The organism is Rathayibacter sp. PhB1 (genome assembly GCF_004362935.1).
Taxonomy (GTDB): Bacteria; Actinomycetota; Actinomycetes; order Actinomycetales; family Microbacteriaceae; genus Rathayibacter; species Rathayibacter festucae.
Window position 1 is genome coordinate 1 of the sequence record NZ_SNYD01000002.1, and the last position, 57,511, is coordinate 57,511.

Here is a 57,511-nt window from a genome sequence, read left to right on the forward strand (position 1 = left end):
TCAAGCGCTTCGTCGCACGCCGCGTCTTCCACGACCTCGCCACCGACCTCCGACCACCCAGACTCACTGCTTGACATCCATAGGACCATCCAGCATGAGGTGCGCGGCCGATCGCGTCCATGCTGATCGAGTAGCCCGCGCAGCGGGCGTATCGAGATCCACCGCCGTCAGACGACGGGTCTGCAGACCGCGCGTCTCAGAGGTCCGCGTGCAGGGCCCAGACGCGCTCGGCGGAGTCGCGCCAGCTGAACGCGCGGGAGCGGTCGCGGCCGGCGACCGAGAGGCGCTCGCGCAGTCCGGTGTCGGAGAGCACGCTGCTCATCGCGAGGGCGAGCCGCTCCGGGTAGTGCTTCGCATCGCCGCGCTCGACGGCGACGCCGGCGTCGGCCGCGACCTCGAGCAGCGCCGGGTCGTCCGAGTGCACGACCGGCACGCCGAAGTGCATCGCCTCGAGCACCGGCAGGCCGAAGCCCTCGGCGATGCTCGGGTAGACGAAGAGGGTGGCCCGGCTGAGCACGAGCGCGAGATCGGTGTCGCTGAGGACGCCGAGCGCGCGCACCCGGTCCTCGCCGAGGCCCTGCTCGTCCGCGACGGAGGCGATGTCGAGCTCGCCCCAGCCGGTCGGCCCGACGATCAGGAGCGGGAGCTCCGGGGCCGACGCCTCGCCGAACGCCGCGATCAGCGAGACCAGGCCCTTGCGCGGCTCGAGCGTGCCGACGCTGAGGACGTACTCGGCCGGCAGCCCGAGGGCCGCCGCGCGCTCGTCGGCGTCGTCGGGCAGGACGAGCCCCGAGCCGACCGCACCGCCGATGACGCGGATCCGGTCGCCGAAGTCGAGGACCTGGGAGAGCTGCTGCGCGACCGCGTGCGTCGGGACGACGACCGCATCGGCGAACTTCTGGGCGCGCTTCGCCATCGCGCGGTGCCACTTGGCGCCGTGCGGGGTGAGCGTCTCGGGGTGCGTCCACGGCACCGTGTCGTGGATCGTGACGGCGATCTGCTCGCCCTCGCGGCCCTCGTGACTGCGCAGCGGAGCGAACAGGCTCGGGGCGTGCATCATGCCGCCCCCGGAGGGGATGCCGATGCCGTACTGCCAGGCGCGGGAGAGCTCGCGGCGGCCCAGGTGCAGGCGGTGCAGGCGAGCGAGCCCGGGCAGTCGCAGCCGCAGATCCTCCTCCTTCTCCGGCGGATGCGCGGAGAAGACGGCCTCGACCTCGCAGTCGCGCGGGGCGGTGCGGATCAGCTCGCGGGTGAGCTCCTCGGTGTAGCGGCCGATGCCGCCGGGGACGCGGGCGAGCATCTGGTCGACGACCACCCGGAGCGTGGTGGTCACGGCGTCACCGCCTCGAGCGGAGCGGCGGCCATCGCGTCCTGCCAGGAGCGCATCGGCGCGAGACCGGCGGCAGCCCAGGCGTCGTGACCGAGGACCGAGTAGGCGGGCCGCGGGGCCGGGCGGACGAAGCTGCCGCTGTCCGTCGGGCGGATCCGCTCGGGGTCGAGCCCGGCCTTCTCGAACACGGCGCGGGCGAAGCCGAACCAGGTCGTCTCGCCGGCGTTCGTGCCGTGGTAGATCCCGGCCGGAGCCGCGGCGTCGACGAGCGCGATCAGCCGGTCGGCGAGATCGCCTGTCCAGGTGGGCTGGCCGCGCTGGTCGTCGACGACGGTGAGGGTGGGGTGCGCGCCGGCGAGCCGGACCATCGTCTTGGCGAAGTTGCCGCCGTGCGCGCCGTAGAGCCAGGCCGTCCGGACGACGTAGCCCCGTTCGGGGTTCGCGGCGAGCACGAGCTCCTCTCCCTCGGCCTTGGTGCGGCCGTACGCGGAGATCGGGCCGCGGGGGTGCGACTCGGCGTAGGGGCTGGTGGCCGAGCCGTCGAAGACGTAGTCGGTCGAGACCTGGACGATCGCGGCGCCGATCTCAGCGGTGGCGATCGCGAGGTTCTGCGCGCCGAGGGCGTTCACGCGGCGCGCCTCCTCCTCGTCGCTCTCCGCGTCGTCGACCCGGGTGTACGCCGCGCAGTTGAGCACCGCGTCGTGGCCGGCGACGGCGGCGCGGACGGCGTCGAGATCGGTGACGTCGAGGTCGCCGCGGCCGAGCGCCGTGACGGCGCGATCGCCGAGGGAGGAGCGGAGGTCGGTGCCGAGCATGCCGGAGGCGCCCGTGAGGAGGAAGGTCACCGTCTCATCATGCCGGAGGCCTCCGACGCGCGGACCCCGGCGCACCGGCGGCGACGGTCCACCGCGGCGTCGGCGGGCCGCCGAGCGCTCAGTACACTCGTGACCGTGCAGATCAGAGAGCTCGAGATCCCCGACGCCTACGAGGTCACACCGCGGCAGTTCCCCGACGACCGGGGGGTGTTCTACGAGTTCTACCGCTTCGACCGCCTCGCCGAGAAGGTCGGGCACCCGCTGTCGCTGCAGCAGGGCAACACCTCGGTCTCCAAGCGCGGCACGGTCCGCGGCATCCACTTCGCGCAGATCCCGCCGTCCCAGGCCAAGTACGTCTCCTGCTTCTCCGGCGCGGTGCTCGACTACATCATCGACGTCCGCGTCGGCTCGCCGACCTTCGGGCAGTGGGACTCGGTCCTGCTCGACGACGTCGACCGCCGCTCGGTGTACCTCGGTGAGGGCCTCGCCCACGCCTTCGTCGCGCTGACGGAGGGGGCGGTCGTCTCCTACCTGGTCTCCTCGACCTACGACCCGATCCGCGAGAAGGGCATCGACCCGCTCGACGAGCGGATCGGCCTGCGCTTCCCGGCGGAGGCGGGCGAGCCGCTGCTCTCGCCGAAGGACACCGAGGCGCCGACCCTGGCCGAGGCCGAGGCGCAGGGCATCCTGCCGACCTGGGCCGAGGCGAAGGCGCTCTACGCCCAGCTGGACGGAGCGCACTCGTGAAGGGCATCATCCTCGCCGGCGGCTCCGGCTCGCGGCTCTGGCCGATCACCAAGGGCATCTCGAAGCAGCTGATGCCGATCTACGACAAGCCGATGGTCTACTACCCGCTGTCGACGCTGATGATGGCCGGGATCGACGAGGTCCTGATCATCACGACACCCGAGTACAACGACCAGTTCCGCGCGCTGCTCGGCGACGGCTCGAGCCTGGGCATGACGCTGTCCTACGCGGTGCAGGAGTCGCCCGACGGGCTCGCGCAGGCCTTCCTGATCGGCGAGGAGTTCATCGGCGACGACTCCGTCGCGCTGGTGCTCGGCGACAACATCTTCCACGGCACGGCGCTCGGCACGGCGCTCGCGGCGAACACCGACATCGAGGGCGCGGTGATCTTCGCCTACCAGGTGGCGGATCCGCGGGCGTACGGCGTCGTCGAGTTCGACGACGTGTTCCACGCGCTCTCCATCGAGGAGAAGCCCGCGAAGCCCAAGAGCAACTACGCGGTGCCCGGACTGTACTTCTACGACAACTCCGTCGTCGGCATCGCGAAGACGATCGAGCCCTCCGCTCGCGGCGAGCTCGAGATCTCGACGGTCAACGAGCGCTACCTCGAGGCCGGCACGCTGAACGTGCAGGTCCTGGACCGCGGCACGGCCTGGCTCGACACCGGGACCTTCGACTCGATGATCGAGGCGACGGAGTTCGTCCGGGTGATCGAGCAGCGCCAGGGCTTCAAGATCGGCTGCATCGAGGAGATCGCCTGGCGCCACGGCTGGATCGACGACGCGGCGCTGGCGGAGCTCGCCGCGCCGCTGGTGAAGAGCGGCTACGGCGCCTACCTGCAGCGGCTGCTCGAGCTCGGTCGCTGACGCGGCGGGGTCTCGAGACGCCGCTTCGCGGCTGCTCGACCAGCTCGCCTTCCGGGCGGGTCTCGATACGCCGCTGTGCGGCTACTCGACCAGCATGCATTGACGTCGGCGGGGTCTCGATACGCCGCTGCGCGGCTACTCGACCAGCATGCGTTTCATGCTGATCGAGTAGCCCGCGGAGCGGGCGTATCGAGATCCACCATCGTCAGCAGAGGGGGCATCCCGGCGTCAGCGGCTGGGCCGGAGGCGCATCAGCGCGACGCGGACGCCGAGGCCGAGGCGGACCGCCAGGCGGACGGGCGCCTGGTACCAGGCGTCGTACTTCTGCGCGAGGTAGAGGTAGGCGCTGCGGTGGTGCACCGCGAGCATCCGCGCCGAGGCCAGCCGCGTCGAGTGCCCGCCCAAGTGCGACACGACCGCGTCGGCGAGGTAGACGTTCGACCAGCCGCGCTGCCCGAGCGAGTCGCCGAGCTGCACGTCCTCGAAGTACATGAAGTAGCGCTCGTCGAAGCCGCCGATCTGCTCGAACGCGGTGCGCCGCACCATCACGCAGGCGCCCGACAGCCAGCCGGCCGTCATGCTGCCGTGCTGCATCGTCTCGACCGCGCGGGAGCGGCGGTACCGGCGGGACCAGGGGTTGCCCGGCCAGACGTGCGCGAGCAGCGCGTGGCCGACTCCCGTCCCGAGCGAGGGCAGCGCGCGCGCCGAGGGGTAGACCGTGCCGTCCGAGTCGAGGATGCGCGGGCCGATCGAGCCGATCCCGGGATCGGCGGTCGCAGCGGCGTAGAGCGCGTCGATCGAGCCGGGCAGGAAGACCGTGTCCGGGTTCGTCACCAGGATCCACTCGATCTCGGGGCCGAGGCGGTCGACGGCGTAGTTGATCGCCCTGCCGTAGCCGAGGTTCTCGCCGGTCTCGTGGAAGAGCACCTCGGGGCGGCGCTCGACGACGCGACGGACGGAGTCGTCGGTGGTCGCGTTGTCGACGACGACGACGCGCACATCGTGCCCGGTCGCCTCCGGGATCGACTCGAGGCAGGCGCGGAGGACCTCACCCGAGAAGTGGGTGACGACGACGACCGCGATGGGCAACGTCGAGCGGGCGATGAGAGCCTCCGGGGGAGCGGCGTCGACGGGCGGGGGCACCGTCGGAAGAACTCGACGAGGCTAGCACGGGCCCCGAGCGGGGCTCCGGCGCTCAGCGCGCGGCGGACTCCACCTCGTCGACGACCTCGCCCAGCTCGGGGGCGATCGCCGCGGACGGCGCGCGGAACACGACGAACTTGTAGAGGCAGAAGTTCCAGACCAGGCCGACCATCACCGCGACCGCCTTCGCGACGTTGATCGCGAGGAAGGCCTTCTCGCCCGCGCTGGGCAGGAAGAGGAGCGAGGTGCCGAACCGGGTGTCGAAGAAGACCTCGAACCCGTAGATGATCAGCGACTGGAGCACGAGGGAGCTGAAGCCGGTGACCAGGAAGAACTGCGCGAAGGTGCGCACGGTCGGCCGGTCCGGGTGCCGGAAGACGAAGAAGTGGTTCAGCAGATAGGAGATCGAGATCCCCACCGTCACCGAGGCGACGTTCGCGACCAGCGTGGGCAGCCCGACCAGCAGGGCGAGCGCGTTGAGGATGAGGAAGTCGAGGGCGGTGTTGAGCGAGCCGGCGACGAGGAACCGCACCTTCTGCGATTCCAACCACCGCGACGACGACGGCCAACGCGACACGACTGCTCCTTCGATTCCTCGCGCTGGGAAGATGCGCGTCCGATCACACTACGTGGGGGATCTGTGCCGGACCCGGCATTGAGCCGCGCCAATCTGAGAAGGAAGCCGATCCGACACCGGTCGTTCATTCTTGGGAGGCGCCGACGGCCGCTGGTACTGTTCCACTGCCTCCGCCGCGGCGGACCGTTCATGCTCCCGCCGGAATTGGATCAGATGCTCGCCCTCACCATCGTCACCCCCACGTACAACGAAGCGGACAACATCGGCGAGCTGCTCCGTCGCCTGTCGGCCGCAGTGGCGCGCGAGACGGACGTGCGGATCCGCTCGGTCATCGTCGACGACTCCTCGCCCGACGGGACGGCCGCCAAGGCCCGCGAGCTCGGCGCCCAGCTGTCCACGGACGCGTTCACGGTCGAGGTGCTCGAGCGGACGACCAAGGAGGGGCTCGGCGCCGCCTACCTGTGGGCCTTCGGGCAGGTCCTCTCGGCCGAGGAGCCGCCCGACCACATCCTGCAGATGGACGCCGACCTGTCGCACGACCCGAAGTACCTCCACGACTTCCTGCGCGAGGTGCGGGCCGGGGCCGACCTCGTCGTCGCCTCGCGCTACATCCCCGGCGGCGGCACCCCCGACTGGACGCTCGACCGCAAGGTCCTGAGCCGCGGCGGCAACCTCTATGCGCGGGCGCTGCTCGGCTCGCGCCTCACCGACTGGACCGGCGGCTTCAACCTCTTCAGCAGGGAGCTGCTCGAGCGCATCCACTTCGAGACGGTCGACGCGACGGGCTACGGGTTCCAGATCGCCCTCAAGCACCGCGCGATCAGCGCGGCGAAGCGCGCCCGCGAGATCCCCATCGTCTTCCTCGACCGCACCGAGGGGACGTCGAAGATCCCGGGGAACACGATGCTGCAGAGCATCCTGCTCGTCCTCCGCATCCGACTGGGACGCCGCAGCCCGCGATGACGGGCGTCGACGCGACGCGGTCGAGGCTCCGCGCGGTCGGAGCGGAGGCGGCGGGCCTGCTCCTCGTGCTCGCCGCGACCGCGGTCGTGCTCGCCGTGCTGTCCCGGACGCCGTGGTGGACCTATCTGCTGACGGACGGGGACTCGCTCGCACTCCCGCTGCTCGTCGCGTCGGTCGAGCGCGGTGAGCCCTTCGAATGGGTGGCGACCAGTCAGCTCCTGCTCTTCCCGGAGCTGCCGCTCTACCTGCTGAGCCTGGCGCTGGCCGGCGGGTCGGCCGTCGCCTCGCTCGTCGTCAACGCCTTCGTCAACGTCGCCGTGCTCCACCTCGGCGTGCGCTGGCTGGCGGCCCGCGTGCTCGCGGGCCGGTCGCGGTCGTGGCGGATCGGAGCGGCCGTCGCGGCGACCTCCGTGGTACTCCTGCTGGCGGCGACCGAGGGTCGCGGGCTGATCAACGCGGGAGCGTTCGCCAGCGGCATCCTGCTGACGACCTACTACTCCGGAGTCGCGCTCGCCGCGGTTCTGGCCCTCGCCCTGATGGCCGAGGCGAGCGGAGGCTTCGACCCCGCCCGCCTGCCGGGCGCGCGTCGGACGGCGCTCGCCCTGATCGGAGCGGCGGTCGTCTCTGCGGCGACGACGCTCTCCAACCCGCTGTTCGCCCTGCAGTTCACGGCGCCGGCCGTGGTCTCCCTGCTGGCCGTGCTCGTGCTGCGGCGGATGGCCTGGCGCCGCGCGCTGCTGATCTCCGCCGTGCTGATCGCCGGCGCGGGCATCGGCTACGCCGCCCGAGGTGCCTTCGCGCGCTTCGTCGCCGTCGACGCGGCCACCTACCTCCACCTCGAGCGGGCGGGCTCCGCGGTCGACGGATTCCTCCTGCAGGTGCGCGACGTCGGCTCCACCCGGCTCGGGAAGGTGGAGATCCTCGTCGTCGCCCTGCTCCTGCTCGCGGCCGTGCTCACCCTCGTCGTCGCGGTGGCGACCCAGGTCCGGCCGGAGACGCCCTGGGCCGTGGCCGACTCGAGCGTGGTCCTCGCCGTGTTCGTCCTGGTCGCCTCGGCGTCCCTCGTGCTCGGCCAGATCGTCACCGGCAGCCTGGTCAGCCGCTACCTGCTGCCGCTGGCGGTCTTCCCCGCCCTGATGGTCCTGCCCGCTCTTCAGGACTGGGTCCCGCGCGGCCTGCCCGGGGCGGGCCTGCTGCGCCGGGTCCGGCTTCCTCGGCCGCTGCGGGTCGTCGCCGCCGCCCTCGTCGTGCTCGTCGCCGCGGGGGGAGCGGTCCTCGCGGCGGCGCCGATCCGCAGCGCCGCCGCCCAGGCCGGCGCGACTCCCGAGCGCGCGTGCCTCGAGCAGTGGCTCGACGGTCGCGACCTGGCCGGCGTCGGCTCGTTCTGGACCACCCGGCCGCTGGCGCTCTACGCCGATCCGTCCGTCGACGTCCAGCAGGTCAACTTCGACTTCACGCCGCAGCTCTGGATGAACAACGCGGCCGCGTACCGGTCGAAGACCTTCAGCTACGTGCTCGCCGATCGGGACCCCGACTGGGCGGCCCTCGCGCTCGGCACTCTCGGCGAGCCGGCCTCGGTGACCGCCTGCCCGACCTTCGACGTCTACGACTACGCCGGGACCGAGGGCGAGTCGACCCTGAACGCGATCGTCCGGCGCGGCATCGAGAAGGCGGAGGCCGAGCGTGGCCTCTGAGCGGCGGGTGCGTCCCGCTTCCGAGGCTCGGGGCGGCAGCGGTGCGACGCGCCGGCGCCTGCTCGTCGAGCTCGGCGCGGCGCTCGCCGCCGCCGGCGCGAGCGTGCTCGCCGCCGTCGTCGCGCTGGGCGTGACCCCGGCGGCGATGACGCAGCGCTGGCAGGTGGGCGGTGGCGACCAGACGCTGCACTACCTGCTCTTCCGCAGCGCGACGCAGGCGTTCCCCTTCACCGAGAACGGGGCCCTGGGATTCCCGGACGGCTTCAACGCCTTCTTCACCGCGCAGTTCGACGTCGCCGCCGCGGTGACGGCCGGAGCGCTGAGCCTCGTCGTCCGCGACGGCTTCGTGCTGCTCAACGTCTTCACCCTGCTGACCTTCGCGTCCACCGCCCTGACCGGCTACGCCTTCTTCCGGTGCCTGCGCTCCCCGGTCTGGGCGTCGGCGCTCCTGGCCGCCGTCTTCAGCCTCGCCCCCTACCACTTCCTGCGGGTCGGCTACGGGCATCCGTTCCTCGCCGCGTACTGGGCGATCCCCCTCCTCGGCATCCTTGTCCTCGTCGCCGCCGGTGACCGGACCGACCCGTTCCGCGCCTGGCGGGCGCGCGGCGCGACGCCTCGTGCGCGGCTGCTGCGCGGGGCCGTGCCGGTCCTCGTCCTCCCCGCCCTCATCGCGTCGAGCAGCGGCTACTACTACGTCTTCAGCGTGCTCGTGCTCGGCGGGGTGTGGGCGCTCTGCGCACTCGCCGGTCTCGCCAGCCGGGTGCCGCTGCGCGAGGTCCTCGGCCGGGGGCTGCCGCTGGCCGTCCTCGGGGTCTTCGTCGGGATCGAGATCGCCGTCCTCGGCAGCGACTGGGGCGAGCGCACGACGGCCTACTTCCAGAGCCGCGGAGTGGGGGAGTCGGAGATCTTCGCGGGCAAGCTGCTCTCGCTCTTCCTGCCGTGGCAGGGCACCGAGCTGCCCAAGATCGGCGCCCTGACGAACCTCTACTCGACGGGGACCGCCGTCGCCGTCACGACCGAGCCGCCCGGCATGCCCGTGCTCGCGATCGCCGGCCTGTGCCTCCTGCTGCTGGCGCTGCCGCTGACCGGCGCCGTCGGCGGACGGGCGCTCCGCCTCACCGCCGTCGGGCGGCTCCTCTCGGACGAGCGGCTGCGGGTCCTCGCGATCGCGGCGCTCTGGACGCTCGCCTTCTTCGTCATCGCGGGCTTCGGCATGGCGATCGCGCTGTTCCTCGATCCGACGATCCGCGCCTGGTCGCGGCTGTCGATCGTGATCATCCTGCTCGGGCTCGGCGCGGTCGCGATCGTCCTCGGCCGGATCACCCGGCGCGGACTGCGCATCGCGGCGGCCGTCGTGATCGTCGGGATCGCTTCTCTCGATCAGCTCGCGGGAGTCGCGCGGATGGTGCCGATCGCGCCGACCGACGACGCCGAGGTCTCCGCGCTCGTCGCAGAGACCGACGCCGCGCTGCCGGACGGCTGCGGAGTGGTGCAGCTGCCGATCAAGAGCTTCCCCGACAGCGGGGCGATCGGGAGCATGGGCGACTACGACCCCGCCCTACCGTATCTGCGGACCGAGGGCGAGGACCTCGCCTGGAGCTACGGGTCGGTCGGCGGCACCGAGGGCTACGAGGTCTTCGACGACCTCGGGACACCCGCCGAGTTCGCCGCGGCCGTGCGCGCGAGCGGGGCGTGCGCCGTCTCCGTCGACACCGCCGCGTACGTCGGTCGCGAAGGGGCCTGGGAGGACGACGTCGTCGCGGTGAGCGGGGCGCTCATGCCGACGGCGCAGTCCTCCTCCGGGCGCTGGCTGGTCTTCCCGGTCGACCCCTGACCGCGGTCGCGCCGTGACCGCGGGGCGTCCGGGGTCCGGGGCCACCGGCGGCGCCGCTCACGAGCGGAAGAGCAGCCAGCGCTGGTCGGCGTCGTCGCTGGTGACGGCGGGGGCGTCGGGGTCCGCGACCGCGTCGACGAAGGCGCGCCAGCCGTCGGGGTCGTCGACGTACGCCGCCGTGTCGACGAGGACCGCGCAGGCGCCGGAGGCGTCGTACTCGCGCTCGAAGGCGCGGGTCGTGGTCGCGTCGTCCCAGTCGTCGGCCGAGAACGTCCCGCGCACGGCGCCGTAGCTGAAGCGCAGGCCGTCCTCGTCCGAGGAGTAGACGTAGGGCAGCGCCTCGTCGTAGTCGCCCATGTCGCCGATGTCACCGGTCTCGGGGAAGTCCTTGAGCGGGAGCTGGACCACGCCGCAGCCGGGCTGGAGCACCTCCTCGCTCTCCTCGACGAAGGAGCGGATCGCCGAATCGTCGGTGGCGGCGATGCCGACCGCCGTGCTCGCGCCGCCGACCTGGTCGATCAGGCCCACCACCGCGACCGCCGCGAGGATCGGGAGCAGGACCCGGAGCTTCGGGGCGACCGCCTCCAGCGCGAGCCCCGCGACGCCGAGGGCGAGCACGCTGAGGACGATGGCGAACCGGGACCACGCCCGGATCTCCGGGCTGACCACGTAGGCGAGGATCGCGCCGAAGCCGGCCACGACGAAGAAGAGCAGGCCGACGACGAAGGCCTGACTGAGCAGGCCGACCCGCGCGTCGGCGACGAGCCCGAAGAGGCGCGACCGGCGCTCGGGCGCCGGGCGGCCCGCGCTGAAGAGGGTGACCAGGACGATCAGCAGCACGATCAGGAAGGCGATCGAGACGACCACCGCCGTCGCCGGGTTCTCGGACCTCGGCACCACCTCGGTCGAGGCCTCGTAGCTCCTGGCCAGCGCGGCCAGCGAGCCGAACCCGCTGAGTGGAGAGGGCAGCAGGAGGTTCTGGATCTTGCCGCCGTAGATCTCCGACTCCTGGGCCGAGCGCCCCTGGAAGTACTTCTCGTAGCGGTCGCCCTGATCGTCGGAGAGGACGACGAGCTGCACCGCGATCAGGACGAGAAGAGCGCCGAGCGCGAAGGTCGGCCACGCGAGAGTCCGCAGCGGGGCCCGGCGCACGAGCGCGGCGATCACCGCGACCGCCCAGGCCGCCCCGAGGACGATGGCGCCGAAGACGAAGTAGTACGACTGCGTCCAGGCGACGGCGAGCGCCAGGACGAGCACCAGCGCGCCACGGAGGAGGACGGCGCGGCGGCGGCCCGTGAGCCGGGAGGTCCAGCGGCGGGGCGGGTCGGTGGCGTCGCCCCCGATGACGAGCAGCAGCACGCCGATCAGCGGGACGGACCAGTAGTTGGCCAGGAACGGGTGGCCCAGCGCGAGCTGGAAGAAGTGGTACGGCAGGACCGCGGTGAGCACCCCGAGGACGAGCGAGGTCGGGCGGCGGAGGCGGAGGGCGCGGTAGAAGAGGTACGCGGTGGCGCCCGCGGCGGGGAAGCCGGCGAGGCTGTAGAGGTTGAACAGCCAGACGCCGTCGGGCGTGAACGGGCCGACGAGGGCGACGAACGCGGCGGACCACGGGTCGAACAGCGGTGCGAAGAACAGGTTCTGCGCTTCGGGGAAGCCGAGCCGGTCGTTCGGGAAGAACGGCAGGACGTCCCGCGCGCTCGAGAAGATCGCGTAGTGCAGCACCTGGTCGGCGCCGCCGAAGCTCCAGCGCTGCCCGAGCTGGTCGACACCGACCCGCAGAGCGAGCATGCCGAGCACCGCCGCGACGACCGCCGACAGCAGAGTCAGGCCCGCGTCGACGAGGCGGACGCGGGGCCGGCGCTTCACCGGGACGGGCTGCGCTGCCGGTGCGGGCTGCGCGTCGGGGGTGGTCTGCTCGGCGGGTGCGGGCTGCTCGTCGGGTGCGGGCTGCTCGTCGGGGGTGGTCTGCTCGTCGGGGGTGGTCTGCTCGTCGGGGGTGGTCTGCTCGGCGGGTGCGGGCTGCTCGTCCGGGGTCGTCCGCTCCTCGGGGCCGGTCCGCCCGGCCGGTGCGGTCGGCGTGTCGGACGCGTCCTCGGGTGTCATCAGAGCGGTCGTCCTTCGGTCGGGCACCGGTCGGGCACGGTGCGGGGGAGGGGGGCGCTCCGGAACCCTATGGTATTTTCATTTGGCTTCGCCGGGCCCCCGGTCTGCTCTCCCCTGTCGTTCCCCATCTGAGGAGGCGGTCCTCGACCGTGACCCGCATGTTCCTCCTCGCCGGCGGCGCCGGCTTCCTCGGCTCGCACCTCGCGGCCGAGATCGTCCGCCGCGGTGACAGCGTCGTGGTGATCGACTCGCTCCTGACCGGCTCGACCGCCAATCTCGAGTCCCTGCGCGGACACGAGCGCTTCACCTTCGTCCAGGACGACGCCGCCCACGCCCTCGCAGTCCCCGGCCGCTTCGACGTCGTCCTGCACTTCGCCTCGCCGGCCTCGCCGCCGCGGTACCTCGCCCACCCGATCGAGACGCTGCACGCGGGCTCGACCGTGACCGAGGCACTGCTCGAGGTCGCCAAGCGCGACGGCGCCCGCTTCGTCGTCTCCTCCACCTCGGAGGTCTACGGCGACCCGCACGTGCACCCGCAGCACGAGGAGTACTGGGGCAACGTCAACCCGAATGGGCCGCGCAGCGTCTACGACGAGGCGAAGCGCTACGCCGAGGCGATCACGTTCGCGTACCGCCGCTATTTCGACGTCGACACCGGCGTGGTGCGGATCTTCAACACCTACGGCCCGAACATGGACATCGACGACGGCCGTGCCGTCCCGGCGTTCGTCAAGGCGGCGCTGGCCGGCACCTCGATCCCGATGCACGGCGACGGAACCCAGACCCGCTCGCTGCTCTACGTGGACGACCTCGTCGACGGGGTCCTCCGGATGGCGGACTCGGCGGACGCGGGTCCGATCAACCTCGGCAGCGTCGACGAGCTCGAGCTGGGCGAGATCGCCCGTCACATCGTCGCCCTCATCGGCAGCGACTCGGTGATCCACTACGAGCCGCGCCCGATCGACGACCCGGAGCGCCGCAAGCCCGACATCACGAAGGCGCGCGAGATCCTCGGCTGGCAGCCGACGGTGCCGCTCGAGGACGGACTGGCGCGGACCATCGCCTGGTTCCGGTCCACCCTCGTCACCGCGCCCTGACCGCCGCCCACCGCCGCGCCCCGCACTCCGCCGCGCACCGCAACCGCGCCTGAACCCCACCGCGCCTGAACACCACCGCGCGCCGCAGCCCGCCCGGCGCCGCACGAGAGAGAATCCCGACGTGAAGCTTTCCATCCTCATGCCCGTCTACAACGAGCAGGCGACCCTCCAGAAGGCCGTCGACCGCGTCCTCGCGATCCGGTTCCAGGACGGCGTCGAGATCGAGTTCGTCATCGTGAACGACGGCAGCCGCGACCGCACGAAGCAGATCCTCGACGCGCTCGAGGACCCGCGCATCCGCGTGTTCCACCAGCCGATGAACCAGGGCAAGGGCGCGGCGATCAGCCGGGCCGTGCAGGAGGCGACCGGCGACTACGTGATCATCTGCGACGCCGACGAGGAGTACCGGCCCAGCGAGATCCCGACGCTGCTGCAGCCCGTCCTCGACGGCGACGCGCAGCTCGTGTACGGCAGCCGCACCTTCGGCTCGCACACGTCGTTCTCCTACTGGTACGTCATCGGCAACAAGGGGGTGAACCTCGTCACCAACATCCTCTTCAACGCCTACGTCTCCGACGTGGAGACCTGCTTCAAGCTGATGCCGCTGAGCCTCTACCGCTCGCTCGAGATCAAGGAGAAGGGCTTCGGCATGGAGGCGGAGGTCACCGCGAAGCTGCTCGCCCGCGGCTACCGCCCCTACGAGGTCGGGATCAGCTACAAGGCCCGCACCCGCGAGGAGGGCAAGAAGATCACCGTCAAGGACGGCTTCGAGGCGCTCTGGATCCTCCTCAAGATCCGCATCCGCGAGGGCTCCCGCACCCGCCCGCCGCAGAGCGCGGAGGTCTGAGCCCGTGGCCAGGAGGAGTCCGGTCGCGCTCGTGAAGGCGGTCTACAGCGGTCTGATCTCGTACGCGCTGAAGTTCGGCGTCGTCGGCATCCTCGGCCTCGTCGTCGACGTCACCGTCTTCAACCTGCTGCGGGTCGGCGGGATCGGCGGCGAGCACGTCCTCTCCGGCCCGATCGGCGCGAAGGTCGTCGCGGTCGCCGCCGCGACCGTCGTCACCTGGTTCGGCAACCGCTACTGGACGTTCCGCGAGCACCGCCGCGCCAACTACCTCCTCGAGCTCGCCGAGTTCAGCGTCGTCGCGGTCGCCGGCATGCTGGTCAACCTGCTGCCGCTCTACATCTCGCACTACGTGCTCGGCTTCGACAACCTCGTCGCCGACAACATCTCGGCGAACGTCATCGGCCTCCTGCTCGCCACCGCGTTCCGGTTCGTGCTCTACCGCTTCTGGGTCTTCGGGCACCACCGGAGCGGGGGCGTCGTCGCGAACCGCGAGGCGGAGCAGGCCGCCGCCGCCCTCTTCGAGGACGACCAGGCCGCAGCCGCGGACACCGGCCGGATCCCCCGCCTGCGCTGACCGGCGCGTCGGTGGTCGCTCAGGCCGTCGGCTCGGCGAGAGCCAGGTCGAGGAGCATCCGCGCGGCGCGGTCCCAGCCCGGCACCTCCCGCGGCGGGACGCGTCGCGGGCTGCGCACCGCCGCCTCGATCGCGGCGACCCAGCCGGCCCGGTCGGCCGGGTCGACGAAGACGGCGTCCTCCTCCCGGCCCGCGAGCGCATCGCGCAGTCCCGGGATGTCGGCGGCGAGGACGGGACTCCCGCAGGCGACCGCCTCGAGTGCCGGAAGACCGAACCCCTCGTGCCAGGACGGCATCGCGACGGCGTCGGCGCCGGTCAGCAGGTCGGGCAGATCCTCGTCCGGGACGTAGCCCGACGCGAAGCGCACGTCCGCTCCGGCGGCGACCGCTCGCGCGACGGCCTCGTGGACGTCGCCGTTGTCCCAGCCGTCGCCGCCGACGAGGAGGAGGGTGTGCCCGGCGGGCCTCTGGGCCTCGGCGTAGGCGTCGACGAGGGTCGCGAGGTTCTTGCGCTTCTCGATCGAGCCGACGAAGAGGAGGTAGCGCCCGAGCGACTGCGCCTCGCGGGCCCGGGCGACCTCGGCTGCGCTGCGGGCGTGGAAGAGCTCGACGTCGACCGTGGTCGGCAGCACGCGGACGCGGTCCGCGTCGACGCCCAGCGCGGAGGTGATCTCGCGCGCGGAGGACGGAGTCCCGGTGAGCACGAGATCGGAGCGCCGGAGCCACCGCGGCACCTCCCGCGCGAGCAGCTCGCGGCGCTCGCGGGGGACCAGCTCGGGCAGGACCGCGAAGCAGACGTCGTGCACGAAGGTCAGCGACCGCGAGCGGGCGAGGGGCCAGTTGCGGAAGTTGGGGAAGAAGTAGGCGCCGCGGCCGAGGAGGAGGTCGATCCCCGGGAAGGGGAGCCGCGTCAGCGCGCTCCACAGGCGGCGGGGGAGCGGCACCGGGCGCACGCGGAGGGTGCGGAAGCCGAACCGCTCGAGCGCCTCCGCCTCGCTCGACGGCACGACGAGCAGCACCTCCGCACGCTCCGCGACCTCGTCCGTGTCGAGGGCGCGGAGGATCCCGAGAAGGACCCGGCCCACGCCCGTGAGTCGCGGCGCGGTGAGCGCGGTCGCGTCGACCAGCAGCCGGCCGCGCGCTGCGCTCACGGCCGGCTGAGGCGGACTTCGGAGTCGATGTCGACGACGCCGTCGTGCACGGAGGAGCGCTCGACCGTGAAGGTCGCCGCGACCGGGGTCCGCGTGGTCTCGCCCTGCGAGAAGGTGCCCGCCGAGGCGTGCACGGCGTAGTTGCCGCCGCCGAGGTGCAGATCGGGCAGGGTGAAGGTGACGGTCATCTCGCCGTCGACGCTCGACAGCGGGGTGCCGATGCGCTCGGTGTTCGTGCCGAAGACGCGCTGGCCGAGCGGGGTGTCGATGCCCATGCCGATGTTCCAGTCGTCGACCGGCCGGCTGGTGCGCACGGTGACGTCGAACTCGAGCGACTCGCCGCTGCGGACGACGATGCCGCCGTGCTCGATCGATCCGCCGCGCAGCCGGCAGTCGAGGATGTCGATGAGGGTCGGGGCGGGCTCGTCCTCGGCGCCGGCGGCGGCCGCCTCGCGCTCCTGACGGGCCTGGCGCCGGTCCTCGAAGCTCTCGCGGAGCACCTGCAGGCCCTCCGACGTCTCGCCGTCGAACACGACGTTGCCCTTCTCGAGCACGATCGTGCGGTCGCAGAGCTCGCCGACCTGCTCGAGGGAGTGGGTGACCAGGACGATGGTCTTCCCGGCGCGCTGGAAGGCGCGGATGCGGTCCATGCACTTGCGCTGGAACGGCTCGTCGCCGACGGCGAGGACCTCGTCGACCAGCAGGAGGTCGGGATCCGTGTGGATCGCGATCGCGAACGCGAGCCGGACGTACATGCCCGACGAGTAGAACTTCACCTGGGTGTCGATGAACTCGGCGATCTCCGAGAACTCGACGATCGCGTCGAACTTGCCGTCGAGCTCCGCCCGGGACAGCCCGAGGATGGCGCCGTTGAGGTAGACGTTCTCGCGGCCGGTGAGGTCGGGGTGGAACCCGGCGCCGAGCTCGAGCAGGGCGGCGAGGCGCCCGCGGCGCTCGACCGTCCCGGTGGTCGGCTGGACGATGCCGCCGATCAGCTTGAGGAGGGTGCTCTTGCCGGAGCCGTTGGCGCCGATGAGGCCGACGGTGGAGCCGAGCGGGATCTCGAGGTCCACGTCGCGCAGCGCCCAGAACTCGTCGCGGTGCTTGCGCCCGCGGCCGAAGTTGACGATCCGCTCCTTGAACGACTTGTCCTTGCGGATCACGAAGCGCTTGGACGCGCCGCGGACGCGGACGACGGTGGGGGTGGCCGTGGGGCCCGAGGCCGACTCCGGCTTGCTGGTGAGGGTCACGATCAGATCTCCTGGGCGAAGTTGCCCTCGAGGCGCCGGAAGATGCGGTGCCCGATCCAGACGAACACCACCCCGACGGCGAAGACGATGAGCAGGCGGAGCGCCATGTCGGGCGGCCAGACCTGGGGGGCGATCTCGTTGCCCTCGATGATGCTGACCCGGGACCCGTCGCCCCAGATCGCGCGCTGGAAGGCGAGGATCGCGTTGGACATGGGGTTGAAGAGGTACAGCTGCTCGAGCCAGCCCCGGCCGGCGCCGGTCGTGGCGGTCACCACGAAGTTCCACGCGTAGACGATCGGCGACAGCCAGAAGAAGATCTGCAGGCCGACCTCGACGAGGAACTGCACGTCGCGGAGGTAGACGTTCAGCGCCGACAGTGCGAGCGCGAACGCCAGTCCGTAGACCAGGGTGATCGCGAGCGCCGGGAGGATGTAGAGCAGATCCCGGCCGAAGACCAGCGAGCCGGTGAGCACCGCGCCCACCATCAGCACGACGAACTGCACCGCGAAGTTGAACAGGGCCGAGCCGATCGCGGCGACGGGGAAGATCTCCCGCGGCAGGTAGACCTTCTTGATCAGACCGCCGTTGCCGAGGATCGACGTCGTGCCGGCGGTGACGATCTCGCTGAAGAGCCCCCAGAGCGTGAGCCCGGAGAAGACGAAGATCGCGAAGTTCGGCACGCCGCGCGAGGCGCCGAGGATCTGGCCGATGGCCACGTAGTAGATCAGCAGCATGATCAGCGGCCGGACGAGGCTCCAGACGAAGCCGAGGCTGCTGTCCTTGTAGCGGGACTTCAGCTCGCGGCCGACCAGGAGCCGCAGGAGCTCGCGGTGCCGGAGGATCTCCAGGAGCGAGGCGACGAAGCCGCCGGATCCGCCGCCGACCGCCGAGGTCGTGCCGGCGAGTTGGAAGGGCTCGTCGGCGATGGAGCGTGCGCGATCGACTGGACTGATGGGCATGGAACTCCAAGGTCTCGGCCTCCGCCGTGCGACGGACCGCATCATTATACGTGCCGACCCGAGCGCCACGGCCGGAGAGCGCGCCGACCCCAGCCGCCGCGCGGGTAGTCTTGTCCCCGCTCGCCGACTGAACGACACGAACGAGGTGTTCGCCATGCCCACGCAGCCATCCGACGTCCCGCTGGAGCCTGTGGCCCAGAGTGCCGGCGACCCTGTACCCGAACTCGGGGGCTCCGCCGAGGAGGCGCCGATCACCGCCGACCCGAGCCTCCAGGCCCTCCGGCCGGACGAGGCCCCCTCGAGCGACGAGCTCCCGGGCGACGACGCCGACGAGGTGCGCCGTCTGCGCACCCAGGTCGACGCCCTGCTGAACGACCCCTTCGACCTGTGGGTCGAGCGGATCCAGGTCGGCGGGGTGACCGCCAGCGGCTTCGAGCACACCCTCTCCTGGCGGGTCACCAAGCCCCTGCGCCTGGTCCGCACCTTCCAGATCCGGGTCCGGCAGCTCGGCCTGCCGGGCGCGATCGGCCACTCGGCGCGCTTCGCCAAGCGCCGGCTGTCCGGCCGGGCGCGATGAGCGAGGGCACCGCCGCCGCACGCGCGGAGCGATCCGAGGCGATGCTGCAGCGCCTCGAGCAGATCGGAGCGCTCCTCTTCGACGAGGACACCCGCCGCTCGCTGCTCGCCCGCGGCCCGGGCCCGTACCTCGACGAGGTGGCCCGGGAGATCCGGCTCCGCGGCGACGACGAGCTGACCTGGGTGGCGCTGGTCTCCTTCACCGCCGCCTACCCCACCAGCGAGCTCTTCCAGTGGTTCCGGCGCGCGATCGCGCTGGCCCCCGAGGAGGCGGCGCTGCGCATCTTCATGGAGGCCGGCTCGCGGACCGCGACCGGCTTCGCCGACCTCGGAGCGAGGGTCGAGGTCGTCACCGGCGCCGTCCTGGTGGACGTCGACTTCCCCGCCCGGCACGGCCACAACACCGGCGTGCAGCGCGTCGTGCGCCAGACCGTCTCGCGCTGGGACGCGACGCACGACATCATCCCGGTCGCCTGGGTGCACGGCTCCCTGTCCTTCCGCCGGCTCAGCCCGATCGAGCGGGAGCGCGTCGTCGACTGGGCCGCGTCCGACCGTCGCGCCTGGCGCCACGGCGACCCCGAGCGCACCGAGTTCGTGGTGCCGTACCGCTGCGTCGTCGTGATCCCCTCCGTCCCCGAGTACAACCAGTGCGGGCCGCTGTCCGCGCTCGCGGAGCACTCCGGGAACGAGGTCGTGATCCTCGGGCACGACGCCATCCCCGTCATCAGCGCCGACACGGTCCCGCCGGAGGAGACGGTGCGCTACGTCAACTTCCTCTCGGTCGTGAAGCACGCCGCGCGGGTGGCGACGGTGAGCTCGGCGGCCGCACTCGAGTACGGCGGCTTCGTCCGCGCGCTCCCCGCCCAGGGCCTGGTCGGTCCCTCGGTGCAGGCCGTGCCGCTGCCGGTCGAGCTGCCCGACGGGATCCGCGCGGTCGGCGGCACGACGTCGTCGATGCCGCTCGTGCTCTGCGTGGGCAGCCAGGAGCCGCGCAAGAACCACCTCGCCGTGCTGCACGCCGCCGAGGTGCTCTGGCGCGCCGGGCTGCGGTTCCGCCTGCGCTTCATCGGCGGGGCCAACCCGTGGTCGCACCAGGTCTTCGATCCGCGCGTGCGCGAGCTCGTGGCGGCCGGCCGGCCGGTCGAGGTCCTGCGCGGAGTCGGCGACGACGTGCTCGTCGCCAGCTACCGGGAGGCGCGGTTCCTCGCGTTCCCGTCCCTGCACGAGGGCTACGGACTGCCGGTGGCCGAGGCGCTCTCGATCGGCCTGCCCGTCCTCACCTCGAAGTTCGGCAGCACGGCGCAGATCGCGGAGCACGGCGGCTGCGTGCTCATCGACCCCGCGTCCGACGACGAGCTGATCGACGCGATGCGGGCTCTGCTCACCGACGCCGAGCTCCTCGAGCGGCTGCGCCGCGAGGCCGTGGAGCGCCCGGTGCGCACCTGGGACGACTACGCCGCGGAGCTGTGGGAGGCCCTCATCGCCCCCTCGGCCTTCCTCGACTCGGAGCCGCTCGACTCGGAGCCGCTCGAGCAGGAGTCCGCCGGACCCGAGCGCCTCGATCCCGAGCCCACCGAGCCTGAGGAGGCGCGCCGTGCGCAGTAAGCAGTACCTCATCGAGCGTCTCTCGACCCTCGTCCGCACCCTCGCCCCGGCGGTCGAGCCGCTCTCGAGCGTCGACGCGCTCACCGGGCAGCTGAGCGTCCTCCTCCCGGCCCCGAGCGACCGGGAGGTCTGGCTCGTGCTCTCCGTGCTCCGCGGCACGCTTCCGCGTCGCGAGGACGTCGTCGACGGCCGTCGCCGAGCGCGGCTCGGCGGCACGGCGGAGCTGCTGCGCCACGCCGCGTCCACGATCGCCTCGGACCGCGTCTTCGCCCGGTTCCACCACCCCGACGTCGAGGTGGTCGTCGGGGCCGTCGTGATCGACGTCCACCACACCGCGCGGACCGGTCTCGCGACCGGGATCCAGCGCGTCGTCCGGCAGAGCATCGCCCGGTGGTCCCGCGACCACGAGGTCCTGCTCGCCGGGTGGGACAGCACGCACGAGTCGCTCGTCCTGCTCACCCCGGAGCAGAGCCGGAACGCCGTCGCCGGCGACGTCCGCGACGCCCAGGAGGACCGCTCCCGGGTCATCGTCCCGTGGGAGTGCACCTACATCCTCCCCGAGCTCGCGGTCGAGGACGAGCGGACCTCCCGCATCGCGGCGCTGGCCGAGTTCAGCGGCAACCGCACCGGCACCATCGGCTTCGACTGCGTCCCGGTCACCACCGCCGAGACGGCGAGCACCGGCATCAGCGCGGCCTTCTCGCGCACCCTCGTCGCGGTCTCGCACATGGACCGGATCGCGACGATCTCGTCCGCGGCCGCGACCGAGTACTCGGGCTGGCGCCACATGCTCGGCAGCATCGGAGTGGCGGGGCCGGACATCCGGCCGATCCTCCTGCCGTCGCAGCCCGAGGACGTCACCGAGCAGGAGCTGGCCACCGCGGCCCGCTCGCTCGTGACCGAGGGTCTCCCGCTCGTGGTGTGCGTCGGCAGCCACGAGCCGCGGAAGAACCACCTCGCCGTGCTGCACGCGGCCGAGCTGCTCTGGCGGCGCGGTCTGGAGTTCAGCCTCGTCTTCATCGGCGGCAACGCGTGGAACAGCGCCGAGTTCCTCTACCGGCTGGAGGTGCTCGAGGGCTTCGGGCGCCCGGTGCGCTCGCTGTCCTCGATCACCGACGCCCTGCTCTGGAGCGCGTACCGCCTGGCGCACTGCACGGTCTTCCCCTCGATCAACGAGGGCTACGGCCTGCCCATCGTCGAGTCGCTCTCGGTGGGGACGCCGGTGATCACCTCGGGCTTCGGCAGCATGCGCGAGGTCGCGTCCGAGGGCGGCGCCCTCTTCGTCGATCCGCACGACGACCAGGACATCGCCGCCGCGCTCGAGCGGCTCCTGACCGACACGGCGCTGCACGAGCGGCTGACTGCCGAGGCCCTGGCGATCGACGGCGGGACGTGGGACCAGTACGCGGAGCGCGTCTGGGACTACCTCGTCGAGGGCGCCGGGACGACCGAGGGCGTCGCCTCCGACGACGCGTCCGCCGCAGGCCGGTCGTTCGCCGACGCGGAGTGAGTCGGCCCGGCCCCGAGCGGGGCCGGGCCGCGGTTCAGCTCGCGGTGCGGGCCAGCTCGAGGTCGTTCTCGACCATGCGGGCGACGATCTCCTCGAAGGCGACCGTCGGCGCCCAGCCGAGCTCGGCCCGGGCCTTCGACGCGTCGCCGCGCATCTCGGGGGCGTCGACGGGGCGGGCGAAGCGCGGGTCGATCCGGATCCGGTCCTCCCACTCGTCGATGCCGGCGGCCGCGAAGGCGGCGCCGACGAACTCGCGGACGGAGTGCGCGACGCCGGTCGCGACGACGTAGTCGCCGGCCGCCTCGGCGCGCGAGGCGCGGACGAGCGCGTCGACGTAGTCGGGCGCCCAGCCCCAGTCGCGGCGGGCGTCGAGGTTGCCGAGCGAGAGCTCGGTCGCGGTCCCGGCGGCGATCGCGGCGACACCGGCCGTGATCTTCCGGGTGACGAAGCTCTCGGGACGGCGCGGCGACTCGTGGTTGTAGAGGATCGCGGAGGACGCGTGCAGGCCGCGGCCGCGGTAGACGCCGACGAGGAGGTGCGCGAACGCCTTCGCGGCGCCGTACGGCGACACGGGGCGGATCGGCGTCGACTCCGTCTGCGGGTTCTCCGTGGCGGCGCCGAAGATCTCCGAGGAGGACGCCTGCACGAAGCGGACCTCGCGGCCCGCGGAGTCCTGCAGGGCCAGCGACGCCTCGAGCAGGGCGGCGACCGCGGTGCCGGTCACCTCGGCGGTCAGCACCGGCTCCTGCCAGGACTGCGCCACCGAGGAGATCCCGGCGAGGTGGAAGACCGTGTCGGGCCGCGCCTGGGCGACCACGCGGCCGAGGCCGGGGGGGTCGCGGAGATCGCCCTGGAACGGGCGGACGGACGCGGGCAGGGAGGCGTCCTCGTCGCGCACGAGCGCGGAGACCTCCCAGCCGTCGGCGAGCAGACGCTCGACGAGGTAGCCCCCGTCCTGTCCGCTCGCCCCGGTGACGAACGCTGCGGGCACGGCGGCTACTTGATCAGCGCGGACTGCTCGGCGAGGTCGTTCTCGACCATCATCGAGACCAGCTCCGGGAAGGAGACCTTCGGCTGCCAGTCGAGCACGTCGCGCGCCTTCGCCGGGTCGCCGATGAGCAGGTCGACCTCGGCCGGGCGCATGAACGCGGGGTTCTGCGTGACGTAGGGGGTCCAGTCCTCGATGCCGACGTGGTTGAAGGCGATGTCGAGGTACTCGCGGATCTCGTGGGTCTCGCCGGTGGCGACCACGTAGTCGTCGCCCTCGGGCTGCTGCAGCATCCGCCACATCGCGTCGACGTAGTCACCGGCGAAGCCCCAGTCGCGCTTGGCGTCGAGGTTGCCGAGCTCCAGCGTCTCCTGGAGGCCGAGCTTGATGCGGGCCACCGCGAGGCTGATCTTGCGGGTGACGAACTCCGGGCCGCGGCGGGGCGACTCGTGGTTGAAGAGGATGCCCGACGAGGCGTGCATGCCGTAGGACTCGCGGTAGTTGATGGTCATGTAGTGACCGAAGACCTTGGCGACGCCGTAGGGCGAGCGCGGCCAGAGGAGGGTCTCCTCGCTCTGGGGGACCTGCTGGACCTTGCCGAACATCTCGGACGAGGACGCCTGGTAGAACTTCACGCGCGACATGTCGTCGCCGGCGTAGAGGCGCACGGCCTCGAGGATGTTGAGCACGCCCTTGCCGGTCACGTCGGTCGTGAGCGACGCGTTCTCCCACGAGTAGGCGACGAACGAGATCGCGCCGAGGTTGTAGACCTCGTCGGGCTGCGAGGCGGCGAGCACGCGCACGAGGCTCGACACGTCGGTGAGGTCACCGGTGAGCAGCGTCACCTCGGGGACGGTGCGGCGGACGAGCTCGTACTTGGGGTTGTTCTGCCCTCGGACGAGCCCGAAGACCTCGTAGCCCTTCTCGAGCAGCAGCTCGGCGAGGTAGAGGCCGTCCTGGCCGGTGATTCCGGTGATCAAAGCGCGGGGCACGTGGTGGTCCGTTTCGTCGGGGTCGGTGACAGCGGGCTACATACTACCCACCGGCCTCCGCCGCGCCGCGGAGCACCCGCCGGGGCGCTCCGCGGCGCCGAGGGCGGGCGCGGGTAGTCTGACCCGGCCCTCACCACGAGGGAGCCTCGATCCGATCGGACGCCATGCCGGAACGCCTCCCCGTCACGCTCGCCGTGCTCACCGTCGACCCCGGCGGGATGGGCGGCGGCGAGACCTACGCCCGCGCGCTCACCCGCCTCCTCGTGACGCGGCCGGGGGAGGAGGGGCTGCGCGTGCAGGCGCTCGTCCCCGAGAACGCCCGCGGCTTCAGCGAGGGCGTTCCCGAGATCGTCGCCGAGGGCGTCGTCAGCGGGGCCGGCCACCGGCGCCGGGCGACGGGCATGCTGCAGGCGCTGCTGCGCACCGTCCGGCTCCGGCGCCTGCTCGGGCCGGACGAGATCCTCTACTTCCCCTTCACCGTCCCGCTGCCCTGGCCGTCGCGCCGGCAGGGGCACGTGCAGATGCTCTTCGACCTCCAGCACCGGGACCTCCCGCAGCTCTTCCCGCGCGTCGAGCGCGTCTTCCGGCGGATCGCCTACGAGGCCACCGCGCGCCGGGCCGACGCGATCATCACCATCAGCGCGTTCACCAAGGGGCGGATCGTCGAGCTGCTCGGCATCCCGGAGGAGCGGATCCACGTCTCCCACCTCGGGGTGGACACCGAGCGCTTCCGCCCGCACCTGGGCGCGCGCGAGGACTTCGTCTTCTACCCGGCGCGCGCCTGGCCGCACAAGAACCACGCGCGGCTGTTCGAGGCGATGCGCCTGCTCCGCGCCGAGGGCCACGACCTGCGGCTCGTGCTCACCGGAGGCGACCTGGAGAAGCTCGGCCCGCTGCCCGACTTCGTCGAGTGGCGCGGGCACGTGGGCACCGAGGAGCTGGCGGAGCTCTACCGGCGCGCCGCCGTCCTCGCCTTCCCGAGCCTCTACGAGGGCTTCGGCTTCCCGCCGATCGAGGCGATGGCCTCCGGCTGCCCGGTCGCGGCCGCCGACTCCGGATCGCTGCCCGAGATCTGCGGCGACGCGGCGGTGCTCGTCGATCCGCTCGAGCCGCGCTCGATCGCGGACGGGATCCTCGAGGCGATCGAGCGCTCCGCCGAGCTCGGCGCGAAGGGCGTCGAGCGCGCGGCCCGGTTCAGCTGGGAGCGCTGCCGGGAGGAGCACCTGGCGGTGCTATGGGCTGTCGCGGCAGCCCGCCGGGCCGGTCGCCGGGGTGCAGGAGCCGCCGCCAGCTGAGCCCCTGCGCGGCGCGCATCGCGCAGATCACCAGCAGCAGCCAGCCGGCGTCGACCAGGAGCGAGCTCTCCGCGAGCGAGGTGACGACGAGGACGCTGAGCACCAGCACCGGCCAGACGTGCACGACCGCCTTGCGCTCGGAGGCGATGATCCACGAGCGCCAGAGCGCGAGGCCGACCAGCACGAGGAAGAGCGCGACCCCGACGACGCCCACCTGCAGCGCCAGGTCGAACACCGCGTTCAGGCTGGAGGAGTGCGGCCGGCCGGAGAGGAAGTCGATCGCGTTGAACGGGTACAGATCGGTGCGCCAGTAGCCCACCCAGCCCCAGCCGATGATCGGCGCCAGGTCGGTGAAGCGCCAGACCTGCTGCCAGAGCGTGACCCGGAACTCGAACTCGCTGCCCGCGTTGAGCAGGTCGACGATCCGGAAGCGGAAGAGCCCGGCGGTGAGCGCGGATGCCACGAGCACCGCGAGCGTCGTGTACTGCCGCCGCCGGCGCTGCTCGCCGGTGGCGCGGCGCACCCAGCGCAGGATCAGCGCGACGACCGCGGCGACGACGAGCACTCCGGCGCTGACCGCCGAGCGGGTGAGCACCAGGGTGACCGCGGCGAGAGCGAGGGAGGCGAGGGCCGGGCCGCGCGCCACGGACCGGGTCATCAGCTCGACCGAGAAGGTGACGACCGCCAGCAGGCAGACCAGCCCGAGCTGGTTGCGGGTGCCGACCAGCCCCTGGATCGGGCCGCCGGCGGCCAGGAGGCCCTCGACGCCGAGGAAGCGCAGCGGCCGGTCGATCAGGGCGCCGGAGAGCACCTCGACGGCCAGCGAGCCGATCAGCACGAACCGCATCACGTCGCCGACCGCGCGGATCACCTGGATGATGTCGCGGGTGAGGCCGATCGCGATCGCGAGGAAGGCGAGGGCGAGCTGGTAGAGCACGCTCGAGGCGGTGGCCCACTGATAGCCGCTCCACAGCGTGCTGAGGGCGATCCAGCCGAGGAAGACCAGGATGCTGGTCGGCAGCAGCCCCTCCCAGTCGAGCAGCTCGCGCCGCAGCACGAGCATGACGGCCGCGAGGGCGGTGAGCGTCGTGATCGCTGCGATGTAGCCGGGCCAGCCGATCATCCCGCGCACGGCCGGCGCGCAGAGCACGACGACGAGGGAGGTCTGCGCGAGGGCCGCCGCGAACTGCGGGGACGCCAGGGCGTCCGCGAGGGCGGCCGGCAGCGCCGACGGCCGTCCGCCCCTCATCGGACGGCGCGCTGGCCGGCGAGGGGGATCGGCTCGGCGGTGAGCGCGTCCTCCTCCTCGTTCGCGGGCTGCTTGGTCAGGACCGCCAGGGCGGCCAGCAGGAGCCAGCCGCTCTCGATCAGGAGCCGGCTCTCGAACAGCGCCTGCGCGAGGAGGGCGGCGAGCAGCAGCAGCGGCGCGAGCGACACCGCCGAGTAGGGCAGCGCCGTCGTCGCGCTGCGGCGCGGCCGGTCGACGGCGCGGAACCAGGCGCGCCAGAGGGTGGAGACCACGAGGGCGGTGAAGAGCACCAGCCCGACGAGGCCGAGCTGGAACCAGACGTCGAGCCAGGCGTCGTGCGCCTGCAGGTAGAGGACGCCCTTGCGCTCGGCGAGCGTGTCGAACGGGGCGGTCCAGGGCGCCCAGTAGCTGACCCAGCCCCAGCCGAGGACGGGCCGCTCGGCGGCGAGCGCCCAGACCGAGCGCCAGATGTCGAGCCGGCCGGTCGCGTCCTCGCTCTTGCCGAGCAGGCCCAGCAGGGTGCCCCAGCCGGCGATCGCGCCGCCCGCGAGCACGACGGCGGTCGCCGCGGCCGTGACGTAGACGGGCCGCCGCTCCGACTCGCCGCGGCGCCGCGCCCAGAGCGCGAAGGCCGCGGCCGCCGCGACGGCGACGACGCAGAGCAGCACGGTGGCGGAGCGGGTGAGCAGGAGCGTCGCGGCGAACAGGACGATCCAGACGACGCCCCAGCGGAGACGGAGGCTGCGCGCGGCCAGCTCGATCAGCACGACGATCAGGCCGAGCAGCGCGAGGAAGCCGAGCAGGTTGCGGTTGCCGACGAGCCCCTGGATCGGCTCGCCGGTGAACAGCGCGGCCTGCGACCAGTAGAAGGCGTCCGGAATGCGGCCGGCGGGCAGATCGATGACGAACGGCAGCACGGGCGCGCGGACGACGACCGCCACGACGAGCTCGAACAGGAGCGAGGCGCCGACGGTGATCCGCAGCGCGCGGCCGAGGGCGGTGACGAACTGCGCCGTGCTGAGCGTCAGGGCGAGGGCGACCGCCCCGAGCGAGGTGGCGAGCTGCGCGACGACGCCGATCGCGCTCGCCCCGGGGTACGCCGACCAGAGCAGCGAGAGCACGGCGAGGGCGAGGAAGGCGACGAGCGCCTTGGGCGTCCGGCTCCAGCGCAGGCGCGGCCGCACCCGGACCAGCAGCACGACGACGCCGACCAGCAGCGCCGCGACGACGACCCCCCAGCCCCACCAGCCCGCGAGGTTCCGCAGCGCCTGGCCGCCCAGCATCACCGTGAGCACGGCCACCGCGAGCGCTCGGGGAGCGGCGGGCGCGGCGCGTCGGATCATGGCGAACAGTCTAGGGAGCGGGCGGCCGGCGAGCGGGCGGGCTGCGCCTCAGACGAACGCGGCGCTGCCCGTGATCGCGCGGCCGACGATGAGCGTGTTCATCTCCCGGGTGCCCTCGTAGGAGTAGAGGGCCTCGGCATCGGCGAAGAACCGGGCGACGCCGTAGTCGAGGACGATGCCGTTGCCGCCCATCACCTCGCGGCACCAGGCGACCGTCTCGCGCATCCGCGCCGTCGTGTACGCCTTCGCGAGCGCGGAGTGCTCGTCGCGCTGCTCGCCGGCGTCGAGCATCTCGGAGACCCGGGTGGCCAGGGCGATGCTCGCGGTGATGTTGCCGATGCTCTTCACCAGCAGGTCCTGCACCAGCTGGTGCCCGACCAGCGGCTTGCCGAACTGCACGCGCTCGCGGGCGTAGCGCAGGGCGGCGTCGTAGGCGCCGATCGCGACGCCGATCGCCTGCCAGGCGACCTCGGCGCGGGTGAGGCGGAGCACCTTCGCCGTGTCGCGGAACGAGTTCGCGCCCTGCAGGCGCAGCGACTCCGGCACGCGGACCCCCTCGAGCACGATGTCGGCGTTCTGCACGGTGCGCAGGCTCTGCTTGCGGGCGATGGCCGTGGCGCGGTAGCCCGGGGTGCTCGTCGGGACGAGGAAGCCCTTCACCTGGCCGTCGGCGACGTCCTTCGCCCAGATCACGGTGACGTCGCTGAAGGTCGCGTTCCCGATCCAGCGCTTCTCGCCGTCGAGGATCCAGGTGTCGCCCTCGCGGCGGGCCGTGGTGCGCAGGCCCTGCGCGGAGTCGGAGCCGGAGTGCGGCTCCGTCAGGCCGAAGGCGCCGATCACCTCGCCCGAGGCGAGCTTCGGCAGCCACTCGGCCCGCTGCTCCTCGGAGCCGGCGACGCCGACCGTCCCCATCACCAGGCCGTTCTGCACGCCGACGTAGGTGGCGATGCTCGCGTCGACCCGGCCGAACTCGAGGGCGACCCAGCCGCGGAACACCGACGAGTTCTCGATCGTCCGCGTCTCGGGCCAGGAGAGGCCGATCACGCCGGTGGCGTGGATCCCGGGGATGAGCTGGCGCGGGAACTCGGCGCGCTCCCAGTACTCGTCGGCGATCGGGCGGACCTGCTCCTCGAGGAACGCGCGGACGCCCACGAGGAGCTCCTTCTCGGCGGCGGTGAGCCGCGACTCGAAGCCGTAGAAGTCGGCGGTGAGCAGTTCGAAGGTCGTGCTGTCCATGGTTCATCGCTCCATCGCTCGGGCGCGCAGCGACTCGGCCCGCAGGAGCGGCGGCGGTGCGGCTCCTCCCAGCGTACGAAGGGGGCGGACGGCCGGCGCGGACGCTGGCGATCGGCGCCAAGCGGCGGCCGGTCCTCCGGGGCCGCTCTTGTAGATCCTGCTAGCGTCGGGCCCGGGCCGCCCCGGCAGGGTCCGGACGGCGCAGCCCCGCATCCCGCCTCGCAGCCCGCCCCGGAACGGAAGGCCCTCGCCGTGTTCATCCCGATCGGCAACACCCCCCGCGACTACGCCTGGGGCTCGCTCACCGGCATCTCGGACGCCCTCGGCACCGCGCCGTCCGGCCGTCCCGAGGCGGAGCTCTGGCTGGGGGCGCACCCGGGCTCGCCGGCCCGCATCCTCGACCCCGCCTCCGTCGGCGCGTCGACGCTCGCGGAGTGGATCGCCCGCGAGCCGGAGACGGCGCTCGCCGGAGTCGCCGGCTCGGTCGACCCCGTGTCCGGCGCGCCGCGGCTGCCGTTCCTGCTCAAGATCCTCGCGGCGGGCGCGCCGCTGTCGCTGCAGGCGCACCCGTCGTCCGCGACGGCGCAGCGCCGCTTCGTCGAGGAGGACGAGGCCGGTGTCCCGCGCGACGCGGCCGAGCGCAACTACAAGGATCCGTTCCACAAGCCCGAGCTGATCTACGCGCTCACCGAGAGCTTCGACGCGCTCTGCGGATTCCGCGAGCTCGACGGCACCCGGGCGCTGCTCGCGGAGCTGGCCGGCCGTGCCGCGGGGGAGGGGGCGGCGTCGATCGCGCGCTTCGCCGGCGGGCTCGAGGGCGAGCCGTCGGTCGTCCTGCGGCGGGCGGTCTCCTGGCTGCTCGCCGACGGCGACCGCGCGGAGGTCGCGGCCCTGATCGCCGCCGTGGTGGAAGCGTCGGAGGGCGACGACCGCCTCGAGACCGAGACGGTGCTCTCGCTCGCCGAGGCCTACCCGGGCGACCCGGGCGTCGTGCTCTCGCTGCTGCTCAACCGCGTGCGGCTCGCCCGCGGCGAGGTGCTCTACCTGCCCGCCGGCAACATCCACGCCTACCTCGCGGGCACGGGGGTCGAGCTGATGGCCGCCTCCGACAACGTGCTGCGCGGCGGGCTCACGCCGAAGCACATCGACGTGCCCGAGCTGGTCAGCGTTCTCGAGTTCTCGCCGCTGCCGGTGCCGTACCTGCCGGCCGAGGAGCCGGCGCCCGGGCTGCGCGTCTACCGGCCGGACGTGCCGGACTTCCTGCTCGCCGTCGTCGAGCCGGCCTCGGACGAGCCGGTGCGCGTCGAGCTCGACGGTCCGGCCATCGCGATCGCCACCGCCGGGTCCTTCACCGTCCACGGCGCCGAGGGCTCGGTCGAGGTCGAGCGCGGCGGCAGCGTCTACGTCACGCCGTCGGAGCGCGCCCTGTCGGTCACCGGCCGCGGCACCCTCTTCGTCGCCACGGTCTGACGGGCGGCTCTTCGGCCCACCGTGCTTGCGGTGGTGGATCTCGATACGCCCGCTGCGCGGGCTACTCGATCAGCATGGACGGCCGCCCCACCCATGCTGGTCGAGCAGCCCGCAGGGCGGAGCATGCTGGTCGAGTAGCGCGCAGCGCGCACCATGCTGGTCGAGTAGCGCGCAGCGCGTATCGAGACCCACCTCCGTCAGCCCGTCGGTCTTGGGGTGGTGGATCTCGATACGCCCGCCGGGCGGGCTACTCGATCAGCATGAGCTTTCCGCCCGTCGGGCAGGCCTTCGGGCGCTTCATGCTGGTCGAGCATGCCGCCGGGCGCTCCACGCCGGTCGAGCAGCGCGCAGCGCGCACCATGCTGGTCGAGTAGCGCGCAGCGCGTATCGAGACCCACGGCCATCGGGTCGGTGGATCCCGGCGCCGGTCAGGAGGCGGCCGCGGCCGCCGTCGCGAAGGTGCGGCGATAGGCGGCGGGCGTCGTCTGCAGCACGCGGGCGAAGTGGTGGCGGAGGACGGCGGCGGTGCCGAAGCCGACGCGGGCGGCGATCGCCTCGAGGGTCAGGTCGGACTCCTCCAGCAGCTGCTGGGCGCGGAGGAGCCGCTGGCGGTTCAGCCAGGCCAGCGGCGTGGTGCCCAGGTCGGCGCGGAAGCGGCGGGCGAAGGTGCGCGGCGACATCAGCGCTCGACGCGCGAGGACGTCGACGCTGAGCTCCTCGTCGAGGTGGTGCAGCATCCACTCGGTGACGTCGGCGAGCGAGTCCGCGCGCGCCTCCGGGATCGGCGTCGGGATGAACTGCGCCTGGCCGCCGTGGCGCTGCGGCGGCACCACCATGCGGCGCGCGACGACGTTCGCGGCCGCGGCGCCGAGCTCCTCGCGGACGATGTGCAGGCACGCGTCGATCCCGGCCGCGGTCCCGGCGCCCGTGACGATCCGGCCCTCCTGCACGAACAGGACGTCCGGGTCGACCTCGACCGCCGGGTGGCGCCGGGCGAGCTCGTCGGCGTGCATCCAGTGCGTCGTCGCCCGTCGCCCGTCGAGCAGTCCCGCCTCGGCCAGCACGAAGGCGCCGCTGCAGACGCTCACGATCCACGCCCCGCGCTCGTGGGCGCGGCGCAGCAGGGCGAGCACGCGCTCGTCGGCGGGGCCGATCGGGTGCGCCGGCACCGCGATCAGGTCGGCGTCCTCGGCCGCCTCGAGGCCGTCGGCGATCATCAGCTCGAAGCCGAGCGAGGTGCGCACCGGCCCCGGATCCGCGGTCGCGATGCGGAAGTCGAACACCGGCCCGCCGTGGTCGCGCCGGTCGATCCCGAACACCTCGCAGACCACGCCGAACTCGAACGGGGCGACCCCGGGCAGGGCGAGGACGGCGACGGAGCGGAGCACGACGGCAGGATATCGCGACACCACGAGATCCCGCCACCTGGCCCGCGCCGCCCCGCCGCTAGGGTTGCGTCGGTGCGCGCGCGGCGCCCGTCATCGAGGAGGATCCACATGGCATGGCTGGTCACCGGGGGAGCCGGGTACATCGGAGCGCACGTCGTGCGGGCGTTCGCCGAGCAGGGCATCGACCCCGTCGTCCTCGACGATCTGTCGTCCGGCCACGAGGGCTTCGTCCCCGAGGGCGTGCCGTTCCACCGCGGCTCGATCCTCGACGAGGCGCTGCTGGACGAGGTCTTCGCGCAGCACGACATCGAGGGCGTCGTGCACGTCGCCGGCTTCAAGTACGCGGGAGTGTCGGTGCAGCGCCCGCTGCACACCTACGAGCAGAACGTCACCGGCACGATGCGCGTGCTCGCCGCGATGGAGCGCGCCGGCGTCCGCTCGATCGTCTTCTCCTCCAGCGCCGCGGTGTACGGCGCTGTCGACGTCGAGCTCGTCACCGAGAGCACCCCGAAGAGCCCCGAGTCGCCCTACGGCGAGTCGAAGCTGATCGGCGAGTGGCTGCTCGCCGACGCCGGCCGCGCGCACGGGGTGCGCCACGCGTCGCTCCGCTACTTCAACGTCGTCGGCTCCGGCTACCCGGACGTCTACGACACCAGCCCGCACAACCTCTTCCCGCTCGTGTTCGAGGCGCTCCTGGCCGGACGGACGCCGCGCATCAACGGCGACGACTACCCCACTCCGGACGGCACCTGCGTCCGCGACTACATCCACGTCGCCGATCTCGCGCTCGCGCACGTCGCGGCGGCCCGGCGCCTGGCCGCCGGCGAGCCGATCGAGCCCGTCTACAACCTGGGCAGCGGAACCGGCGCCTCGGTCGGCGAGATCATGACCGCGATCGCCGACAGCACCGGCATCGCCTTCACCCCGGAGGTCGCGCCGCGCCGCCCGGGCGACCCGCCCCGCATCGTCGCCTCGGGCGAGACCGCGGCCCGCGACCTCGGCTGGGAGATGCGCCACACCGTCGCCGAGATGGTGGAGAGCGCCTGGCGCGCCCGGAGCGCCGCGGGGTCCTGACGCCGGCCGGGAGCTTCGACACGGTCGCGACACGCCGGTGTGTCGTGAACCCTCCACGGCGGGTTGAGGGTTTATGGTCCGCGACTTGACCTCAGCGAATGACACCGGTGTAATTACTGAGGCGGCCCACCCTCCGGGAGGAGCCGGTCGCCGATCATGTTCGCGGGCGGGGTAGGAGACGGTATGGCGATTCCCGACAGCGTCTCTGGCAGCGACAGAGGCTTCGGAACCGACAGAGGCTTCGGAGACGACGCAGGCCCCGGCAGCGACCGGGCCTCCGGCATGAGCGCGGTCCCCGAGGACTGGTTCGTCGATCCCGTCCGGCTCGGTGTCCCCGGCGTCCGCCAGGGCATCGACTCGGGCAGCGAGGCGCCCGGTGGCGCCCTCTCCTGGCAGGTCGACTCGCTCTGCGCGCAGACCGATCCGGAGGCGTTCTTCCCCGAGAAGGGCGGATCCACGCGCGACGCGAAGAAGATCTGCACCTCGTGCGAGGTCCGGGCGCAGTGCCTCGAGTACGCGCTCGAGAACGACGAGCGCTTCGGCATCTGGGGCGGCCTCTCCGAGCGCGAGCGCCGCAAGCTGCGCCGTCGGGCGTGACGACCGCCGCTCACCGGGGGCGGCGAGCCGCCGCGGGGCGCCGCGCGCCCATCGCTTAGGGTGGTCCGCGATGTATCCCCGAGTAACCGCCGTCCTGGTCGCCCACAACGGCGCGGCCTACCTGGAACGCACCCTCGCGGCGCTGCGGGCCCAGACCCGGCAGCCCGATGCGACCGTGTTCGTCGACGGCGGCTCGAAGGACGCGACCGGGGAGCTCCTCTCCGGCTGGGGTCCGACGCAGTTCGTCCAGGTCGCCGAGAACCTTCCGTTCGGCCAGGCCGTCGCCCGCGCCGTGCGCGTCATGCAGGCGCCGACGGGGGAGGACGAGTGGCTGTGGCTGCTCGCCGCCGACTCCGCCCCTGAGCCGGGTGCGCTCGCCGCGCTCCTCGGCGCGGTCGAGGTCGCGCCCTCCGTCGCGGTCGCCGGGCCGAAGGTCATGGACTGGACCCGGTCGGGCTACATCCGCAGCTACGGCGAGTCGATCACCAACTACGGCACCACCGTCCACCTCGTCGAGGACGAGCTCGACCAGGGCCAGCACGACGCCACGCCCGACGTGCTCGCCGTCGCCGCCGGCGGCATGCTGGTGCGGCACGCGCTCTGGGAGGAGCTGGGCGGCTTCGACCCCGGGCTGCCCGTGGTCGACGACGCCCTCGACTTCTCGATCCGCACCCGCCTCGCCGGCCACCGGGTCAGCCGCGTCCCCGACGCCCGGGTCACCACCGCGCGCATCGGCCTGCAGCGTCCCGACGGTCGCCGGATCGACAGCGGGGAGCGCCGCCGCGCCCGCCAGCACCGCACCGCGCAGCTGCACCGCCGCCTCGCCTACGCCCCGGTGGCGCTGCTCGTCGTGCACTGGCTCTCGCTCGTGCCGCTCGCCGTCGGCCGCGCGGCCGTCCGGCTCCTGCGCAAGCAGCCCGGCCTCGTCGGCGGCGAGCTGCTCGCGGCCTTCGTCGTCGCCTTCGGCGGCACCAAGGTCTTCCACGCCAGGCGCGTGCTCCGCTCGTCGAAGAACGTCGGCTGGAAGGCCATCGCGCCGCTGCGCATCCCGCTCGACGTGGTCCGCCAGCTCCGCTCGGTCCGGCACGACGCCGTCCGGGTGCAGGCCAGCCGCGAGCGCCACCCGCTGCACTTCTTCCAGGGCGGCGGCGTCTGGATCGTCCTGGTCGCCGCGATCGCCGGGCTGATCGTCTACGCGCGCCTGCTCGCGGCCACCGCCATGGGCGGCGGCGGTCTGCTCACCCTCTCGCCGTCGGTCGGCGAGCTGTGGCGGAACGCCGCGTACGGCTGGCGCGACCTCGGCTCCGGCTTCATCGGCGCGGCGGACCCGTTCGCCGCCGTGCTCGCCGTGCTCGGCTCGCTCACCTTCTGGGCGCCGAGCTTCTCGATCGTCCTCCTCTACCTCACGGCTCTGCCGCTCGCGACGATGGGCGCGTGGATGATGATCGCCCGCCTCACCGCGCGGCCGATCGCCCGCGGCGCCGGCGCTTTCGTCTACCTGCTCGCGCCGGCCTTCTTCGCCGCGCAGTCCGAGGGCCGCCCGGCCGCGATCCTGGTGCACGTCCTGCTGCCCTGGCTCTTCTTCGCCGGATTCGGCGCCTACCGCTCCTGGTCGTCCTCGGCGACCGCCTCGATCCTGGCCGCCGCCGTCGTCGCCTGCGCGCCGGTGCTCGCGATCCCGCTCGCGATGATCTGGATCGTCGTGCTCGCCACGTCCGGTCGCCGGATCGGCCGCTTCGCCGGACTGCCGATCCCGGCTCTCGCGCTGCTCTTCCCGATCATCGTCGCGCACGCCCAGCGGGGCGACTGGTTCGCGATCCTCGCCGACCCGGGCGTGCCGCTGCCGTCCGGCCGGGTCGACTTCTTCTCGCTCGTCGCCGGCTTCCCCTCGGGCTTCACGACCGGCTGGCTGGAGCTCCTGGGCGGTCTGGGCGTCCCCGCTTCCGCGGCCGGTCTCGCGACCGCGGTGCTCGTGCTGCCGCTGGTGATCTCGGCGCTCGCGGCGCTGCTGCTGCCGAACAACCTCTCCGCCCTCGGCGGCGTGGGCGTGGCCGCCTCCGGTCTGCTGACCGCCGCGCTCGCGCAGGACGTCCAGGTGGTGACCACCGGGTCCGAGGCGGTCGCCGTCTGGAGCGGCACGGGCCTCAGCCTGTACTGGCTCGGCCTGGTCGTCGGCTTCTCGCTCTCGGTCGCCGCGCTGCCGTCCTACCGGGTCGTCCCGGCTCTGGTCGTCACGGCCGCCGCGGTCGTGGCGGTCGCTCCGCTGGCGGTGCTGTTCCCGATGGGCGGCGGGACCGTGACGACCGCCGGCTCCGATCGCTCGCTGCCGGCGTACGTCGCGGCGGAGGCGCAGAACGAGCCGCGGGTGGGCACGATCGTGCTCGTCCCGCAGTCGGACGGCGGGATCCTCGCGCGGCTCGAGCGCGGCGCGGGAGCTACCCTCGATCAGCAGTCGACCCTCGCCGCCACCGGCACCGAGCAGACCGACGCGATCGACGAGCTCGCGGGCAACCTCGTCTCGCGCACCGGCTACGAGGTCGGAACGGCGCTGCAGGACCTCGGCGTGCGCTTCGTCGTGCTCGCTCCACCGGCCAGCGCCGACGCCGGCGACGCGGCCTCGGCCGTCAGCGCCCGCGCCGCCGTCTCGCTGGACGGGAACGCCGCGTTCTCCGCCGTCGGCGACACCCAGTACGGCCTGCTCTGGACCGCCGTCGACACCGAGGGCACCCGCATCGACGCGGCGCCGCAGGGCGTCGTCGGCCCGTTCGGCGTGGCCTACACGATCGCGCTGCTCATCGTCTTCCTGGTCGCGTTCCTGCTGGCCGTCCCCACCGGCCTCTCGCTCGAGCGCTCCCGCTCGGGAGCCGCGGTCGCGGGGATCGACGACGAGCCGGGCGAGGCCACCGGCCAGTTCGACGACGGGACCGACGATGCCTGATCCGTCCGTGCCCGATCCGTCCGTCCCCGATCGCTCCGGCCCCGGTTCCGACGTGCCCGATTCCGACGTGCCTGATCGCCCCGTCCCCGATCGCTCTGTGCCCGATTCCGACGTGCCCGATCCCGTGGAGTCCGATCCGGCCGGTCCCGATCGCTCCGTGCCCGATCCCGCGGTGCCCGCTCGCCGCGCGGCCGAGTCGTCCGCGCCCGGCCGCCCCGAGCCTGATCCCGCCGACCAGGAGAAGCGCATGACGCCGACCCCGCCCCGCCCCTCGCGTGCCGAGCGGCGCGCCGAGCGCTCCGCCGCGAAGCCCGGCAGAGACGCCCCTGCAGCCGCCCCGAAGCGCGACCGGACCGTCTCGGCCGCTCGCCGCCGCCGGACCGCGCTCCGCACCGCCGCCGGCGTCGCGGGGCTCGCCCTCGCCGGCGCCGCGGTCGTCCTGCCCCAGATCCTCCCCGGGCCGCTCGCGAGCCGGGCCGCCGACGGCGTCGTGGTCACCCCCGTGGCGGCCGACGGAGCGCTCGTCTGCGCGGGCGACCTGATCGACGCGAGCGACCCCGAGGAGCTCAGCGCGCTCGGCGAGTCGGGCAGCTCGCTCTGGCCGCAGGACGCGACGGGCGACGCCTCGGCACTCGAGGAGGCCGACGTGGCCTCCCCGGGCACCGGGATCACCCGGGTCGACGTCCCCGCCGAGTCCGATCCGACGCCCGGCGGCGTGACGACCCAGTCGATCGCGACGGAGGAGCTGTTCGGCCTCTCGGCACTCGGCTGCGCCGAGCCGTCCGCCGACAGCTGGCTCGTCGCCGGATCGACCGACGTCGGCCGGACCTCGACCCTCGTCCTCGCGAACGCCAGCGAGGTGGCGGCGACGGTCGACCTCGCCCTCTACGGCGAGAACGGCGTCGTCCCGGCGACCGGGGCGACCGGCATCGTCGTCCCCGCGGGCACCGTCCGAGCCCTCCCGCTCGCCGGGCTCGCCCCCGACGTGCTCCAGCCGGTCGTCCGGATGACCGCGCGCGGCGGCGAGATCGCGGCGAGCATCCAGAGCAGCGTCATCTCCGGCCTGACCCCGCAGGGTGTCGAGACGACCGGCCCCGCAGCCGCGCCGTCCACGCTCGCCGTCATCTCCGGCTTCACCGTCGCGTCGCCCCCGGCCGACACGGCGGGCGACGACGGCACCGGAGGCGACGGCACCCCCGTCCTGCGCATCCTCGCCCCCGGCGAGGCGGACAGCACGGTCTCGATCGAGGTCGCGAACGAGGACCCGAGCGGCATCGGCACCTCGACCCAGGTCGTCGTCCCGGCCGGCCGCGTCGGCGAGGTCCCCCTCTCCGGCCTCGCGGACGGCTCCTACCGCGTCACGCTCACCTCCGACCAGCCCGTCGTCGCGGCCGGCCGCACGACGTCGACCGGCACCGCCGGGACCGACTTCGCCTGGTTCGTGTCGGGGACGGCGACCGACGTGCCCTTCGGCGTCGGCAACACCCGCGAGACCGGAGCCGTCCTGCACCTCGCGAACGGCAGCGACTCCTCGGCGTCGGTGCAGCTCGAGTCCGAGACCGGGACCCGCACCCTCGACATCGGCCCCTTCGCCTCGGTGTCCGCCGAGCTCGGCGTCGACCCCGTGGTCGTCACCAGCGATCAGCCGGTGCAGGCGTCCGTCTCGATCGCGAACGAGGGGCGCATCGCGGGCTACGCCATCGTGCCGCCCGGACCGCTGTCCTCCCCGGTCACCGTCTACTCGCACTGAGCGGCCGGCGGCGTCCCGGAGGCGCCGCCCGGCTCAGTGGGGCCGGACGCTCAGTGGTGCCGGAACCGGTCCGGCGAGATGTCCCACGGGTCGCGGCCGAGCAGCTCGGCGACCGCGCGGAAGACGTAGCTCTCGATCATCATCCGCTGGTGCCACTCGTCACGGCGGTGCAGCTTCGCCAGCCGCTCGATCGGGACGCGGTACAGCGTGATCCGCCGCGCGGCGTGGTCGACCCGCCAGCGGGCGATGCCCGTGCTCTCGAGCCGGGCCGGATCGACGTCGGGCGTGGAGGCGAGCTCCACCCGGATCCCCGCGAGCTCGTCCGGCCAGGCGTCGCGCAGATAGTCGAAGGCGGAGCCGATGGTGGTCTCGAAGAAGTCGGCGCGGGTCTGCAGCGGTGGCAGGTGCGGGCCGGTCACGGCGCCGCGGATGCCCCGGCCGTGCCGGTCGCGCGAGCCGCCGCGCACCGAGCTCGACTGACGAGCGGTGGAACGGCGTGCGCGGGGCATTGGACCAGCTTATTGCCCCGGAGCCTCTTGCTACTGTGGCGCGATGGACCGACGGCAGTGCTCGCGCACCGGGTGCAGCCTCCCCGCGGTCGTGACGCTCACCTACGACTACCGCGACTCGCTCGTCGCGGTCGGGCCGCTCAGCCCGCAGCCCGACCCGCACGGCTACGACCTGTGCGCCGAGCACGACCGGCGGCTGCTGGTGCCCCGGGGCTGGGAGACCGTGCGCTACCTCGAGCCGCCGTCCGCCTGAGCGTCCTGCGGAGCCGGAGCGCCCGGTGCAGCCGGAGCGCCCCGCGGAGCCCGAGGCGCCTCGCGCACCGGGAAGCCGCGCGGCGCGTCCGCGAGCACCGGTGCGAGCCGGCTCATCCGCCGGTCGACGAGCTCCAGCGCCCGCTCCTCGCGGCGGCGGCGCAGCGCGGCGACGGCGAGCAGGAAGTCCTCGGCGGGCGCGGCCGGCAGCGGCGAGACGAACGCGGCGGCCTCCTGCGCCAGCGAGCGGGCGAGCTGCGACCGCGAGGGCTCGGTCATCCCGGAGCGCTGGCGGAGGAACTGCGCGAGGCGGCGCGCCAGGGCGTCGGGCAGCCGCGCCACGTCGGCGGTCGTCGCCCAGCCGGCGAGCGGCGCCGGGACCTCGATGACGAGCGGGGGCGCGGCGGGAACCCGCTCGAGCTGGCTGTGCGTGCCGGCGAGCACGTCGCCGAGCCGGCGCGAGCGGCGCGACAGCAGACCCACCACCGCGGCCAGCCCGCCGGCCGTCATCACGATCTCGAGCACGCCGGTGAGACCCCGGACGAGGGCGTGGCGGAAGCCGATCGCGCCGCCGTCGTCGCGGACGACCCGGGCGCCGACGGCGAGCTTGCCGAGCGAGCGCCCCCGCGTCGCGGTCTCGACGGCGACGGGCACGAGCACGATCGAGAGGACGAGTGCGGCGATCGCGACGGCGGCCGTGGCGGCGGGGTCGAGTCCGCCGTCCCCCGCCAGGACGAAGACCAGGTAGAAGAGACCGAGGGCGAGCAGGAACTCCGCGACGAGGTCGATGATCGCGCCGGCGGCCCGCAGGACGAACGAGGTGACGGGGATCTCGAGGGCGATCGCCTCGCCGGTCACCAGGCCCGCCGTGTCGAAGCCGGCGCTGTCGAGGCGGGCGTCGTCGCGGTCGTCGGACATGCAGCAGCTCCCTCGATCGTCGGCCCCGGCTATCATCTCAGCAGATGGACATCGATGCTCTCTCGGCCGCGCGCGGCGGCCAGTGGACCCGCCTGGACGAGCTCGCGCGCAAGCGCCGGCTGACCGGCGGCGAGGCCGACGAGCTCGTGGAGCGCTACCAGTCCGCCTCCGCCGATCTCGCCGCGATCTCCTCGACCGCGGGGTCGACCGCCGTGGGCACGCGCCTGGCCGTCTCGCTCTCGCGGGCGCGGGGCCGCCTGACCGGGACGCGCGAGGATCCGCTCGCCGCAGTCGCCCGCTTCGCCGTCGTCTCGTTCCCCGCGGCGCTGTACCGGATCCGCTGGCTGACCCTGGCCGTCGCGCTGGCGACCGTGCTGGTCGCCGGTCTCTTCGCGGTCTGGATCCTCGGCGACCCGCGCCTGCTCGCCGCGCTCGGCGACGACGCGCAGCTGCGCCGCTTCGCGCAGGAGGACTTCGTCGACTACTACTCCGAGAACCCGGCCGCGTCCTTCGCCGGCCAGGTGTGGACCAACAACGCCTGGATCGCGGCGCAGTGCGTCGCCTTCGGCATCGTCGGCGTCTACGTGCCGTACATCCTGCTGCAGAACGCGCAGAACCTCGGCACCTCGGTCGCCGTGATGTTCCACGTCGGCGAGGGCGACACCTTCTTCCTCTACATCCTCCCGCACGGCCTGCTCGAGCTGACGGCGGTCTTCGTCGCCGCGGCGGCCGGGCTGCGGATCTTCTGGGCCTGGATCGCGCCCGGGCCGCGCACCCGGGGGCAGGCGCTCGCGGAGGACGCGCGGAGCCTGTTCACGGTCGCGATCGGGCTGGTCTTCGTGCTGCTCGTCTCGGGCGTGATCGAGGGCTTCGTGACGCCGGCGCCGTGGCCGTGGTGGCTGAAGATCGGCATCGGCGCGCTCGCGCTCGGCGGCTTCATCGCCTACTTCGTGGTGCTCGGCGGCCGGGCCGTGCGGGCGGGGGAGACGGGCGATCTCGGCCGCTTCGACGCCGGCTCACGGAGCATCAGCGAGGGCTGAGCGCGAGGTCCGGGCTCAGAGCCGGCCGGTGGCCTTCAGCGCGAGGTAGCGGTCGGCGAGGGCGGGCGGCAGCTTCTCCGGCGAGGCGAGCACCACGTCGCCGCCGAGCCGTCGGACCGCGGCCGCGAGTCGGTCAGCGTCGGCGAGCGAGCGCTCCGCCGCCGCGGCCGCGTAGACCGCGCCGCGATCGCCGCGGTCGGCGGCCATCCGGGCCAGCTCGGGGTCGATCGCGCAGGCGACGACCACGGTGTGCCGCCTCGTCAGCTGCGGGAGCACCGCGAGCAGCCCCTCCGCCGCGCCGACGGAGTCGAGCGCCGTGAGCAGGACGACGAGCGAGCGCTGCGAGACCAGGGTGCGCACCTGGCCCGGCACGGCCGACCAGTCGGTCTCGATCAGCTGCGGCTGCACGGGCGCGAGCGCGTCGACGACGCGGCTCAGCACCTCCGTGCCGGTCGCGCCGTGCACGCGGGCGCGCCGGGTGCGGTCGAAGGCGAGGACGTCGATGCGGTCGCCGGCCGAGGCGGCCAGCGCCGACAGCAGCAGCGACGCCTCGATCGCCGTGTCCAGGCGCGGCTCGTCGTCGATCCGGGCGGCGGAGGTGCGGCCCGTGTCGAGCACGAGCACCACCCGCCGGTCGCGCTCGGGCCGCCAGGTGCGGACGACGGGCTCGCGGCGCCGGGCGGTGGCTCGCCAGTCGAGCGAGCGGACGTCGTCGCCGCGGACGTACTCGCGCAGGCTGTCGAACTCGGTGCCCTGACCGCGGATCATCACGCTGGTGCGCCCCTCCAGCTCGCGGAGGCGCGCGAGGCGCGAGGGCAGGTGGCGGCGGGAGCGGAACGGCGGCAGCACCCGGACGACCACGGGCGCGGCGAGGGTCGCCTGCCGGCCGGCCAGCCCGAGGACGCCGTTCGAGCGGATCGTCACGTGCAGCGCCCTGCGCTCTCCGCGGCGGCGCGGCTCGAGGACCGTGCGGACGGCGCGGCGCTCACCGGGCGGCAGGCGCAGCGGCGAGCGGGTCGCGAGCGCCCCGGCGGAGGGCTCCCACGCGTCTCGGACGACGCCGGTGATGCGGCGCCGTCCCGTGTTCGTGATCAGCAGCGTCGCCTCCGCGCGCTCGCCGAGGCGGACCCGGTCGGGGGTCCGCCTCTCGAGCACGACCGCGCGCGCGGAGCCGGCCACCGCGAGGTCGACGCCCACCAGGATCAGCCAGACCAGCAGCCAGAGCCCGAGCACGGCGAAGGCGACCTCGGCCCGGCGTCCGAGCAGGACGACCGGCACGAGGCCGACGAGGAGGACGAGGACGGAGCGTCCGGTGAGGTGCACGGCTCAGACCGGGACGCGGACCTGCTGCAGGATGCCGCCGAGGACGGCCTCCGTGCGCACGCCCTCGAGCTCCGCCTCGGGCTGCAGCTGCATCCGGTGCCGCAGCACGGGCAGCACCATCGCCTGGACGTGGTCGGGGGTGATCGAGCCGTAGCCGTTCAGCCAGGCCCAGGCGCGGCTCGCGGCGAGCAGCGCCGTCGATCCGCGCGGGCTGACGCCGAGCTTCACGCTCGGGCTCTCGCGGGTCGCGCGGGCGAGGTCGACGATGTAGCCGAGCACGTCCGGGCCGGCGCCGACGCGGCGGACGGAGGCCTGGGCCGCGCTCAGGCGCCCCGCGTCCAGCACCGGGTGGACGCCCGCGGCGGCGAGGTCGCGCGGGTCGAAGCCGGCCGCGTGCCGCGAGAGCACCTCGACCTCGACGTCGCGCGGCGGCACGTCCAGCACCAGCTTGAGCAGGAAGCGGTCGAGCTGCGCCTCGGGGAGCAGGTAGGTCCCCTCGTACTCGACCGGGTTCTGCGTCGCCGCGACGAGGAACGGGTCGGGGAGGCGGAGCGTGCGGCCGTCGACGCTGACCTGGCGCTCCTCCATCGCCTCGAGCAGGGCGGCCTGCGTCTTCGGCGGCGTGCGGTTGATCTCGTCCGCGAGCAGCAGGTTGGTGAAGACCGGGCCCTCGCGGAAGGCGAAGCCCGAGGTGGAGGCGTCGTAGACGAGCGAGCCGGTGATGTCGCCGGGCATCAGATCGGGCGTGAACTGCACGCGCCGGGTGTCCAGGCCCAGCGAGACCGAGAGCGCGCGGACGAGCAGCGTCTTCGCGACGCCCGGCACGCCCTCGAGCAGCACGTGCCCGCCGGCCAGCAGGGCGATCAGCAGCCCGGAGACGGCGCCGTCCTGGCCGACGACGGCGCGGCCGACCTCGGAGCGGACGCGGTCGAGCTCGCGGCGGAGCTCGTCGTCCGCGATCGGGGGGAGGGAGGAGTCGCTCATCGGAGGGGGCCTTCCGGTCGTTCGTGGTCGGGCTGATCGTGGTCGAGGCGGTCGTGCGCGGGTCGAGCGGTACCCGGTCCTGCGGCGCCGGGTCCTGAGGCGCCGGGTCCTGGGGTGCCGGCCGCGGTGGTGCCCGTCCGTGGTGCGCGGGCGGCGCGGAGCGCGCTCTCGAAGCGCAGGAGCTCGTCGGAGGCGGCCACGAGAGCGGCGTCGTCCGCCGGCTCGTCGTCGACGAGGAGCCGGCGCACGGCGCGCGGATCGCGCTCGAGCAGGGCCGCGGCCGCCGCGACGACCTCGTCCACTCCGCTCGACGGGGCCAGGCCGAGCAGGGCGGCGGAGCGGTGCAGTGTGCCGATCCGCAGGGCGTCCAGCGCGCGCACCCGGGTGGCGCCGTGCGCGTAGAGGCGGGCCCGGCCGCGGGCGGTCTCGCTCGCGTGCACGACGACGGGCAGCGGCTCGACGGCGAGCGGGCCGAAGCGCCGCCCGCGCCAGACGGCGGAGGCGACGAACACCCCGACGAGCAGCAGCAGTGCCGGAGTGACCCAGCCCGGCGCGAGATCGGCCGGGTCGACGGCGGCGGAGGTCGCATCGGCCGTGCCGGCGCGGTACCAGACCAGGCGGTCCTCGCCGCCGAGGAGGCCCAGCGCGAGGGCGGCGCGTCCCTCCTCGGCGACGGTGCCGTTGCGCAGGAGGTCGGCGTCGCCGACGGCGACCACGTCGGGGCCGCCGGCCGGGGAGTCGGCGACGAGCGCGAAGGCGTCGTCACCGGACGGGAAGCAGCCCACGGCCCCGCCCTCGAGGACGCGGAAGGTGCTGCCGCCCGCCGGGATCCCCTCGGCGCGCTCCGCGGCGGGCAGCGCGCAGGACGCGGCGAGCACGCCGTCCTCCCGCGGAGCGCCGGCGAAGGCGACGCCGGGCAGCAGCGCGTCGAGGGCGGCGCCGGACGGCTCGACGAGGACGACCGCGGCGGGGTCCTCTGCGAGCCGGGCGTACTGCTCCTCGTCCAGGGCCGAGCCCGGATCGTCGAGCAGCAGCGTGCTGCCCGGACCGACCGCGCGCAGGGCCTCGTCGAGGGAGTCGGCGCGGACGACGTCGATGCCCTGCTCGCGCAGGACCTGAGCGACCGCGCGGGCGCCGTCCGGTGCCGCGCTGTCGACGTCGAGGTCGGCCGCCGGCACTGGGGAGCCGGTCGCCACGGTCAGCAGGACCGTGCCGACGGCGACCATCGCCGCGAGGAGCGCCCAGATCCGGCCCCGGCGCAGCAGCGCGCCGAGGGTGGGGGAGGAGACGGTGTCGACGGGAGCGTCCGACGCGGTCGAGGCAGCAGGCGCCGTCATCGCAGTGCCTCGAGCGGGACCGGCGCGGCCGCGAGCGCGCGGTCGAGCTCGGCGACGCGCTCGCAGTCCTCGCGCCCGCAGGGCAGGCCGAGGTAGCGGACCCGGTCGAACGCGTCCGCCGAGCGCCGGAGCGCGTCGGCCGAGGCGGGGAAGACGGCGGCGGCCCGGCGGGAGAAGCCGTGCGCGGTGGTGCCGGGCGAGACGGTGAGGATCGTGCGCTCGTCCAGGGCGCGCACCAGGGCGCGGAACCGCTCCACCAGCGCCTCGTCCCAGTCGCCGCGGGCGGCGGCCGCCTCGGCGAGGGCGCGCAGCTCCGCGGCCGAGCGGCCGTCGTCGTCGGCGAGGACCGCCCCGGTCACGCGACTGCGCTGCCGCAGTCGCGGCCGTCCCGCGATGACGAGGGCGACCACGACGAGCACCACCAGCACGAGCACGCCGATCAGCGCCGCGAGCGGCACGCCGACCCCGTCGCCCGGCAGGGTGAGCGAGGTGAACCAGTCGCGCACGGCCTGCACCAGGCGGTCGAACCAGTTCGGCTCGGCGGCGCGGTAGCGCGGGTCGGCGAGCTCCTCGAGGAGCAGCCGGCGGGCCTCCTGCGCATCGGGGTCGAGCGGCGCCGTGACGAGCGCGAGGCGGATCACGGCTCGGTCCGCTCCGGCGCGGGGAAGGGATCGGCGGACTCGCGCCCGGCCGCGCGCTCCTCCACGTGCCGCATCAGCACGAGGTCGAAGCCCTCGCGCCGGATCCGGCGATCGAGGTAGACGAGCCCGGTGACCGCCGACTGCAGCACCGTGCCCACCGCGCCGACGACGAGGCCGACGGCGACCGAGAGCAGCGCCACGACGATGGACGCGACGACCTGCGCGTTCGGATCGGTCGGTGCGACCAGCGCCCCGCCGATCGGGATCAGCAGGCTGAACGGCGTCGAGACCACCTGCCCGGCCGCCTGGATGATCACCGCCATCAGCGCGAGCGCGCCGAACGTCCGCCAGAACCCGCCGGTGACGAGCCGCCAGGAGCGCGCGATCGCCCGGCGCAGCGGGAGCCGCTCGAGCACCAGGAGGCTCGGCACCAGCGCGAGCTTCGTCGCGAGCCAGACGCCCACCGCGGTCGCGGCGAGGCCGGCCAGCACGAGCACCAGGATCCCGCCGACGACGGCACTGGCCCCCGCGTCCTGGGCGCCGAGGAGGAAGAGCGGCACCGAGAGCGCCGCCGCGGCGAGGACCAGCACGAGGACGCCGACGCCCTGCAGCACGGTCCAGCCCACCAGCGCCCAGAAGCGGCCGCGGAGCCGCCGGAGCAGCGCGCGCAGCGTCGGCCGCTCGCCGAGGACGGCGCGCGACACCTCGAGCACGACGACGCCCTGCACGAGCGCGCCGGTCGCCAGGGTGACGGCGAGCGGGATCAGCGCCGCCAGCACGACGATCGCCAGCGACCCGGACGCGACGGCGTCCCGATCGGCGACCTCGGCCTGGGTGATCCGGCCGACCGCGAGAAGCGCGACGGCCCCGTAGAGCACGAGGGCGAGCAGCGAGCCGAGGCCCTGCACGAGCAGCGCGACGCCGAGGGTGGTCCGCGGGCTGCGGCGGAGGACCGCGAAGGGCGCGCCGAGCAGGGTGCCGAAGCCGAGCGGCCGCAGCGGGATCAGCCCGGGCTTGGGCGGGGGAGTCCAGCCCTGCGGCGGGGGCGGGCCGGCGGGACCCGCGGTCGGAGACCAGGACACGGGCGCCACCGGTGCGACGGGCGCGACGCGCGGCCGTGCGTCGCCGTCCTCCGGAGCCCCGGCGGGCGGTGGCCACTGAGCTGCGTCGGTCATCCCTCCCATGCTGTCACAGCCGCGCTCGGCGCTCGCGGTCGGGCGCGGCCGTGCTCCCACTCGCGTCGGTTAGCCTGACCCCATGAGCGCGCGAATCCTGGTGGTCGACGACGATGCGGCCCTGGCCGAGATGATCGGCATCGTCCTGCGCGCGGAGGACTGGGACGTCTCCTTCTGCGCCGACGGCACGGGCGCCCTCGAGGCCTTCCGGCGGGCCCGGCCGGACCTCGTCCTGCTCGACCTGATGCTGCCCGGGATCGACGGCATCGAGGTCTGCCGCCGGATCCGCGCCGAGTCCGGCGTCCCGATCATCATGCTGACCGCCAAGTCCGACACCTCGGACGTCGTGCAGGGCCTCGAGTCCGGCGCGGACGACTACATGGTCAAGCCGTTCGACCCGAAGGAGCTGGTCGCGCGGATCAAGACGCGCCTGCGCCCCTCCCAGGTCGCTGCCAACGCCGTCCTGCAGGTCGGCGACCTCAGCCTCGACGTCGCCGGGCACGAGGTCCGCCGTGGCGAGACCCGCATCGGCCTGACGCCGCTCGAGTTCGACCTCCTCCTCGCCCTCGCCTCCAAGCCGCAGCAGGTGTTCACCCGCGAGATGCTGCTGGAGCAGGTCTGGGGCTACCACTACAAGGCCGACACCCGGCTCGTGAACGTCCACGTGCAGCGCCTGCGCGCGAAGGTCGAGAAGGACCCGGACGATCCGCGCATCGTGATGACCGTGCGCGGCGTCGGCTACCGCGCCGGCTCCGTGCTGCCGAGCTGACGTGAGCCTCGCGCGCCGCTTCCGGGCGCCGGCGCTGCGGCGCTGGCCGCGGAGGGTGCTCCGGGCCTGGCGGAGCTCGCTGCAGTTCCGCGCCGTCGCCATCACCGTGCTGCTCAGCGGCATCGCGATCGGCTCGACGGGCGCCTACCTCTCCTACAGCATCAGCGACAACCTGTTCCAGTCGCGGCTCGACCAGGTCACCGGCGACACCTCGCGCGCGACCCGCGCCGCGCAGGGCTACCTCGACGCGGCGACCGTCTCGACCCGGCAGGACATGGAGGAGGTCATGAACTCGGTGCGCACCGCGGTGCGCGACGCCTCCTCGTCCGCCCTGATCGCGGTCGTGCGTGCGCCCGATCAGGAGGCGTCCTCGCTCGCCCCGCAGGACAGCTACAACCGCGAGCTGCAGAACGGCGTCATCAGCGACGACCTGCGCGCGCGGGTGCAGGCCGGCGCCGAGGGCCAGTACTGGCAGTCGGTGAGCCTCGGCGCCTCGGGCCAGCAGCTCCCGGGCATCGTCGTCGGCTCGACGATCGAGCTGCCGAGCTCCGCGGGGCGCTACGAGCTCTACATCGGCTACTCGCTCGCGGACGCGGAGCGCACGCTGCAGTTCGTGCAGCAGGTCCTCAACGTCGCCGGCATCCTGCTGATCCTCCTGATCGGCGCGGTCAGCTGGGTCGTCGTCCGGATCGTGGTCGCGCCCGTGCGGGTGGCGGCGGAGACCAGCCAGCGCCTCGCCGCGGGCGACTTCGACGTGCGCATCCCGGAGAGGGGACAGGACGTGATCGCCACCCTCGCCCGCTCGTTCAACGGGATGGCCGACAGCCTCCAGGAGCAGATCAGCGAGCTCGCCACGCTCAGCCGGGTGCAGCAGCGCTTCGTCTCCGACGTCTCGCACGAGCTGCGCACCCCGCTGACCACGATGAAGCTCGCCGGCGACGTGCTCTACGACCAGCGCGAGGGCTTCCCGCCGGTCGCCGAGCGCACCGTCGAGCTGCTGCACGGCCAGATCGGCCGCTTCGAGAGCCTCCTCGCCGATCTGCTGGAGATCTCCCGCCACGACGCCGGCTCGGCTGAGCTCGAGCTGGAGCCGGTGAACCTGGTGCGGCTGGCCGGCGAGGAGATCGAGGGGATGCGCGGGATCGCCGAGGCGAACGGCTCGCGGCTCACGCTCTCCGCCCCCGGCGGCTACTTCGACGCCGAGATGGACGCCCGCCGCATCCGCCGCATCGTGCGCAACCTGCTCGGCAACGCGGTCGAGCACGGCGACGGCCGCGAGATCGTGGTCACGGTCGACAGCAACGCCACCGCGGTGGCGCTCGCCGTCCGCGACTACGGTCACGGCATGAGCTCCGAGGAGGTGGTCCGCGTCTTCGACCGCTTCTGGCGCGCCGATCCGTCCCGCCGCCGCACCCTCGGCGGCACCGGCCTCGGCCTCTCCATCGCGCAGGAGGACACCGCGCTGCACCACGGCTGGCTGCAGGTCTGGTCGATGCCCGGCCGCGGCGCGTGCTTCCGGCTCACGGTCCCGCGCCGGCGCGGCGAGCGGATCGACGCCTCCCCGCTCCCGCTGCCGCCCGTGGACGCGGGCGAGCAGGCCTACTCCGGCCCCATCGTCCTGCCGCCGCTGCCGCTCGGCGGCGTGCCCGAGCACGGGGTCGTCCAGTGAGGCGCGTGCGCTCCGCTGTCGCCGCGGTGCTGCTGCTGGCCGCCCTCGCCGGCTGCGCGGGCATCCCGCGCGGCGGCGACGTCGGCGTCGGCCGCCCGGACACGGCGCCGCAGGACCTGCAGTACGACTTCCTCCCCTCCGGCCCCGCCGAGGGCGCCGACCAGTTCGAGATCCTCACCGGCTTCATCGACGCGGCGTCGAGCCCGCAGAACAACTACAAGATCGCCCGCGAGTTCCTCTCCACCGGGGCCGACTGGACTCCGGGCGAGCACGTCACCGTCGACGAGGGCCAGCGCTCCTCGACCCAGCCCGGCGCGTCGACGCTCTCGCTCACCATCACCCCCGTGGCCGAGGTCGACGCCACCGGCGTCTACTCCGAGGTCGCGACGACCACCGCGCTGGAGCTGGACTACGGCTTCGTCCAGGAGAACGGCGAATGGCGGATCAGCTCTCCGCCCAGCGGCGTCGTCATCGACCGGACCACCTTCGAGCAGGTCTTCTCCACCTACGCGCTCTACTTCTTCGACCCGAGCTACTCCTACCTGGTGCCGGATCTGCGCTGGTTCGCCTCGCGCGCGGACAGCTCGACCAGCACCACGATCGTCACCGAGCTGCTGCGCGGGCCGACGCCGTGGCTCCGCGACTCGTCCGCCGTCGTCTCGGCCTTCCCGACCGGGACGGCGCTCGCCGCCGAGACGGTGCCGGTCGAGGCGCAGCGGGCCGTCGTCGACCTGAACTCCGCGGCGCTCGAGGCCGACGAGCGGCAGTGGCGCCGGATGGCGCTGCAGCTCGGCAGGAGCCTGGCCAACGTCTCGAACGTCACCGGGGTCTCGCTCTCGGTGCAGCAGAACCCGATCGAGATCCCGACCGAGGTGACCGGGCTGCCGACCTCGCCGCGGGTGGACACCCGGCCGCTGGTGCTGACCGACGGCGACTTCGGCTTCCTCGGCTCGTCGGGGCTCGCCGAGACCGCCGTCTCCGACCGGATCGCGGCGCTCTCGCCGCGGGCCGCGGTGCTGGGCGAGCAGCGGGGCGCCGACTCGAGCGCCTCGGCGGCCGTCCTCACCTCGGCCGGCGTCTCGCTGCTCACGCCCGGCGTCGACGACGTGCTGCTCGACGCCCGGAGCGGCCTCGCGGCCCCCGGCATGGACCCCTTCGGCTACGTCTGGTCGGTTCCCACGGCGGCGCCGGGCCAGCTGGTCGCCTACTCCTCCGACGGCTCCCGGTCGCTGCAGGTCGCGACCGCCTGGCCCGAGATCGAGTCGATCGCCTCGTTCGCGCTGTCCCGGGACGGCACGCGGATGCTCGCCCTCGCGCAGGACGGGCAGCAGGCGACCGTGCTCGTCGCCGGGGTCACCCGCTCGGCCAACGGCGACCCGATCGCGGTCGGCGAGCCGGTCGTGCTGCGCTCGACCCTCGGCACGGCGGTCGCCGCCGCCTGGACGGACGAGCTCGACGTCGTCTCGGTCGTCCGCGGCTCCACCGGCGAGGACACCGTGACGATGAACCAGCTCGGCGGAGGGGACACCCCGCTGGGGACGACCACCGGGACCGTGCAGATCGCGGCCGGCAACGCCTCGACGCAGATCCGCATCCTCGCCGAGGGCGGCGAGCTGCGCCAGCAGCGCGGCTCGGCGTGGCAGACGGTCGCGACAGGCATCGAGCTCCTCGCGACGCAGACCGGCATGGGGTCCTGAACCCGGGCACACTCGCCCGATGCTGCGCGATCACCTCCTCGACGCCCTCGCCGTGCTGCTGCCGGTCGACTGCCCGGCCTGCGGCCGGCCGGCGACGCGGGTGCCCTGCCCGGACTGCGCAGCGGCGCTCGCCGCCCAGGCGCGACCGGACGTCCGCCGCCTGGGGTCCGCCGACGACCCGCTCGAGGTGCGCGTCGGCGCGGAGTACGCCGGGACGGTGCGGCGGCTCGTCCTCGCGCTGAAGGCGGAGGGGCGGGTGGCCGCGGCGCGACCGCTCGGCGCGCTGCTGCGACCCGTGCTGCTCCAGGCGCTCGACGGCGCTCCGGCGCTGCTGGTCGCACCGCCCGGCTCGCGCCTGCGGCACCTGCGGCGCGGCTTCGAACCCGTCGACCTGCTGGTGCGCGCGGCCGGCGGGCGCCTCGCCCGGCCGCTCACGAGGACCCGGCTCGCGCTCGACCAGGTCGGCCTCGCCCGGGCGGAGCGGCGCGCGAACCTCGACGGCGCGTTCCGCGCCAGGCGTCCGCTCGACGGCGAGCGGATCCTGCTGGTGGACGACGTGGTCACCTCGGGGGCGACCCTGCTCGAGCTGCGCCGGGCCGTCCGCGCGGGCGGGGGAGACGTGGCGGGGGCGGTCGCGCTCGCGGGGACCCCCGGCGGCCGCGGCGCGACTTCCTGATGAACTCCAGGGGACGATCCGGTGACCACGGGTCTACGCTCGGGGGACGGCGTGAACGGTCCGCCCGGAGAAAGGCGGCACGCCGTACTCGACTGGGAGGTTGTCATGGACATCGACATCACAGGCCGCAACATGGGCATCACCGATCGCTTCCGCGCCTACGCGACGGAGAAGTCGGAGAAGATCGCCCACCTCGCCGACCGGGCGCTCGCGCTCGAGATCAAGGCGAGCCGTCACAGCGAGGGCAAGGGCGCCGCCGGCGGCGACCGGGTCGAGCTCACGCTCATCGGCAAGGGGCCCGTGGTGCGGGCCGAGGCGAGCGGGGCCGACAAGTACGCGGCCTTCGACGTCGCCCTCGGGCGCCTGCTCGAACGGGTGCGTCGAGCCAAGGACCGCAAGAAGGTGCATCGCGGTCAGCATCGGCCGACCTCGCTGCGCGACGCGGCGGCCGACGACTTCAGCGTCGTCGCGATCCAGCCGGCCGACGCCGAGGTGCTCGAGCGCCTGAGCACGGGCGTGATCCCCGTGCAGGAGGAGCCGGCCCCGGAGCCGGTCGCCGCGGACGAGGACGACGCGGAGGAGCCGTACTGCCCCGTCGTCATCCGCAAGAAGGTCTTCCCCTCCGTCTCGATGAGCGTCGACGACGCCGTCGACTACATGGAGCTGGTCGGCCACGACTTCTACCTCTTCATCGACGCGGACACCGACCGCCCGAGCGTCGTCTACCGCCGCAAGGGCTGGGACTACGGCGTGATCGGCCTCGGCGACGAGGCGGACGCGCAGCCCGAGGCCGCCGCGGTCTGACCCGGGAGCCCCCCGGAGGTCCGCCTCCGGGGGGCTCTTCGCGCCCTGTCGGACCGCGCACAGCCCGCCCCGGCTAGTGTGGTTCCGTCCGCGCCGTGCCGTCGGGCACCTGTCTTCTACGTTTTGGAGTACCCCGTGGCCTCAGTTCTCGAAAAGGTCCTTCGCGTCGGGGAGGGCCGGGTCCTCCGCCGCCTCGAGAACTACGCGAAAGCCGTCAACGCCCTCGAAGAGGACTTCACGCACCTCAGCGACGAGGAGCTGAAGAACGAGACCGTCGAGCTGCGCGAGCGCTACTCGAACGGCGAGTCGCTCGACGACCTGCTGCCGGAGGCCTTCGCGGCCGTCCGCGAGGCGTCGCGCCGCACGCTCGGCCTCCGCCACTTCGACGTCCAGCTGATGGGCGGCGCGGCGCTGCACCTCGGCAACATCGCCGAGATGAAGACCGGTGAGGGCAAGACCCTCGTCGCGACCCTGCCGGCGTACCTCAACGCCATCGCGAGCCGCGGCGTGCACATCGTCACGGTGAACGACTTCCTCGCGAACTACCAGTCCGAGCTGATGGGCCGCGTGTTCCGCGCCCTCGGCATGACGACCGGCGTGATCCTCTCCGGCCAGACGCCGGAGCAGCGCCGCGAGCAGTACGCGGCCGACATCACCTACGGCACGAACAACGAGTTCGGCTTCGACTACCTCCGCGACAACATGGCCTGGCAGGCGCAGGACATGGTCCAGCGCGGCCACTTCTTCGCCGTCGTCGACGAGGTCGACTCGATCCTCATCGACGAGGCGCGCACCCCGCTGATCATCTCCGGCCCCGCCTCGGGCGAGGCGAACCGCTGGTTCGCCGAGTTCGCCGGCCTCGCCACGCGCCTCATCGAGGGCGAGGACTACGAGGTCGACGAGAAGAAGCGCACCGTCGGCGTGCTCGAGCCCGGCATCGAGAAGGTCGAGGACTACCTCGGCATCGACAACCTCTACGAGTCCGCGAACACGCCGCTGATCTCCTTCCTCAACAACTCGATCAAGGCCCGCGCCCTGTTCAAGAAGGACAAGGACTACGTCGTCCTCAACGGCGAGGTGATGATCGTCGACGAGCACACCGGCCGCATCCTGGCCGGCCGCCGCTACAACGAGGGCATCCACCAGGCGATCGAGGCGAAGGAGGGCGTGCAGGTCAAGGCCGAGAACCAGACCCTCGCCACCGTCACGCTGCAGAACTACTTCCGCCTCTACGGCAAGCTCTCCGGGATGACCGGAACGGCCGAGACCGAGGCCGCGGAGTTCATGTCGACCTACAAGCTCGGCGTGGTCTCCATCCCGACCAACCGCAAGATGCAGCGCATCGACAACGCCGACCTCGTCTACAAGAACGAGCAGGTCAAGTTCGAGCAGGTCGTCGAGGACATCGTCGAGCGCCACGCGGCGGGCCAGCCCGTCCTGGTCGGCACGACGAGCGTCGAGAAGAGCGAGTACCTCTCCCGCCTGCTCGCCAAGAAGGGCGTGCGGCACGAGGTGCTGAACGCCAAGAACCACGCGCGCGAGGCCGCGATCGTCGCCCAGGCCGGCCGCCTCGGCGCCGTCACCGTCGCGACCAACATGGCCGGCCGCGGCACCGACATCATGCTCGGCGGCAACGCCGAGTTCCTCGCGGTCACCGAGATGTCGACCAAGGGCCTCAGCCCCGTCGACACCCCCGAGGAGTACGAGTCCGCGTGGGACGACGTCTTCGCGGGCGTCAAGGCCAAGGTCGCCGAGGAGGCCGAGAAGGTCCAGGCCGCCGGCGGTCTCTACGTGCTCGGCACCGAGCGCCACGAGTCACGCCGCATCGACAACCAGCTCCGCGGCCGCTCCGGCCGCCAGGGCGACCCGGGTGAGAGCCGCTTCTACCTCTCGCTCACCGACGACCTGATGCGCCTGTTCAACTCCGGTGCGGCCGAGGCCCTGATGGGCCGCGGCAACGTGCCGGACGACATGGCGATCGAGTCGAAGGTCGTCTCGCGCGCCATCCGCAGTGCGCAGTCGCAGGTCGAGGCGCGCAACGCCGAGATCCGGAAGAACGTCCTCAAGTACGACGACGTCCTCAACCGCCAGCGCGAGGCGATCTACTCCGACCGCCGCCACATCCTCGAGGGTGACGACCTGCACGAGCGCACCCAGAAGTTCCTCGTCGACGTGATCGACGAGATCCTCGAGGTGCACACCGGCGAGGGCAACGGCGACGACTGGGACTTCGACGCGCTCTGGACCGAGCTGAAGACCCTTTACCCGGTCAGCCTGTCGATCGACGAGGTCGTCCAGGAGGCCGGCAGCCGCGGCCGGATCAACAAGGAGTTCATGCGCCGCGAGATCCTCTCGGACGCGAAGCTCGCCTACCAGGGCCGCGAGGAGCAGCTCGGCGCCCCCGCCATGCGCGAGCTCGAGCGCCGCGTCGTCCTCTCGGTGATCGACCGCCGCTGGCGCGACCACCTCTACGAGATGGACTACCTGAAGGACGGCATCGGCCTGCGCGCGATGGCCCAGCGCGACCCGCTGGTCGAGTACCAGCGTGAGGGCTTCACCCTGTTCCAGCAGATGATGGGCCAGATCCGCGAGGAGACCGTCGGCTTCCTCTTCAACCTCGAGGTCGAGGTCACCCAGAAGCAGGGCGAGGTCGCCGGCGTCGCCGCGAAGGGCCTCTCCGAGCCGGTCGCTCCGGTCGAGAAGCTCAGCTACTCCGCGCCGAGCGACTCGGGCGGCGTCGAGGTCCGCGACCAGCGCGGTCGCGTGCAGCAGGCGGCGACGGCCAGGGCCAGCGCCGCGGCGGCCCGCGAGGCGCGTCCGGACGACGCGGAGGACGCCGCGACCACCGGCGCCTTCGGCCAGCAGACCGGCGGCTCCGACGAGACGCCGAACAACCGCCAGGAGCGCCGCGCGCAGACCAAGCGCCGCTGATCCCGGCCCTGCCGACCGGCACGACGAAGGCCCCGGCTCCGGCCCTGCTCACGCGGGGTGCGGGGTGCGGGGTGCGGGGCCTTCGTCGTCGGCCCCGTCAGGTCAGACGCGGTGCCGCACCAGCGCCGAGACGAAGCCGCCGGCGAAGGTGTCGCCGAGGCCGATCGTGGTGGGGCGGTCGGTCTCGAGCACGAGGCCGGGCGTGCAGACGGCCTGCAGTCGAGCCGCGACCGCCGCGCAGACCGCGACGCCGCCGGGCTGCGCCGGCAGCTGCGCGACGCGGTCGTAGTCCGCGGCGGTGATGCCGTCGCCGAGCAGGTAGCGGGTGCTCGCCATCGTCACTCCGCCCAGGAGCGCCGCGCGGTAGCGCTCGGCCTCCGCTCCGACGGCCGCCGACCAGTGCCGGGTGTGCACGACGAGCACCGGGCCGGGGAGCAGCGCCGCGGCCGCGCCCAGCGCCTCGACCACGGCGTCCGGGTCGAGCAGGTCGAGCCGGTGCCCGAGCAGCGCCTGCAGCTCGTCCTCGTTCATGCTGACGACGTCGACGCAGCCGAGCAGGGCGGAGCGGGCCCGGTCCTGCAGGGCGGGCAGGTGGAACCCGGCGTCCTCGTAGATCACGTCCGCGGAGGCGGGCAGCGCCGCGAGGTGGCGCTGCAGCGTCTCGAGCCGGTCCGTCAGCACCGCCCCGTCCTGGATGCTGTTGAAGCCGGAGACCAGGAAGACGCCCGCGTCGGCCAGCACCCCGCCGAGTCCCTCCGCCAGCAGCAGCTCGCGGTTGGGCGGGTCGTTCGCGAAGATCACCCGGTTCGGGTGCGGCGCCACCAGCACGCGGTCGCCGAGGCGCACTCGGGCGCCGCGCGGGAACTGCACGATCAGGTGCGGGTCGGTGCTGTCGGCGGTCGCGCTCGAGACGTACTCCGTGCCCGCGGGCAGGAGCCGCCGGACGTGGTCGTCGATGCTCACCAGGTGCTGCACCGCGGCGAGGCCGTGCACGGCGAGCGCGTAGCCCGCGCGCACGCCCGTGCCGCCGAGGGTGATGCGCCGGGGGAAGCGCTGCGCGAACTCCTCGACGATGCGGGAGGAGGAGGCGAATCTCTCCCCTCCCGCACCGTCGGCGAGGAACGCGAGGAGCGCCACGACGAGGTCGCGCTCGATAGTGACCGGCGCCGTCCTCGTCAGCTCGTCCGCGCGGATCCCGTACTCCTCCGCGAGCGACTGGACGACGTCGTCGTCCCAGTCGATCTCGTAGTCGACGGTCCCGCCCAGTCCGAGCACGATCCTCTCGTTCACCGCGCTGCTCTCCTGCGTCTCGCCGGGCCTAGTAGAGCTCGGCCTTGCCGGCGGAGCCGAACAGATCGATCTTCTCGGCGGCCGTCTCCTTCATCGCGGCGATGGAGGGCGGCTGGATCGTGTTGGGCTCGCGGACGGAGGGGTCGGCCAGCACCTCGCGCATCTTCTTGTGGTAAGCGGCCTTGATGTCGCTGGAGATGTTGATCTTGTTGACCCCGCGCTTCACCGACTCCGCGATCTCGGCGTCGGGGTTGTTCGAGCCGCCGTGCAGGACGAGCGGCACGGCGACGCGCTTCTTGATCTCGGCGAGCAGATCGAGCTTGAGGGCGGGCTTCATCGACGCCGGGTAGAGGCCGTGGCTGGTGCCGATGGCGATCGCCAGGCTGTCGACCCCGGTGGAGGCGACGAAGTCGACCGCCTCGTCGGGCTCGGTGTAGATGATGTTCGCGGCGCCGTCCTCGGCCTCGTTGTCGGTCTTTCCGATCGTGCCCAGCTCGCCCTCGACCGAGACGCCGACGGCGTGCGCCGCGTCGACGACGCGCTTGGTGATCGCGACGTTCTCGTCGTAGGGGAGCATCGAGCCGTCGATCATCACCGAGGTGAAGCCGGACTTGATCGCGAGCAGGACCTGCTCGTAGGTGGCGCCGTGGTCGAGGTGGATGGTCACCGGGACGCTGGAGCGGTGGGCGCGGGCGATGATCGCGTGCAGGATGTCCACTCCGGTGTGGCTCAGCTCGTCGGGGTGGATCGCGATGAGCAGCGGGGAGGCCTTCTCCTCGCTGATCTCGAACAGGCCGTTCATCATGGCGTAGTCGCTGACGTTGAACGCCGGGACGGCGAAGCCGTTCGCATTGGCGACGTCCAGCAGGTCTTTTCCGGAAACAAGCATTCTCTGACTGTCCTTCTCGTGGTGGTGGTGGTGTTCCGGACGCGCGGACGCGCGCCTCAGCTCTTGACGGCCCCGGCGGTCATGCCGCCGATGAAGTACCGCTGGAAGAAGAGGAAGAGGAGGAGGACGGGAACGCATCCGAGGATGCTCATCGCCATCATCTCGTTCCACTCGTAGGAGTTCTGGCCCATCAGCAGCTGGATGCCGATCGGCACCGTGCGCATGTCGTCGGTGCGGGTCAGGGTGAGCGCGAAGAGGTACTCGTTCCACGCGATCATGAAGGTGTAGACCCCCACCGAGACGATCCCGGGGATCGCGATCGGCACCAGGATCCGCCAGAGCACCGTCATCGGGCCGGCCCCGTCCATCCGCGCCGCCTCGTCGAGATCGCGGGGGAGGGTGTTGAAGTAGCCGGTCAGCATGATGATCGCGTAGGGCAGCGTGAAGACCAGATAGGTGAGGATCAGCCCCTGGTAGGTGTTGTAGAGCCGCAGCGTCACCATCAGCCCGAAGAACGGGATCAGCAGGGTGATCGGCGGCACCGCCTGCACGCTGACGATGATGATGTTGATCGGCCGCTTGAAGCGGAACTCGTAGCGGCTGAACGCGTAGGACGCGAGGATCGCGACGACCAGCGTCAGCGCGAC

Annotated in this window: 49 protein-coding genes (1 of these 49 cut by a window edge); 25 read left to right on the top strand and 24 right to left on the bottom strand. The window is 73.2% G+C overall.

Going from position 1 to position 57,511, the window contains the following annotated elements:
• Positions 1-196 precede the first annotated feature (196 nt).
• Together EDF17_RS04240 and rfbD are read right to left on the bottom strand one after the other, a co-directional pair.
• The gene (locus tag EDF17_RS04240; protein ID WP_243586407.1) at positions 197-1,333 is read right to left on the bottom strand and encodes a glycosyltransferase family 1 protein; all 1,137 of its coding nucleotides are present in this window, start codon (positions 1,331-1,333) and stop codon (positions 197-199) included.
• Positions 1,330-2,175: a dTDP-4-dehydrorhamnose reductase gene (gene rfbD / locus EDF17_RS04245; RefSeq protein ID WP_123444358.1), complete on the bottom strand. Its 846-nt coding sequence runs from the start codon at positions 2,173-2,175 to the stop codon at positions 1,330-1,332. The genes EDF17_RS04240 and rfbD overlap by 4 nt, the downstream gene beginning before the upstream one ends.
• A gap of 105 nt (positions 2,176-2,280) precedes the next feature.
• Here rfbD and EDF17_RS04250 point away from each other — a divergent pair, with 105 nt between their 5' ends.
• Positions 2,281-2,892 carry a dTDP-4-dehydrorhamnose 3,5-epimerase family protein gene (locus tag EDF17_RS04250; RefSeq protein WP_123444421.1) on the top strand — a complete coding sequence of 204 codons (612 nt, stop codon included), beginning with the start codon at positions 2,281-2,283 and terminating at the stop codon, positions 2,890-2,892.
• Positions 2,889-3,758: a glucose-1-phosphate thymidylyltransferase RfbA gene (rfbA, locus tag EDF17_RS04255; protein WP_123444359.1), complete on the top strand. Its 870-nt coding sequence runs from the start codon at positions 2,889-2,891 to the stop codon at positions 3,756-3,758. Before EDF17_RS04250 ends, rfbA begins: the two co-directional genes overlap by 4 nt.
• A gap of 228 nt (positions 3,759-3,986) precedes the next feature.
• Here the strand turns inward: rfbA and EDF17_RS04260 are convergent, their stop codons facing one another.
• Complete coding sequence (locus tag EDF17_RS04260) at positions 3,987-4,901, bottom strand: glycosyltransferase family 2 protein (protein ID WP_243732785.1); 915 nt, start codon at positions 4,899-4,901, stop codon at positions 3,987-3,989.
• A 52-nt stretch (positions 4,902-4,953) separates the two neighbouring features.
• Positions 4,954-5,478 carry a GtrA family protein gene (locus tag EDF17_RS04265; RefSeq protein WP_123444360.1) on the bottom strand — a complete coding sequence of 175 codons (525 nt, stop codon included), beginning with the start codon at positions 5,476-5,478 and terminating at the stop codon, positions 4,954-4,956.
• A 213-nt stretch (positions 5,479-5,691) separates the two neighbouring features.
• On the opposite strand from EDF17_RS04265, the gene EDF17_RS04270 reads away from it, so the two are divergent.
• From EDF17_RS04270 to EDF17_RS04280, 3 genes are read left to right on the top strand one after another with little or no spacing between them, the layout of a single operon-like run.
• Positions 5,692-6,441, top strand: a complete 750-nt coding sequence (locus EDF17_RS04270; RefSeq protein WP_123444361.1) for a polyprenol monophosphomannose synthase — start codon at positions 5,692-5,694, stop codon at positions 6,439-6,441.
• On the top strand, positions 6,438-8,135 hold the full coding sequence (locus EDF17_RS04275) for a hypothetical protein (protein WP_123444362.1): 1,698 nt from the start codon (positions 6,438-6,440) through the stop codon (positions 8,133-8,135). The genes EDF17_RS04270 and EDF17_RS04275 overlap by 4 nt, the downstream gene beginning before the upstream one ends.
• Positions 8,125-9,969: a hypothetical protein gene (locus EDF17_RS04280; RefSeq protein WP_133671889.1), complete on the top strand. Its 1,845-nt coding sequence runs from the start codon at positions 8,125-8,127 to the stop codon at positions 9,967-9,969. The genes EDF17_RS04275 and EDF17_RS04280 overlap by 11 nt, the downstream gene beginning before the upstream one ends.
• Before the next feature lie 57 nt (positions 9,970-10,026).
• Here EDF17_RS04280 and EDF17_RS04285 read toward each other — a convergent pair whose 3' ends face one another.
• A complete protein-coding gene (locus tag EDF17_RS04285; protein WP_123444364.1) occupies positions 10,027-12,072 on the bottom strand; it encodes a hypothetical protein in 2,046 nt (681 codons plus the stop codon).
• 158 nt (positions 12,073-12,230) lie between these two features.
• Between EDF17_RS04285 and EDF17_RS04290 the strand changes: the two genes are divergently transcribed.
• The 3 genes from EDF17_RS04290 (at position 12,231) to EDF17_RS04300 (ending at position 14,590) form a co-directional block, all read left to right on the top strand.
• Entirely contained in the window at positions 12,231-13,169 is a 939-nt protein-coding gene (locus EDF17_RS04290) for an NAD-dependent epimerase/dehydratase family protein (protein ID WP_123444365.1), read from the top strand.
• Between the two features lie 121 nt (positions 13,170-13,290).
• Positions 13,291-14,016: a glycosyltransferase family 2 protein gene (locus EDF17_RS04295; RefSeq protein WP_123444366.1), complete on the top strand. Its 726-nt coding sequence runs from the start codon at positions 13,291-13,293 to the stop codon at positions 14,014-14,016.
• A gap of 4 nt (positions 14,017-14,020) precedes the next feature.
• The gene (locus EDF17_RS04300; protein ID WP_123444367.1) at positions 14,021-14,590 is read left to right on the top strand and encodes a GtrA family protein; all 570 of its coding nucleotides are present in this window, start codon (positions 14,021-14,023) and stop codon (positions 14,588-14,590) included.
• Positions 14,591-14,609: 19 nt separating this feature from the next.
• Here the strand turns inward: EDF17_RS04300 and EDF17_RS04305 are convergent, their stop codons facing one another.
• Genes EDF17_RS04305 through EDF17_RS04315 form a run of 3 tightly spaced genes read right to left on the bottom strand, consistent with a single transcriptional unit; the run spans position 14,610 to position 17,949 of the window.
• Entirely contained in the window at positions 14,610-15,740 is a 1,131-nt protein-coding gene (locus EDF17_RS04305) for a glycosyltransferase family 1 protein (RefSeq protein ID WP_123444368.1), read from the bottom strand.
• On the bottom strand, positions 15,737-16,990 hold the full coding sequence (locus EDF17_RS04310; protein ID WP_123444369.1) for an ABC transporter ATP-binding protein: 1,254 nt from the start codon (positions 16,988-16,990) through the stop codon (positions 15,737-15,739). Before EDF17_RS04310 ends, EDF17_RS04305 begins: the two co-directional genes overlap by 4 nt.
• A 2-nt stretch (positions 16,991-16,992) precedes the next feature.
• Complete coding sequence (locus tag EDF17_RS04315; RefSeq protein WP_123444370.1) at positions 16,993-17,949, bottom strand: ABC transporter permease; 957 nt, start codon at positions 17,947-17,949, stop codon at positions 16,993-16,995.
• 154 nt (positions 17,950-18,103) lie between these two features.
• Here EDF17_RS04315 and EDF17_RS04320 point away from each other — a divergent pair, with 154 nt between their 5' ends.
• From EDF17_RS04320 to EDF17_RS04330, 3 genes are read left to right on the top strand one after another with little or no spacing between them, the layout of a single operon-like run.
• On the top strand, positions 18,104-18,526 hold the full coding sequence (locus EDF17_RS04320) for a hypothetical protein (protein ID WP_133671891.1): 423 nt from the start codon (positions 18,104-18,106) through the stop codon (positions 18,524-18,526).
• Entirely contained in the window at positions 18,523-20,130 is a 1,608-nt protein-coding gene (locus tag EDF17_RS04325) for a glycosyltransferase family 1 protein (protein WP_123444372.1), read from the top strand. The genes EDF17_RS04320 and EDF17_RS04325 overlap by 4 nt, the downstream gene beginning before the upstream one ends.
• Positions 20,120-21,640 (top strand): glycosyltransferase family 1 protein, encoded by a 1,521-nt coding sequence (locus EDF17_RS04330; protein WP_123444373.1) that lies wholly within the window; start codon positions 20,120-20,122, stop codon positions 21,638-21,640. Before EDF17_RS04325 ends, EDF17_RS04330 begins: the two co-directional genes overlap by 11 nt.
• 34 nt (positions 21,641-21,674) lie before the next feature.
• Here the strand turns inward: EDF17_RS04330 and EDF17_RS04335 are convergent, their stop codons facing one another.
• Together EDF17_RS04335 and EDF17_RS04340 are read right to left on the bottom strand one after the other, a co-directional pair.
• Positions 21,675-22,631 (bottom strand): GDP-mannose 4,6-dehydratase, encoded by a 957-nt coding sequence (locus tag EDF17_RS04335; protein WP_123444374.1) that lies wholly within the window; start codon positions 22,629-22,631, stop codon positions 21,675-21,677.
• Positions 22,632-22,636: 5 nt separating this feature from the next.
• Complete coding sequence (locus EDF17_RS04340) at positions 22,637-23,620, bottom strand: GDP-mannose 4,6-dehydratase (RefSeq protein WP_123444375.1); 984 nt, start codon at positions 23,618-23,620, stop codon at positions 22,637-22,639.
• Positions 23,621-23,784: 164 nt separating this feature from the next.
• Between EDF17_RS04340 and EDF17_RS04345 the strand changes: the two genes are divergently transcribed.
• Complete coding sequence (locus EDF17_RS04345) at positions 23,785-24,915, top strand: glycosyltransferase family 1 protein (protein ID WP_123444376.1); 1,131 nt, start codon at positions 23,785-23,787, stop codon at positions 24,913-24,915.
• Here the strand turns inward: EDF17_RS04345 and EDF17_RS04350 are convergent.
• Genes EDF17_RS04350 through EDF17_RS04360 form a run of 3 tightly spaced genes read right to left on the bottom strand, consistent with a single transcriptional unit; the run spans position 24,815 to position 28,743 of the window.
• Complete coding sequence (locus EDF17_RS04350) at positions 24,815-26,164, bottom strand: O-antigen ligase family protein (RefSeq protein ID WP_123444377.1); 1,350 nt, start codon at positions 26,162-26,164, stop codon at positions 24,815-24,817. The two genes, EDF17_RS04345 and EDF17_RS04350, sit on opposite strands and share 101 nt — an antisense overlap.
• Positions 26,161-27,507, bottom strand: coding sequence for an O-antigen ligase family protein (locus tag EDF17_RS04355; protein ID WP_133671893.1), 1,347 nt, complete (start codon positions 27,505-27,507; stop codon positions 26,161-26,163). The genes EDF17_RS04350 and EDF17_RS04355 overlap by 4 nt, the downstream gene beginning before the upstream one ends.
• Before the next feature lie 48 nt (positions 27,508-27,555).
• Positions 27,556-28,743: an acyl-CoA dehydrogenase family protein gene (locus EDF17_RS04360; RefSeq protein ID WP_123444379.1), complete on the bottom strand. Its 1,188-nt coding sequence runs from the start codon at positions 28,741-28,743 to the stop codon at positions 27,556-27,558.
• Between the two features lie 252 nt (positions 28,744-28,995).
• On the opposite strand from EDF17_RS04360, the gene manA reads away from it, so the two are divergent.
• Positions 28,996-30,213: a mannose-6-phosphate isomerase, class I gene (gene manA / locus EDF17_RS04365; protein WP_123444380.1), complete on the top strand. Its 1,218-nt coding sequence runs from the start codon at positions 28,996-28,998 to the stop codon at positions 30,211-30,213.
• Between the two features lie 428 nt (positions 30,214-30,641).
• Here manA and EDF17_RS04370 read toward each other — a convergent pair whose 3' ends face one another.
• Positions 30,642-31,601 (bottom strand): helix-turn-helix domain-containing protein, encoded by a 960-nt coding sequence (locus tag EDF17_RS04370; RefSeq protein ID WP_123444381.1) that lies wholly within the window; start codon positions 31,599-31,601, stop codon positions 30,642-30,644.
• A 108-nt stretch (positions 31,602-31,709) separates the two neighbouring features.
• Between EDF17_RS04370 and galE the strand changes: the two genes are divergently transcribed.
• The 4 genes from galE to EDF17_RS04390 all read left to right on the top strand — a co-directional run bounded on the left by galE (position 31,710) and on the right by EDF17_RS04390 (position 37,960).
• Entirely contained in the window at positions 31,710-32,675 is a 966-nt protein-coding gene (gene galE, locus EDF17_RS04375; RefSeq protein ID WP_123444382.1) for a UDP-glucose 4-epimerase GalE, read from the top strand.
• A gap of 282 nt (positions 32,676-32,957) precedes the next feature.
• On the top strand, positions 32,958-33,272 hold the full coding sequence (locus tag EDF17_RS04380) for a WhiB family transcriptional regulator (protein ID WP_123444423.1): 315 nt from the start codon (positions 32,958-32,960) through the stop codon (positions 33,270-33,272).
• A gap of 70 nt (positions 33,273-33,342) precedes the next feature.
• Positions 33,343-36,210, top strand: a complete 2,868-nt coding sequence (locus EDF17_RS04385) for a glycosyltransferase family 2 protein (protein WP_123444383.1) — start codon at positions 33,343-33,345, stop codon at positions 36,208-36,210.
• A gap of 247 nt (positions 36,211-36,457) precedes the next feature.
• On the top strand, positions 36,458-37,960 hold the full coding sequence (locus tag EDF17_RS04390) for a DUF5719 family protein (protein WP_127886102.1): 1,503 nt from the start codon (positions 36,458-36,460) through the stop codon (positions 37,958-37,960).
• A gap of 50 nt (positions 37,961-38,010) precedes the next feature.
• Here EDF17_RS04390 and EDF17_RS04395 read toward each other — a convergent pair whose 3' ends face one another.
• Positions 38,011-38,469 (bottom strand): metallopeptidase family protein, encoded by a 459-nt coding sequence (locus EDF17_RS04395; RefSeq protein WP_123444385.1) that lies wholly within the window; start codon positions 38,467-38,469, stop codon positions 38,011-38,013.
• Positions 38,470-38,512: 43 nt separating this feature from the next.
• Between EDF17_RS04395 and EDF17_RS04400 the strand changes: the two genes are divergently transcribed.
• Entirely contained in the window at positions 38,513-38,722 is a 210-nt protein-coding gene (locus EDF17_RS04400; RefSeq protein WP_123444386.1) for a DUF3499 family protein, read from the top strand.
• Here the strand turns inward: EDF17_RS04400 and EDF17_RS04405 are convergent.
• The gene (locus tag EDF17_RS04405; RefSeq protein ID WP_123444387.1) at positions 38,698-39,639 is read right to left on the bottom strand and encodes an RDD family protein; all 942 of its coding nucleotides are present in this window, start codon (positions 39,637-39,639) and stop codon (positions 38,698-38,700) included. The genes EDF17_RS04400 and EDF17_RS04405 overlap by 25 nt on opposite strands.
• A 44-nt stretch (positions 39,640-39,683) precedes the next feature.
• Here EDF17_RS04405 and EDF17_RS04410 point away from each other — a divergent pair, with 44 nt between their 5' ends.
• Complete coding sequence (locus tag EDF17_RS04410; protein ID WP_123444388.1) at positions 39,684-40,679, top strand: stage II sporulation protein M; 996 nt, start codon at positions 39,684-39,686, stop codon at positions 40,677-40,679.
• A 15-nt stretch (positions 40,680-40,694) separates the two neighbouring features.
• Here EDF17_RS04410 and EDF17_RS04415 read toward each other — a convergent pair whose 3' ends face one another.
• Genes EDF17_RS04415 through EDF17_RS04435 form a run of 5 tightly spaced genes read right to left on the bottom strand, consistent with a single transcriptional unit; the run spans position 40,695 to position 46,139 of the window.
• Positions 40,695-42,002, bottom strand: a complete 1,308-nt coding sequence (locus tag EDF17_RS04415) for a DUF58 domain-containing protein (RefSeq protein WP_123444389.1) — start codon at positions 42,000-42,002, stop codon at positions 40,695-40,697.
• A 3-nt stretch (positions 42,003-42,005) separates the two neighbouring features.
• On the bottom strand, positions 42,006-42,986 hold the full coding sequence (locus EDF17_RS04420; RefSeq protein WP_123444390.1) for a MoxR family ATPase: 981 nt from the start codon (positions 42,984-42,986) through the stop codon (positions 42,006-42,008).
• Positions 42,983-44,323: a DUF4350 domain-containing protein gene (locus tag EDF17_RS04425; protein ID WP_123444391.1), complete on the bottom strand. Its 1,341-nt coding sequence runs from the start codon at positions 44,321-44,323 to the stop codon at positions 42,983-42,985. The genes EDF17_RS04420 and EDF17_RS04425 overlap by 4 nt, the downstream gene beginning before the upstream one ends.
• Positions 44,320-44,964 carry a DUF4129 domain-containing protein gene (locus tag EDF17_RS04430; RefSeq protein ID WP_123444392.1) on the bottom strand — a complete coding sequence of 215 codons (645 nt, stop codon included), beginning with the start codon at positions 44,962-44,964 and terminating at the stop codon, positions 44,320-44,322. Before EDF17_RS04430 ends, EDF17_RS04425 begins: the two co-directional genes overlap by 4 nt.
• Positions 44,961-46,139: a hypothetical protein gene (locus EDF17_RS04435; RefSeq protein ID WP_123444393.1), complete on the bottom strand. Its 1,179-nt coding sequence runs from the start codon at positions 46,137-46,139 to the stop codon at positions 44,961-44,963. The genes EDF17_RS04430 and EDF17_RS04435 overlap by 4 nt, the downstream gene beginning before the upstream one ends.
• A gap of 82 nt (positions 46,140-46,221) precedes the next feature.
• On the opposite strand from EDF17_RS04435, the gene mtrA reads away from it, so the two are divergent.
• From mtrA to secA, 6 genes are all read left to right on the top strand, one after another.
• Positions 46,222-46,908, top strand: a complete 687-nt coding sequence (gene mtrA, locus EDF17_RS04440; protein WP_123444394.1) for an MtrAB system response regulator MtrA — start codon at positions 46,222-46,224, stop codon at positions 46,906-46,908.
• A 1-nt stretch (position 46,909) separates the two neighbouring features.
• A complete protein-coding gene (gene mtrB / locus EDF17_RS04445; RefSeq protein WP_243732786.1) occupies positions 46,910-48,577 on the top strand; it encodes an MtrAB system histidine kinase MtrB in 1,668 nt (555 codons plus the stop codon).
• 5 nt (positions 48,578-48,582) lie between these two features.
• Positions 48,583-50,274 (top strand): GerMN domain-containing protein, encoded by a 1,692-nt coding sequence (locus EDF17_RS04450; protein ID WP_123444395.1) that lies wholly within the window; start codon positions 48,583-48,585, stop codon positions 50,272-50,274.
• A gap of 19 nt (positions 50,275-50,293) precedes the next feature.
• A complete protein-coding gene (locus tag EDF17_RS04455) occupies positions 50,294-50,950 on the top strand; it encodes a phosphoribosyltransferase family protein (protein ID WP_123444396.1) in 657 nt (218 codons plus the stop codon).
• A gap of 105 nt (positions 50,951-51,055) precedes the next feature.
• Positions 51,056-51,754 carry a ribosome-associated translation inhibitor RaiA gene (gene raiA / locus EDF17_RS04460; RefSeq protein ID WP_123444397.1) on the top strand — a complete coding sequence of 233 codons (699 nt, stop codon included), beginning with the start codon at positions 51,056-51,058 and terminating at the stop codon, positions 51,752-51,754.
• Positions 51,755-51,889: 135 nt separating this feature from the next.
• Positions 51,890-54,685 carry a preprotein translocase subunit SecA gene (secA, locus tag EDF17_RS04465; RefSeq protein ID WP_123444398.1) on the top strand — a complete coding sequence of 932 codons (2,796 nt, stop codon included), beginning with the start codon at positions 51,890-51,892 and terminating at the stop codon, positions 54,683-54,685.
• Positions 54,686-54,787: 102 nt separating this feature from the next.
• Here the strand turns inward: secA and EDF17_RS04470 are convergent, their stop codons facing one another.
• The 3 genes in view from EDF17_RS04470 to EDF17_RS04480 are tightly spaced (at most 56 nt apart) and all read right to left on the bottom strand, a layout consistent with a single transcriptional unit that may run on beyond the window.
• On the bottom strand, positions 54,788-55,975 hold the full coding sequence (locus tag EDF17_RS04470; RefSeq protein ID WP_123444399.1) for an ADP-dependent glucokinase/phosphofructokinase: 1,188 nt from the start codon (positions 55,973-55,975) through the stop codon (positions 54,788-54,790).
• A gap of 28 nt (positions 55,976-56,003) precedes the next feature.
• Positions 56,004-56,864 carry a ketose-bisphosphate aldolase gene (locus tag EDF17_RS04475; RefSeq protein WP_123444400.1) on the bottom strand — a complete coding sequence of 287 codons (861 nt, stop codon included), beginning with the start codon at positions 56,862-56,864 and terminating at the stop codon, positions 56,004-56,006.
• A 56-nt stretch (positions 56,865-56,920) separates the two neighbouring features.
• On the bottom strand, positions 56,921-57,511 hold the 3' portion of the coding sequence (locus tag EDF17_RS04480) for a carbohydrate ABC transporter permease (RefSeq protein WP_207901631.1). Its footprint extends 273 nt past the window's final position; 591 of the gene's 864 nt are visible here — the last part of the coding sequence; the start codon falls outside the window, past its right edge; the stop codon is at positions 56,921-56,923.

Coding starts and splice junctions, on each gene's coding strand:
- EDF17_RS04400 (WP_123444386.1), top strand. CDS start 38,513: ATGGACCGACGGCAGTGCTCGCGCACCGGGTGCAGCCTCCCCGCGGTC.
- mtrA (WP_123444394.1), top strand. CDS start 46,222: ATGAGCGCGCGAATCCTGGTGGTCGACGACGATGCGGCCCTGGCCGAG.
- EDF17_RS04360 (WP_123444379.1), bottom strand. CDS start 28,743: ATGGACAGCACGACCTTCGAACTGCTCACCGCCGACTTCTACGGCTTC.
- EDF17_RS04435 (WP_123444393.1), bottom strand. CDS start 46,139: ATGACCGACGCAGCTCAGTGGCCACCGCCCGCCGGGGCTCCGGAGGAC.
- EDF17_RS04405 (WP_123444387.1), bottom strand. CDS start 39,639: ATGTCCGACGACCGCGACGACGCCCGCCTCGACAGCGCCGGCTTCGAC.
- EDF17_RS04345 (WP_123444376.1), top strand. CDS start 23,785: ATGCCGGAACGCCTCCCCGTCACGCTCGCCGTGCTCACCGTCGACCCC.
- EDF17_RS04380 (WP_123444423.1), top strand. CDS start 32,958: ATGAGCGCGGTCCCCGAGGACTGGTTCGTCGATCCCGTCCGGCTCGGT.
- EDF17_RS04455 (WP_123444396.1), top strand. CDS start 50,294: ATGCTGCGCGATCACCTCCTCGACGCCCTCGCCGTGCTGCTGCCGGTC.
- EDF17_RS04285 (WP_123444364.1), bottom strand. CDS start 12,072: ATGACACCCGAGGACGCGTCCGACACGCCGACCGCACCGGCCGGGCGG.
- EDF17_RS04425 (WP_123444391.1), bottom strand. CDS start 44,323: ATGACGGCGCCTGCTGCCTCGACCGCGTCGGACGCTCCCGTCGACACC.
- EDF17_RS04355 (WP_133671893.1), bottom strand. CDS start 27,507: ATGATCCGACGCGCCGCGCCCGCCGCTCCCCGAGCGCTCGCGGTGGCC.
- EDF17_RS04395 (WP_123444385.1), bottom strand. CDS start 38,469: ATGCCCCGCGCACGCCGTTCCACCGCTCGTCAGTCGAGCTCGGTGCGC.
- galE (WP_123444382.1), top strand. CDS start 31,710: ATGGCATGGCTGGTCACCGGGGGAGCCGGGTACATCGGAGCGCACGTC.
- EDF17_RS04410 (WP_123444388.1), top strand. CDS start 39,684: ATGGACATCGATGCTCTCTCGGCCGCGCGCGGCGGCCAGTGGACCCGC.
- EDF17_RS04275 (WP_123444362.1), top strand. CDS start 6,438: ATGACGGGCGTCGACGCGACGCGGTCGAGGCTCCGCGCGGTCGGAGCG.
- EDF17_RS04320 (WP_133671891.1), top strand. CDS start 18,104: ATGCCCACGCAGCCATCCGACGTCCCGCTGGAGCCTGTGGCCCAGAGT.
- EDF17_RS04475 (WP_123444400.1), bottom strand. CDS start 56,864: ATGCTTGTTTCCGGAAAAGACCTGCTGGACGTCGCCAATGCGAACGGC.
- raiA (WP_123444397.1), top strand. CDS start 51,056: ATGGACATCGACATCACAGGCCGCAACATGGGCATCACCGATCGCTTC.
- EDF17_RS04385 (WP_123444383.1), top strand. CDS start 33,343: ATGTATCCCCGAGTAACCGCCGTCCTGGTCGCCCACAACGGCGCGGCC.
- EDF17_RS04290 (WP_123444365.1), top strand. CDS start 12,231: ATGTTCCTCCTCGCCGGCGGCGCCGGCTTCCTCGGCTCGCACCTCGCG.
- EDF17_RS04270 (WP_123444361.1), top strand. CDS start 5,692: ATGCTCGCCCTCACCATCGTCACCCCCACGTACAACGAAGCGGACAAC.
- EDF17_RS04390 (WP_127886102.1), top strand. CDS start 36,458: ATGACGCCGACCCCGCCCCGCCCCTCGCGTGCCGAGCGGCGCGCCGAG.
- EDF17_RS04325 (WP_123444372.1), top strand. CDS start 18,523: ATGAGCGAGGGCACCGCCGCCGCACGCGCGGAGCGATCCGAGGCGATG.
- EDF17_RS04350 (WP_123444377.1), bottom strand. CDS start 26,164: ATGAGGGGCGGACGGCCGTCGGCGCTGCCGGCCGCCCTCGCGGACGCC.
- EDF17_RS04420 (WP_123444390.1), bottom strand. CDS start 42,986: ATGAGCGACTCCTCCCTCCCCCCGATCGCGGACGACGAGCTCCGCCGC.
- EDF17_RS04315 (WP_123444370.1), bottom strand. CDS start 17,949: ATGCCCATCAGTCCAGTCGATCGCGCACGCTCCATCGCCGACGAGCCC.